The organism is Vitreoscilla massiliensis (assembly GCF_001457815.1).
Lineage (GTDB): Bacteria > Pseudomonadota > Gammaproteobacteria > Burkholderiales > Neisseriaceae > Vitreoscilla > Vitreoscilla massiliensis.
In genome coordinates, this window is the sequence record NZ_LN898221.1 from 1 (window position 1) to 55,203 (window position 55,203).

Consider the following 55,203-nt stretch of genomic DNA (forward strand, 5'->3'; position numbering starts at 1 on the left):
GTTGCTGCTGACTGGTAGCCCGTGTTGGTTGCTGCTGAGTAGTAGCCCGTGTTGGTTGCTGCTGACTGGAAGCCAGTGTTTGATTCTTTGGCGGTATCCCATTTAATCTTTGATAAAATCAAATCAACAGCCTTGGAAATCAGAGTTGGCAAGCCTATCTCAGCTTTGATGTGAATACTCCCACACGCAATTTTTGAATCACTGTTACTTTCCTTGCTGATTTCGCCTGAGCATTCAACAATTGCAAATCGTGATGTTGGGTTGTAGTAGTTAAAGACATCCATCGGATTTTCACACGCATGAAACCCTGAAGCGCAAGCCTCAACTTTGCCCTCGTGCGTGTATGTTTCACCAATTTGAAACTGAAAATCTCGGCAAGTTAAGTCAGCGTTAAAGCCTTTGTAGGCGATGATTGGTTGTTGATTCATTTGAATACCTTTTTGTAGTGTTTTAGATAGAAGTATGGCGTTTTCAGGATTTCCCATGCGAGGCCGAGTAGGCAGACGATTACGGGCTTAGTCATACACTTCACCGTAATCCCCCGTCGCCCGCCGCGCCACCAAAGCAGCCTCAAGCGCGGCCTCATACTCCTTGGTTTCAGCTTCAATGCGCAGCTTCGTTTGGTGCCATTCAATCATCGCGCGGCGTTGGTCAGCTTCAATCTGCAATAAGTCCAGTGCGGCCTGTGACGACTGCTGTAACGTGACATCGTGTCGGTCTGCTGTAGAGCCGCACGAGGCCAATAAAAAAGCGGCCAGTAGGCCGCATAGGGTGCGTTTGATTGTCATTTTTCCTGAGCCTCGCTATTTGATTCCAAGCTTTGAATTTTTTCGAGCAAATCATATGCAGCATCATATGAAAACAACCATTCATCCATAAAGCCGCCACGAGTTAAATCTTCCCATCTTGCGATTTCACCATTAAGATTAAGCCCAGCTACACCAAAGGACTTTTCAAAAAGTTCTTTTAAATCAAAAAACAATCTTTTTAAAGGTTTTTGTAATTCTTTATTTTTACTCACTCTCAATCCCTTCGATTGTTGTAAGTGATGGGTACCGCAGGATAGCGCGTTACTTGTCGCGTCCACGTCAAATCCATGGCGCTGACCGCCTCACAGGCCGCTTCCATGGTTTTGTGAAAGCTGATGTGCTTCCCGTCTTTGGTTACTTCAAACCGCTTGCCTGCGGCCTTGGCGATTGCTGTCATCCTGTTTCTCCAAAAAAATACCCCCATTGCTGGGGGGTTAAGGGAGCGTACTCAGAAAAGGCGGCGGCTGGATGAAACTGCTTAAGCTTAGAAAAGTGGTTTCGCCACCGCCTTTGTTGAATACGCTATTGCCGGCTTCGCACTGGCTTGGTGGTTTTGTCGATGCCACTAACGCATTTTGTTATTTAACGCTTGTTGTTAACATACCAAGCTCAAAACTTCTAATACACATTCTCTGCGCCTGAACCGACTCTACAATGTCAGTAAGTTTCAAGTCTCCTATTGTTTTTTTAATTAAGCATCCAGTCACTTCGGATATTTCAGATGAAGTGACGCCGTCACAAACTAAGCTGGTTACCCATTTGCCGTCACTATTTTTGTGTGCTTCAATTTTAAAAGTAGCCATACATTTGCCTCCGCTAAAAATCCCATAATGAAGCGGCCTGTGTAAGCCGCTTGTTATGAAATCTTCCTTTACTGTCTATTTGATTGTGAATAAACGAATCACCTTAATGATTCTAAAAATTAGCTTTAGAGTAATTAAGCTTGATAATATGCAGTTGGGTTTAAATTCCCTTGCCCCATTTTGCAATTCAGGAGGATGCCTAATGGGGCATAAAACCTATAGCAAATATTCCAATTGACTGATACTATCTGCTTGGTTTTAATTCCAATGCCCCTGTTTTCTGGGTCTCCAACTTCGGGTTTCAGGGGCATAAAACTGCCTATTTATTGAACATCTTCGCTAAGTCGCGAAAATGTTGCTTCATCGACAAACTGTCTATCAAGCTTCATCGACAAAGTGTCTATCGACCATTTTGCCGATGTCAGTAAAGTTGTTTGAACATCTTCGCTCTGTGAGGAAAATGTTATTGCTGTTTAAAAATTGTCACTGGCGTTTCACCATACAAAGGCGTTTTGCCATCCCATTTTTCAATAAATTGCTGTGTCAGCAGCTTGTCCGTTAAGCCATCTGAGCGTGCCTTGTTGGTCTCAGCTTCCAGCTTTGATAATTCCAAGCGCTTTTTCTGCTCTTCGATTTGCTGGTCTAATACCGCCAGATTTGTGTTGACTTCGTTACGTTTGTCGATGCGCTCAGACACCGACTTGCTAAACTCTAATTGAGAGCTGAATGTCATCAATTTAAGGCCGCGTGTTTCAAACTCCTTTGCAACCAAGTCTTGCACGCGCTTCTCAAATGCCAAGCTACCGCCTTTTTGCATCAACTCATCAGTTGTTTGTGAGCGTGAAGCCTCTTTCATAATGTCCAAGATTTTTGGCTCAAGAACATTGTCACCAAGTGATGTAATAAACGCCTCGCCACCGCCCAACTGTTTGTTGTTGAAAACCACATCAATTGAGCGTTCTTTGATGACGTTGAATGAGTAAGTCGGCTTGGCTGTAAACTCAGTATTATCAGCAGCCTTTAATTTCACTGCCGATTCAAAGTTTTGACGCTGCTCCCACAATGGCACCTGATACAACTCAGTGCCTGGGGCGATAACCCACACACGGCCACTCACAACACTGAAGTCAGCCTTGCCATTGCGTCCGTAGTTTTCCATCAATACGCCAGCCTGATTTGGCTCAACGCGACTGCAAGCGGCCAGTGTTGTTACAGCAGCCGCCAAAATTAAAAGCTTCTTCATCCAATATCCTTTAAAAGTCTATAAACAATGTTAAACGGGTAGGCGATGGCAATAAAAATGCCAACGATAGGGTATGGAAAATGATTAAATACCCACACACCAATGAAAAAGAGAGCCAGCACTAATGCGACTCTCGTTACAAGGTACTTTGGCAATTGCCGCTCCTTATCTCTTTGAGATTTCAATCTGAGCAGCACCCTAATGCTGCTCAGATTGAAATCTAGGTTGCTCGTCTTTCCGAGCTGTCATACTTGCATCTCGCTCAAGTAAAACGCCTTGGCATCGCGGCAATGCAATGCTTTAGGTTCTCTGTGGTTAATTGATTGCGCTAAGAAGCTTCCACGCCTCAAGTCTTATGGGCTAAAGTAAGATGATGTCTGCCCCAAACGCCTCGCTCGCTGCTCAATGGCCAATGCCGCCATGTTTTGCCCTCACAAACATCAAATATTGCACCACGCCAGCACCACCACCAGGGCAAGCAACCGCAAGGGATTGCTGCTTATTTAGCTCTGGTTAGCACCACCGTGGGGGTGTTGCTTGAACTAGTTCAAAAACTGTACTAGTTCGAGTTTGTTGCCATTTGTATTAAATCTAAAAAATCCACGCAGTTTTCAAGAGGGTGTCCATGCTTATCAGTAAACCCATATTTAATAAAGTGGGCTATAATCTGATTCTCATCCATTTGATTTAAAGGGGTTGTTTTTGATTCGCTCTGTTGTCGCATCATCTAATTTACGCTCCGTTGGGTTTGAAGGAGGCACTTTAGAAATTGAATTCCACTCTGGCAGTGTTTATCAATATTTTAATGTACCTGAAAGTGTTTACTTGGGCTTATTGCGCGCATCATCTAAAGGTCGATATCATCACACCTGCATAAAAGGTGTGTATCGTTATAAGAGAATCTGATAACGAAGTTTAAGCAAGCCCATAAGCGCAGCGAAAGTTGCGCTTTTTTGTCCGTTTCTAGCCGACTTGCCGATTATCTGCACCGCTCTCTGCGTGTCCTTTAGACTATCTCCGCAGTTGCTGTCGTGCTTTGGGTCTACCTACGCCTGATAATGTTTCCGCGTTCCGTCACGCTAATATTGGCGTGCAAGCGTTTAACGTTCCTGTCTATTTGCCCTCACCATTCAGAGTAGGCCGCTTGCTTCGTTATTGGGTTTTTAAAGTTCACCGCACCAAGACCAACCCCTGTTCCGTGTGCTTCGTGAGTTGATGGGTGAATATTACCGCTAGTAATATATCAAGTAAATACCGCCAGTAATATTATTTGCGGTAATTTAATTAAGCAATTGTATTTAAATATAATTTATTTTAGATGAGTTTGTATGGACAACAAAAAACCGCCTTTCGGCGGCATTGTTTTCATTGATTATTTGGATGGTTGATTGTTTTCCTGAGCTTTTTTCATTGCACGGAAAATATTAAGTCTACGTCTATGTTGCATAGAGCTTGTCCTTTCTTATGTTGTTGCTGTTTTTATATTCTGTGGATCAAGCAGAAGTATTACAGAGGAGCCAATTGGCTGTTGAAACTAACAAGGCGAGGCTATTATAGCACAGAGCAGGGTAAGGGCTTGTTAAGACGGGGAAACCGCCATGAGGGCGGTTATTTTATACGGTTAGTGAAAAATGCTTACTACCATGTAAAATCAAAGGAATGCAAATGTGCTTGTGTAAAATTAAAAAACGTTTATAGGTATTTATTGTGTTTAGTAACTTCATAAGTTATACTTTGATTTAAGTGGACTGGGGCGTTCCCCGATCGGCGCTGTGGCTCTGGGTTATCTCAGGGCCCTTCGCTTTTCTAGCTAGGAATAACCACCAATCCAATATCTTTATAGGATGCCTCAACCCCACAGAGTTCTCTACCCCCATTGCATAAAAACTTATGCTTTAGAGATTCAAAAGCTCTGTTCACATTTTTCCTACCCTCAATATTATCAATTATGTGCCTTCCAATTGGCCGAGCGCATAAGTCTGCAAATTGCAATCCAGTAGAATTAGTAGCTTTCGATTTAATGAGAATCTCAAACGGAAGCTTAATTCTAAGTGGGTTTTGTCCATCGCAAATTCGTCTAAATTCTAACTCTAAATCTCGATCTTCCTTTTCTCCACGAGCCTCAACAACAATATATGTAATTTGGTGGTGGCAATTTTTTTCAATCATGAGCTTATAAAGGTTGATTAAGCACGGCTGTAGGGCTAAGTGGTATAAATTTTCCTGTTCCCTCGATATTTCATTCTTTTTAATCACTGTAGAAATGAGGATAAATTTTGTTTCATCCATTATAGAGCTTAATCTACTCAAGAAATTTCTATCTAGTTCTCTGCTTGAAAATCTAAATGGAGGCTCATTTTTTCGAATTTCTTTTTCATGCAAAATAACTAAATCATGACCAAAGAAATTGAATTTTAAAGACTGAATTTCAGGAACTAATTGTGTGGTATATACATGCTTATAAAAAACACAGAAAGCCAAAACGAAAACAGGAAATGAACTTCGGTTACCAGGCTTATCAAAGTTAGCTGTCCCACTCTCATCAACATACACTATGAATGGGCTGAACTTATCAAAATACTCACTAGAAGTTGAGGGTTCTTGCTTTGGTGCATCAAAGTCTAATGATAACTGAGCCAAATCCATTAACTCAGTATCATTGCTCTGAGAAAGTTCCTCTAAATTACCTTCATTTTGGGTAGGTATTAATTTTGTTTTTTTGGCCATATTTATATTTAAATAAATCTGTTACTTTCATAATGAATGTTTTAACTTACCCCCGCCACGCTGAGAGTGGGGGTTATAAGCTATTCAGTGTCCAAGTGGCTGTGACTTTGGCGCAGATTTTTATATCGTTTAAGCTGTCTTTTGATAGCACTTCTGATTCATACAAGCTTTTATTGTCACTGATGATTTTTAAATCGCCATTGGTCATCACTTGAAGTCGTTTAACTTTTACGCCTCCAGCCGTTGCAATTACGTAAACACCTTCGTTGTCATAAAAATCTATTGATTTATCTACAAACAGCAAATCGCCGTCCGCGAATGTTGGATGCATTGAGTCGCCAGAGGCGGTGATGATTGAAATGCGTTGCAGATTTTTCCCCAAGTGCTTACGCGCCCAGTCCTCTTGAACGTCTATGAGACGCACATATTCAGGAAAGTCGATATTAAATCTGCCACTACCAGCAGCGGCAGAAATATCTAAAAGCTTCAGGCGAATATATCCATTAGGAACTTCATCTTGGTTTGAGAATGAATCCAAGTCATCATCATTAGCAGTTGCTCTAGGCCTGCCAATATAAGGAAGCGGTTGGCCTGAAAGTTCAGATATGCGCACCAGTACATCAAAAGATGGTATTGATCGTCCAGCCTCCCACGCATGAACTGAGCCTCTGCCACTGTAGTTTAGTTTTTTCTCAAACTCTTCTACATCCAGACCCATTTTATTTCTAACCGATTCAATCCAATTTGGAATGTCATAGCGAGATGTTGTAACAATATCTGAACTAACATCATTGTTAACAATAACTGTACGCGCCATTTCCAATATTTCTTCTGCAAGAGATGAACTAAAGTCTTGAACGTTAACTTTTAATAAGCGAGCAAAGCCGCTAGCAATAGAGGGATTTAGGGCATTAATTCCCGAAAGATAGTGGTTTATTGCGCTTTGTGAAATTCCAAGTGCTTCAGCAACTGCATACTGATTTAAGCCAAGCTCTTTTTTCTTGGATTCATAAATCGATTTTAGTGCATTGCAATCCTGCTTTTGTGATTCAGTTAACTCTTTCTTTTTCCCTGACATAAATCTTAATTCCTATGCAATTGGCAAATGCTATTACCAATGGTAATAAAACACAAACAACCGCAGGTATTGACTATTAAATTACTTGCGGTAATAATGTGTCATCAGCACTTAATAAAGGTTTGAAATGGACAAAATCATTAAGGTGGCACTGCCTGATTTTGCTCTTGAGCATGGACAAAATAATGCAGCCAAGGCGCTCGGGGTTACTCAAGGAGCTATATGCAGAGCAATTAAATCAGGGCGGAATATTCAAGTGACAATTGAAAATGGAGTGATAAAAGCAGAGGAGCTGCGACCATTCCCAAACCAACCAAGAGACTTGCCATGACTGAATTATCAAATGAAGTGGCTGCAAGGTCACGCAAGATACAAGCAACAATCTTGCAGCGGTTTGCACAGATGAAAAATGCAAATGTGGCATTAAGAGCAGGGGTGCATGAGGGAACTATCAGTCGCTTTAACAATGAACGGCTTGAGAGTGTCGCAATTATTTTAGCGGCGGCAGGGCTTCAGGTGGTTTCAGCAGATGATCAAGTGATTTCACGGCGTGAATTAAGAATGCTTAAAGAGATGTCGTTGAAGTATTTAGAGGCTGATTTGGCGCACGATGAAATTGTTGACGCTCAGCTTAAGAGTGCGGGCTGTGCAATTGATGAATGAAGAAAAGCCAGCACCCGAAGGCACTGGCGATTCCACCTTTTTTGCATCGAAACACAGATGGGAAACAACTATGTCCGCTGAGAATACTAATAAATATTTGCTATTTGCGCAAGGCAAAAAAATGCCGCGAGTTGGAGAAAACGCGGCATTCAAGCTGTGCCCATCATGGTAAGTGAAGGCGAGACGCATTATGAATGAATACTCTATCAAAAGCAATGAGCAAAAGAAAAGCCACCGAGGGAAAGTCAGTGGCAATTCAAAACATCTACTGCTTGAAGGTGAATTGATTATGACCCAAGAGTTACAAGAAATCAAGATTATTCGCTTAGGTGCGGATTTGAGCAATTTGCAAAATAACAAATACCAAAGCGATTTACTTGCGCTCTCGATGCGAACGCAGTGCGAACGCAAAACAAACGCAGTGCAATCGACATGCAAGGATGCTGCAAGATGAATTTTTATACATTCCATATCGGCGATTACATCAGTAATACCCATTATTTGGACTTATACGAAGATTTGGCTTATCGCCGAATGATGGATTTGTATTACCAAAAAGAAGAACCGCTGCCGAACGACATTGAGAAAATCGCCAAGATGATACGCATGCGCGAACATATTGAAGCGGTCGAATCAATATTAAATGAGTTCTTCATCTTAGATGGCGGTGTGTGGCGCCATACGCGCTGTGATGCTGAGCTGGCAAAGATATACGAGAAAAGCGAAAAGGCCAGAGCCAGTGCCAATGCGCGCCATTCACGCAATAAGCCAAAACAAAAGCCGACTGAAATTCCACAAGAAATCCCTGTCACGGATGATTCTGCCGACGATTTGCGAACGCAATGCGAACGCAGTGCGAACGGAATGCTACCCATAACCCAATACCCAATAAGAGAGATAGAGATACCGCACGCACCCGATTTCAATTCTGAGCCTGATTTGCCTGATGGCGGTATGTCGCAAAAACAGGTCATGGATTTTTTGCAGGCTCAGGGCGTTGACGTGATGCACGACGGCTTCTTGCCAAGCCATCCTGATTTGCAAGCGGCCTGTGCCACTGGCGTGACGGCCAGTGTGTTGCAATTTGCTTGGGACACGGTGCTGAGCAAGGGCAAGCAGCGCAATGGCGGCTATTTTTTCAGCGTGCTGGCTGGTAAGGCTGTGGACGCTGCGGCTGAACAGGCCAACCCACCGACGCCGCAACGTCAAGGCCGTGGCAATGACATGGCGGCACAGGATGCTGACTTGCTGACACGCAACGGCGTTGACCCCGACAAGGCGCTGACGTTTGCTCAAGTTCGGGCCAGCAAGCGAGCAGGGTTGCTGACACAGGCCCAAATCGATTTTTGGAAGCTCGAAGGCAAGGTGGGGACGCTGGACATGGGTTTGCCTGAGATTGTGAATCGCTGCCTTGAAAAAGGCTGGGCACGATTTGAGGCGGGGTTTGAGTTGGGCGACAAGGCTGTGGAGCAAGTGAAGCAGGCTGAGGCTGACAAAGCGCGCGTGGTCAAACAAATCAAAGCGGACGTAGAAAGCCGTGGCGAGACCAAGCCTGTGCGTAGTGGCAGGCCGCCTAACAAACTTTCTGACACGCTGAAACAGGCGCAGCAAGCGAATGCTGAGGCGGCGCATGAAATGCGATAACTGCCAGCACATGGATTACCAAGGCGCAGTGACTGGCATTCACAAGCCAAGAAACAAGGATGACCACCGAATGTTGTATTGGGGCCTGTGCAAAATCGGTAACGAGTGGGATTTTTTAGGGCGGATTTCAAGCTGTGACAGGTTTCAGCAGGCGGATGAAGAAACGATTGAAAAACGCAAGCAGTGGCTAGAGCAAAGGGACTGACATGGATTTACTGGATTTTATTGGGTATGCGTTCACTGTGGTGATTTCATTGCTGCTGTGTGTGTTGATTGAGTGGTATGTGGATGGGGGTGAGTGATGAGTATTGATGATTTGTTGTTGTACGCTTTTGTTGTATGGGCAACTTTCATGGCTGCTCAGTTGCTGCTGGCTTCGCAGGGTTTAATTCCGAAAGTCAAAGACATTGAAAATAAATACTTACGCCGCGTTGTTTTTGTTTTGCTGCTGCCAGTGATTTTAATGCTTGGGTTTGTTTTTTATGCGATTGAAAAAGTGCCTGTGGCTTTAAAAGATTTGGCTGATGGTTTCTATCGTGTTTTCTCAGAAGTGTGGGGTGAGTGATGAGTGAAGTAGAACAGGATGGTATGGTAACAATTAGACGTGCCCCTGTAGGATTTCAAAAAGCAATACAGGAACTGGCTCAAGCACAAGCCTCTAGACTAGCTCAAGCGCGCATTGGTCAAGTTTCCGATTCTGACGCAGTAAACAGCCCGTCGCACTACGCAAGCGGTGACATTGAGTGCATTGATGCCATACAGGCCAGCATGACCCCAGAAGCGTTCCAAGGCTACTTAAAAGGCAATGTGCAAAAGTACATGTGGCGCTATGAGAAGAAAGTGAATCCTGCCGAGGATTTGAAAAAGGCGCAGTGGTATTTGGCAAAGCTGATTGAGGATGTGAGTGCGTGAAAACTTACTTTTTACCTTACCCAATAAGCACTAACCGCTACTGGCGTACATTCCGAAACCGAACAATAGCGTCAAAAGAGGCAATGGAATATCGACGCAAGGTTGCAGAGTTAGTGGGAGTTATGCCAGTTAATGACCCTGTCTCCCTTTCAATTGAATTACACCCAAGGCTTACCAAGAACGGCAAAGCATCAAAGACATGCCTTGACCTCGATAACTGCCTAAAAGTCACGCTGGATGCATTACAGGGCTGCTTGTATGGCAATGACAATCAAGTTAAGAAAATAGCTTTGCAATATGGTGAGCCTGTCTTAAATGGCGGGCTGACAGTTTGCTGTGAGGTGATGCAATGAAATTGGATTTCATCAAATTGCCAGGTGGCTCACTTGCTCCCGCGAATGACGAAACATCAGAAAGCATGAAGCGGTTTAAGAATAATGAGCAGATACAAGTTGATGTGACCATGCCACGCAATATTGATTTTCATCGCAAGGCGTTTGCACTAGCCAATAAAGCATTCGCTCACTGGTGCGCTGATGGCACAAAAGACCAGTACAAAACGCACAAGACGCAGTTTGAGAGCTTTCGTGAGCAATTGACGGTATTGGCAGGGTATTACGATGAAGTCTATGCAATCGATGGCTCAGTGCGCTTAATTGCAAAATCTTGGAGCTTTGGCAGTATGGATCAAGAGCAGTTTGAGCATTTTTACTCAGCACTGTGGCAAGCCATTGCAAACAATGTGGTGCAGTTTGATGAACATGAGCATTGGATGATGGAGTTTTAGAGTGAGCAAAATCACAGAATCAGCACGAGGCCAAGAATGCCAAATCCGTTTGATAGGTATCTGCAATCACAACGATGAAACTACGGTATTTGCGCATTATCGCAAAGGTGGATTGGGCGGCATGGGCAAGAAACCGAGCGACTTGTTTGGGGCATACGCTTGCAGCAGTTGCCACGATGCTGTTGATGGCCGCACAAAAACACCGTTTTCACCTGCTGAGTTGGATGCCGACTTCAAAGATGCGGTGTTTAGAACACAGAATATTTTAATGACCAAAGGCTTAATAAAAGGGACATGATATGCAAAAAAAAGAAGATGAACCGTTGTTTATGAGTTTGCAACATGCCCTGATTTGGTCATTTGTAGAGGCTGAGAAACAATTTACTGGTTACAGCAACACGGCCAGCATCATTCGACACTGTAAACAAAAAGGAGCAGGGGCGAGTACATCACCTGATGATTTGTCACCACAGGAGAAGAAAACACAGGCCATGTGGGTGTTGGACACGGTGCGCACGGCGTTAAATGAATTTGAACAGGCTTTGATTGTGCTTAAGTACGGTCAAGGCTCTATTAACTTCGCGGATGCGTTTGTGCAAGTGGGTTTGGAATATCCGAAATATGAAGCCCATGTGGTGGATTTGATTTTGTGCAATATTTTCCAGTTTGACCAAACAGGCCGCAAATGGAATCATGGTTCGCGCGGGTGGCAAGACTACCCAACAGTGACACAAATTGCTGACGTGGCAGGGATGAGCAGAAAAACTGCCACAAGATGGGTGGGAGAGATTCAAAAAGACATTCATGGGGCATTATTTGCCGCGGAGTTGGTCTTGAAATTCGAGCTTGAGCGGAGATTGATTTTAAAAATAAAAGCAGTTGCTTGACAAAATGTCCCACTCGCTCCATGATATGGCTATAAACGGCAGCGCTTGCATTCAAGGCTGCCGTTAACTCATTCTGGATAAACTATTGCATGAAAAAAATTGTATTCTTTTGTGTATTGAATTGGGTTATACAAGCTGACGCTTCCGACAGGTGGCTTCAGTTGAATTTCAGTGATAGTAATCCCGTGATGTATTTGGATTTGCAAACATTAAAGAGTGATAAGTATTGGGTGAAGTATGTTTATAAGCATCCAGAGAAAACTAGAGATTTAACATACAATATATCCTTTAATGAATATAGTTATTCATGCAAAAATGGTAGTGTCATACTTAATGCCAGTCATTTGTATTATGAAACGAAGAATAGTAACAAATTTATTAAAACCATAACTTTTGACAATACTTTTTCTAAAATAGAAAGTGTTGTGCCAGGCTCTTTGGGCGAGTCTATTTTGACTAAAGTCTGCCTGTTTACAAATCAAATATAAAAGAAATTAAAACCCGCCCGAGTGGCGGGTTTTTTCATGGGTGATTGGTATGAAACGAGCCAAGCAAAACGGCCTACAGCGTAAGCGTAATGTGCATTGTGTTGGTGACGGGCTTGGCATGAGGCATGTGTATCTTGATGGTGAAATTCAAGAGCATTGTATTTGTGCCAATGTCCGCCGAGGTTTCATTATTCGGCACAAGAAAGGCCGAGATGGCCATTTGATTGTTGATTTTGCTACTGAGAGTTTGGTTACTGAAAAGGTGCGGGGCAAGGTTCGGGTTAAGTTTATTTGAAAGGAAGCAGTATGGCTGGAAAGGCTGCAAAGTCAGCCTCAAAGCAGGCTGCGCGTGGACGCCCAACAAAGTATAAAGCGGAGTATGCGGAACAGGCGAGAAAGCTGTGCTTGTTGGGCGCAACTGATGTGGAAATGGCAGATTTCTTTGAGGTATCGGAGCTGACAATTAACCGATGGAAGAAAGAACATCCCGAATTTTGTAAGTCCATAAAAAAGGGCAAGCTAATTGCCGATGCAGAGGTGGCAGACAAGCTTTACAACCGAGCCACTGGTTACGATGCTCCTGACACCGATATTCGAGTCATTGACCAGAAAATAGTGGAAACGCCGATTATCAAACATTATCCGCCTGACCCAGTCAGTGGCATATTTTGGCTTAAGAACCGGCAGCCTAAAAAATGGCGTGACAAACCTGACGAGGCACCACCTGAGAATCAAGTAACGCCGGTAAAAGTAGTGATTAACGTACAGGACGCAAGGAAGCCAGGCAATGCAGAATCCGAGTCCGACGCTTAATCTGCGCCAAGCCCAATTTATTGCACTTGAAAAGAAGTTCAAAGCGTTTGTGGGTGGCTTCGGTAGTGGTAAGACGTGGGTAGGGTGCGGTGGAATATGTAAGCATGTGTACGAACATCCAAACGTAAACGCTGGTTACTTTGCGCCGACATACTCGCAGATTCGAGACATTTTCTTTCCCACGATTGATGAAGTGGCATTTGACTGGGGCTTGAATGTTGACATCAAAGAGAGCAACAAAGAAGTACACTTTTATAGTGGCGTGCAATACCGTGGCACCGTCATTTGTCGTTCGATGGATAAGCCAAGCACCATCGTGGGCTTCAAGATAGGCCATGCGTTGTGTGATGAAATTGATGTAATGGCCAAGACTAAGGCCACACAAGCATGGCGCAAGATTATTGCCCGTATGCGTTACAACATCAGTAGCCTGAGAAACGGCATTGACGTTACAACGACGCCAGAGGGCTTTCAATTTGTGTATGAGCAGTTTGTTAAAGAAGTGCGCAAAAAACCCGAGTTGGCGGCGCTTTATGGCATGGTGCAAGCAAGTACGTACGACAACGAACTGAACTTGCCAGACGACTACATACCGTCGCTGATGGCATCGTACCCACCACAATTGATTAAAGCCTATTTGCGCGGTGAGTTTGTGAACTTGACCAGCGGCGCGGTGTATTACGACTTTGACCGACAATTAAACCACACTGACGAAATGATTATGCCAAGCGATACATTGCACATCGGCATGGACTTTAACGTGCTCAAAATGGCGGCTGTAGTCTATGTGGTGCGAGATGGCGCGCCGTTGGCTTTGGGCGAGTTGGTTAATTTGCGTGATACCCGTGAAATGGCTCTGGCAATCAAAGAGCGGTACCCGCGATTCAACATTGTGATTTACCCCGATGCCAGTGGTCAAAATACATCAAGCAAGAACGCATCTGAGTCTGATTTGACCATCTTGCGCCAAGCGGGTTTCACCGTGAATGTGGAGCCCTCCAACCCCGCCGTTAAAGACCGTATCAACTCTGTGAATGGCTTGATATGCAACAGCGAAGGGAAGCGCCGGCTTAAAGTGAACACGCACCTGTGTCCACACTTGACCGAGGGCTTGGAGCAGCAAGTATATGGCATCAGTGGACAGCCCGACAAAACGGCTGGCGTTGACCACGTTAATGACGCCGCCGGTTATCCGCTTGTTAAGCTCTACCCGATTATCAGGCCAAGCATTGCCGCCACATCACTATCAGGATTTAGCTAACCGCCGCTGGCGGTTTTTTATTGAGTAAAAGACTATGCCAGTATCTTCAAAACACAAGCAATATGAAGCCGCTCAGCCGCAATGGGAAAAGGTTCGTGACGCGCTTAAGGGCGAGGACCATATCAAGAGTCTAGGCGATAAGTATCTGCCGAAATCGTCAGGCATGCGCGCAATTGAATCAGACAAAAGTGTAAGTGCAACCATTACCAAAGCGCTGTATGACTCTTACAAGATGCGCGCTGATTATCCTGAGTGGACACGCGAGACACGTCGAACTGCCATAGGCTTGGTGTCCAAACTGAATCCGGTCATTACCGAGTTGCCGAAGTCGCTGGAACATTTACTGACCAACGCAACATGCGACGGCTTTGGCTTAGACCAGCTTTGGCTGCGAAACGCTGATGAGTTGTATTCTGTTGGCCGTGTTGTGCTCGTCGTGGATATGGACAGTAGCAGCAAGCCATATTTTGCAACTTATTCAGCAGAATCGTTTATCAATTGGGACACCGAGATTGTAGATGGGCGCCGTGATTTGGTTTTGGCAGTGTTTGAGGAATCGGTAAACAACCCGAACAGCACAGACAGATTTGCACACGAAACAGTGAAGCAATTTCGCGTGTATGAACTGATTGATGGTCAATGTAAGGTATCGGTTTATGACAAGGACGAAAAACTGGTGCCCGATAGCGAGGTATGGCTTAAAGGCCGTGGCGGGGTGCCATTGACCTACATACCGGTGGTGGTGGGTGGTGCACTGGTTAACTCGATAAACATCAACGAATCACCGTTGTTGGGGGTGGCGCAGGCCGCTGCCAAGGCGTATATGACCAGCGCTGACTATCACCAAGAGTTGCACCTTACCGCACATGCGCAGCCGGTTGTAACGGGAATGCAGACAACCTACAAAGATGGCAAAGAGATTAATCCCGAAATCAAGTACATTGGGCCACAAGCGGTAATTACTTTGCCCGTCGGTGCAGATTTCAAATTTGTCGAGATTACAGGCAATGGCATTGAGGCCAAGCGCCAAGCCATCATGGACAAAAAGAACGCGGCGGCTGAGGTCGGTGCCAAAACCATCGACATCGGCGGCGTAGAGTCAGGCGATGCGCGCAATGCCCGACAGTCCGACCAACAGGCCAGTTTACAATCGGTGGTGACCAATTCGGCGTTGATGATTCAGCAAGGCACACGTTACGCGGCTGATATGGCTGGCGTCACTGAGGCGTTGGCAAACAAAATCTTGTTTACGGTTGATGCTGAGTTCAACCAAACCGTAGCTGATCCGCAAATGTTGACTGCGCTCAACAATGCTGTGAACGCAGAAACACTGCCGCTTGATGCTGTGTATGCATACGCAATCAAAACCAAGATGATAGACCCCGAAACAACCATTGATGACTATCGGGGCATGATTGAGAACGGGGCTTCATATGTCAATACAGGCGCAAATAAACGAACAGACGATTCGTAATGCCGTCTTGCTCGAAGGTGTCAAAGAAGACCAAGTAGGCGCCATTTTGATGATGCTGGCTGTGTTGGATAAGCGCATCAAGGCCATGCTCAGCGGTGACGAATTGGTTGAATTACCCCGTTCTGAATTGAAGCGGCTATTGTCGGAAGTGCGCGGCGAAGTCAAAGCGGTGTTGGGAGGCATGATTGAATCACTCGAAACCAATTTACTGGCGATTGCTGACCAACAGGCCGACTTCGAGGTGCACAACCTTGCAATTGTCGGCGTGGTGCCGATAAAGCCCAGCGAGGCCAAAATTCACAACGCAATGGAAAACAACCCTCTGGCCGCGCGCGGTATCAGTGGTGATGGTTTGCTCACATCATACTTTGCCGAAGTGAACCAGCGCGAACAAGACCGTGTTGTCTCAGTCATCCGCCAAGGGGTGAGTCAAGGCTTAACAAATCAGCAAATGATTCAGCAAATCATTGGCACCAGGGCACATAAGTACAAAGACGGTATCTTGCAGATAACACGCAAGCAAGCAGAGGACATTGTTCGCACGTCAGTACAGCATGTACACGCGCAAGCACGCCAAGCTGTTTGGGTGGCTAATGACGATATTGTCGATGAAGTCGAGATGGTCGCCACACTGGACGGTAAAACGTCTGCAACATGTCGCTCAATGGACGGAATGCGGTTCAAAATCTATGAGGGGCCACGACCTCCATTCCATTTGCGCTGTCGAACAACCACAGTGCCGGTCATAAACGAAAAATACGCGGGCAAGGGCAAGGATGTAAGTACGCGGGCAAGTATGAACGGCCAAGTGCCAAGTGGCATGAAGTATTACGACTGGCTGCTGACCCAATCAGTAGAGTTTCAAGATGAGGTGCTTGGGCCTACTCGCGGGAAGTTATTGCGCGATGGCGGCATTACAGCGCAACAGTTTGCGAGCATGCAGCTTGACCGCAGTTTTCAACCGATTACGCTCGAACGGATGCGCGAACTGTATCCCGAGGTGTTCAGAAAGGCCGCAGCATGAAGATATGGCACGTTATACCCATTGAGGACTTGAAAGAGCACGAGGAATCGCCAGAGTGCTGGTGCAACCCGACTGAGACGGAGGCGGTTTGGGTGCATAACGCGGCAGATGGGCGCGAAGCATACGAAACTGGTGTACGGCAATTGCATTAAAAAGCGGGATTCTCCCGCATTAAATTTTTAAACATAGAAGACAGCTCAAGGCTGTCTTTTTTTATTTAAGTCCGCTAGGCGGCAACTCAAGGAGTTTTAGCATGAAATTTCGCAATCAATGGATGAAGTATGGCTTCCGCAACGAATCTGGAAGCGACGGCGGCGATAGTGGCAGTGGCGGTCAAGGCAATGCCAAGACCTACACGGAAGAAGAATTACAGGCCGCAATCGAAGCCCAAACGTCTGGCCTCAAATCAAAACGTGATGAATTGTTGAATGCACAAAAGCAGCTCAAGGAGCAGCTCAAGCAATTCGATGGCATAGACCCCGAAGCAACTCGCAATATGCTGAAACGCTTTGAAAACGATGAAGAAGCCAAACTGATTGCGGCGGGCAATGTTGATGAAGTGGTAAACCGCCGTGTTGACCGAATGCAGTCTGATTTCGATAAGAATTTGAAGATTGCACAGGCCGAAACGCAGAAATATCAACAAAAAGCCCAAAACTTGGAACAGACCGTCATCAATGGGCATGTGGCACAGGCCGCTGCCGCTGCGGGCGTGTTGCCCAATGCAATTGATGACATTGCCGCCTTATCCAAAGGCATGTTTGCGCTCAATGACCAAGGCCAAGCCTTATTAATTGGGGCTGATGGCCAACCACAATATGCTGCCGACGGTAAAACGCCGATGACGGCGCATGACTGGGTAAGCAACATGAAAGAAACGAAGCCGTACTTTTTCCCATCTGCCCAAGGTGGTGGCGCGCGTGGCAGCGATGGTGCGAGTGGCGGCAGCTTGAAGCGTTCGCAAATGAGCGCTGAGCAAGTTCACGAATATACACAAAAACATGGCCGTGCTGCTTATTTAGCACTGCCGAAATAATGAAAGGGCTTTAAATGGCTACAACTTTAAACAGTGATGTAATCATCTACAACGATTTGGCGCAAACAGCCTATTTGGAACGCCTCCAAGACAACTTGGATGTATTCAATACGGCCGCAAATGGCGCTATTTTGTTATCGGATGAAAACATCGAGGGCGATTTCCGTCAGCGCTCATTCTACAAAATTGGTGGCGCTGTCGAACATCGTGACGTCAACTCTGATGCCGATGCAGTGGCGAAGAAAATCGCAATGGGCGAAATGGTCGGCGTGAAAGTGCCGTTCAAGTATGGCCCTTACGAAACCACTGAAGAAGCAATGAAGCGCCGTGCGCGAACTGTTGAAGAATTTTCTCAAGTGGTTGGTCAAGACTATGCCGATGCGTTGATGGCTTATTACTTCTCACATGCTTCTGCTGCCTTGGTGGGTGCAATTGGCACCAATGCAGCCATGCAGGTCAGCGCTACCTTTGCAACTCACGGCAAGAAAGTCTTGACCAAAGGCATGCGCACGTTTGGCGACAAGTTCGGTCGCATTGGCTTGTGGGTAATGGATTCGGCCACTTACTTCGATTTGGTGGATGATGCCATCGGTGAAAAGCTGTTCGGTGAAATTGACCAAGTGATCTATGGCGGCACACCTGGCACGATGGGCAAACCAGTGTTGGTATCTGACCAAGTAAAAACAGATTCAATTTTCGGTCTGCAAGCGGGTGCAGTACAAATTACCAATTCTCAATTGCCGGCATTCCGTGGCTATCCAGTCAACGACAAAGAAAACTTGGGTATCGGCATTCGCGGTGAAGGTACATTTAACATTGATGTACTTGGCTATTCGTACAAACAAGCTGCGGGTGCCAATCCTAATTTGGCAACCATTGGAGCGGCGGCAAGTTGGGTGAAATACGCGACGAGTGATAAAAACACTGCTGGCGTATTGATTAACACTGGCCCATAAGCCAACAAACAGCGGCGCATCTGATTAAGGTGCGCCAATTTTGTACCTAAGGAGCAAAACATGGATTTGGTTTACACGAAAAACGGAATTGAAGCGGATGGCATTACAGGCCAGTATCGCAATGCTGACTACTTTCAAAACCCTGAAACATTGCCTGAAGGCAGTAAAGTGGCCGTCATTGGTGATTACCCACACATTGCAGAAGCATACAAAGCGGCCGGTGTCGAAGTGCTTTTTACCGAGGCTAAGCCTCAAAATGTGGATTTGTCTACATTGTCGGTAAAAGAGCTGCGCGAACACTTGACCACTGCTGGTATTGAATTCCCTGCAAACGCATCAAAAGATGATCTTTTAAACTTGGCAAAACAGGGCGCTTAATCATGGAAGCCTACATCACAGTGACCTATGTTGATTCGGTGCTTGGTAGTGATTGGGCATCTGTAGCAGTTCCAAAAGAGCGCGCAGTGATGTTGGCTAATCTGTGGCTTAGCACTCAAAATCTGCAAAGCTTTGTAACGGTTCCTGATGCGGTCAAGATGGCGGGTATTGAACTGGTGCAATTGGCCGTTGATGACCAATTGTATCAAGACACGTCCACAGGGGTGGTTTCCAAGCGCGTCAAGGCTGATTCTGTCGAAGTTGAGACCGAGTATAGCCAAACAGATAAGGGTTCGTCACAGCGCCTTAAAATCGCTCTAGACCTTATAGCGCCATTCGTGATGAAACAGAGCCTTGTCTCACTAATTTGGAAAATCTAATGCGCTCTGAAATTCAAACAGAACTCGCCGCTGCGATGAGTGATGATTTGGCAGATGCCGCCAAGCCTTTTACTTGCGTTCGCGAAACCTATGAACTCAACAAAATCACGGGCAAACAGACGCTTAAAGAACGCTTGGAATATTCTGGCCGCGCCGTGTATCCACTCGGTTACAAGCGTGATGAAGCTGAAATGCTGAAAATTCAGGCGACTGATGCCAAGGCCATCATTTTGCAAAACGAGTGTAGCGCTATACCGGCAGTGGATGACGAATTGGTGTTCGGTACTCAAAAGATGAAAGTGATTAATGTGAGGCAAGACCCAGTGGCCGCCACATGGTCGCTTCAACTGCGAAAGGTTTGATTATGAGCGCATGGAGCATGCCGCCGGAGTTATTCGCTGATGTGATAGAAGAAGACATCGACAACACAGCAAGAGGCTTCGCATTGACCTGTTATCGCAACATTATCTTGGCATCGCCAGTTGATACAGGCCGCTTTCGCGCAAGTCATATTGTTAGCGTTAATGAGCCGTATTATACGGTGACAGTGGCTGGCTCGATGATGATTGATTTAAGCCCTGAGCAATTGATTGAATTCGCAAGGCGCGCTGTTAATGTCAAACACAAGGGCAAACTTCGCAGCATCTACATTCAAACCAACGTGCCATATGCCGAAGCACTTGAGAACGGGCACTCAAAACAAGCTTCTGCTGGCGTGTATGGCCCCGCATTCAATGCCGCAGTGGTGAAATACTCATGACCCCATACGAAGCACAACAGGCGCTATTGGCGCATTTCTTTGCTGCCACATTCATCGATGTGGATGTGTTTGACACGCCGAATTCTGACTCATTTGCTCGTCCTGAAAAGGGAATTTGGGGCAGAGTGAACTTTAGCGGCGCGTTTGGGGCATTTGCCGGATTTGGCGATAACCCTCGCACCAAGCAATCGGGCACGATGGTCGTGCAATTGTTTGTGCCCAAAGGTTCGGGATGGGGCGAATTGTCCGAGTTTGCGAGTCAACTGGCGGCCTATTTGTCTTGGCATGACTATGACCGGCTCGAAACGCATGCGGCCAGCATTATCGATGTGGGTGAGCGTGATGGGCAGTATCAATACAACGTGTCCTTGCCTTACATCATCAAACCTTAATACAAGCCGCCCGTGAGGCGGTTTTTAATTGGAGAACACCCATGTCTAGCGGTGCAAAACAGATACTTTACATTACCAAAGAAACGGTGGCTGGCACCACGCCAACGCCATTGACCTTAAACACTTTGCCATTTGTATCAACTTCACTTGATGCAAATACCAACATTACCGAATCAGACACGATCCGCGACAGTCGCATGAGCAGCGGTGGTCAAGTAACTGCCATGAGCGTGTCGGGTGATATTGTCGCGAATATGTCCTATGGCACCTATGACGACTTATTGGCCGCAGCCTTTTTTGGCGAGTGGGTTGCAAACAAACTGCAAATTGGCGAAACACGTCAGACTTTCACGGCTGTGCGTGGCTTTAAAGATGCTGGTGGTTACCACTATTTCCGTGGGTTGCATGTGTCGCAATTTGGCTTGGAAATCCCTGAAGAGGGAAGCATTAAAGGCACATGGACTTTTGCTGGCTTAGACCGAAGCCAAAGCCCTGCAGCGCCAACGGCAACAATCACCCCCGCATCTACTGCAGAAGAATTTTCCAATGTGGGCGTGGGTGAGATTGAGCTTGATGGCACATCGCTTAAAGGTATTGCGTGCGTGACATCGTTCAAGTTTGATTTGAACAATAACCTGAAAGTGCAAAAGTGCCTTGGTGATGGTCTTGCTGTTGGTAAGCAAATCGAAACCAAAGTGGATATTAGCGGCTCGTTTGTCGCTGCATTTGGTGATAAAGCGGCTGAAATTTATGAGAAGCAATTTACCAATGGCAAGCTGAAGCTCGAAATTCCATTTGGTGATGGCGAGAACAATTACATTCTGACCATCCCGCGCCTGACTGTCACAGGCTCACTACCAAGTGGCTCAAGTACAGATCTGTTGCAAATCACATTCAACTTCAAAGCCGAAGTTGAATCGCCGTACATCACGCGGGTACCTAAGCCGTAAGGCTTGACTGCGTGCCGTCTTTTTTGTATAAAAACTGCTAATCTGTGGATTCCGTGCAGATAAGTGAAAAGTTTTCAGATTGACCCGCCCCCAAGGCGGGTTTTTTCGTTTGCATCCGCTGTGAAGCGCTGCTGCTGTGCCGACTTGTAATTCAGTTGTGGTGATTTCCACCATATCTGGACCATGCTTGTTTTGGCTTGCCCATTGGGGCATTTGGCCCTAATGGTGAGTTGTGGTCATTTTGACCATGACTGAACCGTGGTGATTTCCACCATAGTTAAACAATGGTCATCTTGACCACGGTTAAACTGTCATGATTTCCGTGATGGTTGAACTATTACGTTTTCCGTAACAGTTGAGTTATTACGATTTCCGTGATAACTGAAAACGCATGTAACACATACGCCCCGTTCATTTGAGCGGGGTTTTTCTTTTGGCAGCCCGCCCTATGCATGGGGTAGTGGGACCTTAAAAATTCTCCGATAGAGGTTTTGCGTGGGCTGCCACCCAATTATCGGAATGGAGAAAAGATATGAATCAACAAATTGTTGTTGCAAATGAGGCTATCTTTGCAAAAGGAAATGACTTGTTAACGAATAGTCATTTTGTGGCCAAGGCATTTGGAAAATCACACCGTCACATCCTGCGTGATATTGATGAATTGATATTGAAACGCCCTGAATTTGCGTGCGCCCAATTTTGGGCTTACGTGGAAAATCGTAAAATTGGCGTGGCAAATCGTGACATTCGTGGCTTTCAAATGACAAAAGATGGTTTCATGTTGCTTGTGATGGGCTTTACTGGCGAAAAGGCATTTGATGTAAAGATTGCTTATATTGAGGCATTCAACCAAATGCAACGCCAAATTGATAATTTCAACACAGATTTGATGCAGAAACTTGTAATTGCACTGGAGGCCGAGAAGCAATCCTTTGCTATTGCCAGCCTTGCTGCCAGAATCATGCGGAAACGGCGTGATGAAAAGCCTGTACATCAATCTGAAATACAAATGTTACAAAGTCAGTTACAGCCGCTTTTGACAAATTTACAACTCCCCGCCGCCTAGAGCGGCATTTTTTATGGATGATTGATATGGCATTACAAATCAAAAAACAGGGTGAGCAACGTCCTGAATCTTGGCGCGAATACCAAGGGGTGAAGTTCAGTATTCGGGGTTTGGATTACAAACCTTACCGTGTTGCTTTAGAACGTGCCGGCTCGGTTCAATTTCGCGATGGCTTGTCACTGAAAGGCATCGGCGAGGATGCAACTGTATGGTATGACTTACAGGCCGAAGCCGCAGGGCGTTACTTAATTGCGGGATGGGACCAAGACGGTATTACTAGCGAAGATGGCAAACCAATCCCTTACAGTCAAGACAGTGCTGTGGACTTATTACGCTCATCCGATATTGGTTATGATTTGTACAAATGGGTATTAAAGCAGGCGGCAGAAATTCAGGCCGACGCAGACCAATTACGCGATGATGCGGTAAAAAAGTCTTAGAACTGTACAATTATTCGAGAATTGGTAATTCAGAGAAGACGCGTAAAATTTATGCGTATTTGAATAAAAAGATGCCAGACGAGCCAGTGTACAGTGAAGTTGCAAGCCAAATTATTGAGGCATTTTATGTTCTTGTCAGGGGGAGGCGGTATGAACAAGGGGTTATGCTCCCCTTATCCTTGCATGACATTGCCGCTTATTGTGACAGCTGCGAAATTGGCGTTACACGGCATGAGTTCGACGCGGCAATATATGCTTTGGATAATTTGTATCTTGAGTTGAAAGCGGTCAAAAGATAGAGTGTATATTTTACCTTTTAAAATAAGGGGGAGATATGCGCTTTATTTTTTTGGTCGCGCTACTGATTGCAGGGATTGCTCATGCAGATGAAATCAAAGGACTTGGCGATATTAAGATTGGTAGCAATTCACAGCAAGTGAAAGCATTGATGAAAACCAAAAAAGCGCCTGTTTTTGTTACTGGTGCTGACTTTGGCACTTACCAAGGCGGTGGCTTTGGTGCTTACGAAAAAGTGAATATCACAAATTCAATTCAATTGGCGAAGGTGTCACTTTATTATCATGATAATTATTTATATTGGATTGATGCGGTAGACGATTTTGATGATGGTGATTTAAAAACATTGGTAGATGGGTTTAAGCACAAGTACAAATACTTGCCCGAAAATGATGAAATTGTTAGGGAAGAAGCCGCAAACCCATGTGATGAAAAACAGCAAATTGCGATTATCACAAAAAGTGAAACTTTCAATAAAGATGAAAAAATTGAAGCGAAATACTCAGAATCAATTTATTTAGACATTGAAACAAATAAGCCTGTGAATGTATGTGGTCACTATGTGAATGCAAATTTCTCTGTTTACGATGTTGGGGTATTGAAAGCCGCAACTGAGAAACAAGAACAACAGGACTCAAGTTTTGAACAAGAAGAACTGGATAGAAAATACGAAGGTTTGTAATTTCGTCCAGGATTGAAATGCGCCCAAACGGGCGCTTTTTATTGGGCGAAAGAAATGTCAGAACAACAAAGTCGCTTATCTGTCGTTATCAGCACAGAGCAAGCAAAGCGCAATGCTGAGGCGCTCAATAAAAGTTTGGCCGAAATGAACAAAAAAGGCGACGATGCAGCCAAGTCCGCCACTAATGTTGGTAAAAGTGCCGATGGCGCTAAAAGCGGCCTGAAATCTCACAAGGGCGCTGTTGATGATGTTGCCAAGTCATACTCGAACTGGTCAAGCCTCACTAAGACTACTATTGCCGGCGTAATCGCGGGCATTGGTAAGTCAGCGATTGACGTGGCCGCTTTTGCGACCATGGCAACACTCATTGCCAAAACTGGCAAAGAAATGCAAGCCATGGCATATCAAAGCAACTCAACTGCCGAGGAATTACAAGGCTTTGTCTTTGCTGCAAAAAAGGTCAATGATACGTTCAACATGGATAAGGTTGGTGATGTATTCAAAGACGTTAACGATAAAATTGGCGATTATCTAACAGAGGGCGGCGGCGAATTAAAGCAGTTTTTTGAAGAAATTGCACCCAAAGTTGGCGTGACTGCTGAGCAATTCCGCAATTTATCAGGCCCACAAGCATTGCAATTGTATGTATCCACGCTCGAAAAAGCTGGCCTTTCTCAAACAGAGATGGTCACGCACATGGAGCGCATTGCAAACGATGCCACAGGTTTGTTGCCAATTTTGCAAGATAATGGCAAGGCTTGGAAAGAATTGGCCGAAAGTGCACAAGATGCAGGTTTGATTATGTCCAATGATGCTGCTGCAAGTGCTGCCGAATTGGATAATAAAATTAGCATGTTGTCAGATTCAATCATCATTATGCGCAATTATTTTGCCGAAGAAATCATCCCAATTATCAATTCGTTTATTGATAACATGACACTTAGCTCTGATGGTACAAACACATTGCACCAAGATGTAAATGAATTCGCACAAGACGGGTCGTTTAAGCAATGGTTTATTGGGGTGGGGTATGCGATTGCCGGCGTAATTGATGTGGCACGCTTAGCTGGTCAAATTGTTGATGCTTTGGGCAAAACCATAGCTTATGTGATGGTGCAAGGCTCGCGCTTTAACGCCTGGACTGACTCACTTAATCCATTTGGTGCAAAGAGTGATGATTTTGTTGCTAATGCCAAAAGTGAGTTAAATGCCTTAACTGGGGCAGCCAACGAGGCCAAAAAGGAAATGTCTATTGCAATGAATAAGAAATTTGAGTTCACTGCAATAGATTCATGGGAAAAGGCGGCGAATGCTGGTGATAAGGCCGCAAAAACACAGCAACAATTAGCTGGACTTGCCGATAAAACTCATAAGAGTATTGCCCAACAAGGATGGGAGCAAGCAAAGGCAGCAAAAGAAGCGGAAAAGGCCGCAAGAGCAAAAGAGCGTGAAGCAAAAGCAGCAAAAGTAGTTGAAGCTGCCTATTTGAGTCCATACAGCAATAAGTTTACTGCCGGCAGTCCGATGGGAGACCGTTTTCATCCGATTCAAAAAAAATGGAAATTTCACGCCGGTCGAGATGTACCCATGCCGGTTGGCAGTGATTTAAAAGCCATGACTTCAGGTGTGGTTGATTCTGTTGGACGTCGTGGCGGCTATGGTAACACCATCACTATCAAGCATGATGACGGCACTAAAGCGATGTATGCGCACTTGAGCACTGCACTTTTAAAAGCGGGTGAGCGTGTACAAGCGGGACAAGTGGTGGCGAAATCTGGTAACACCGGTGACAGCACTGGCCCACACGCGCACATTGAATTTTGGGACAAGCAAGGGCAGCGTCGTGAAGTGACTAAGGTCATCGGCAAAAAGACCATTAACAAAGTTGGAGAAGCTTCAAAGTCAAACTATCTAGAACTGACAGAGCAAGAAAAAGACCTGGCACTTGAATACAATGTCGCAATGCAAGAGCGCATGATTATGCTTGGCAAAGAAACAGAACTTCAAAAACTGAATGCCGAGATTGAACTTGGTAAATACGAATCTGTTGAGCCTGAGCGCATCAAACAGATGCAACAAATGGCAGAGCAATATGACAGTGCTGTTAAGGTCAATGAGCAACAAGAGCGTATGAATGCATTGATTGAAGATGCTACTGGAAGTGAGGCAGTCAAATCTTACTATCAAGATTGGGATATGCTCACACAGGCATTTAAAGAGGGCAAGATTAATGCAGAGCAGTACACTCTTGCATTAGCAAAACTTAATGAATCAAAGCCGGATGCCTTGAAAACTGATTTTGAAAAAAATTGGGGAAGCACCAAGCAATGGATTGATGACGCTAATGATGTACAAGCTCGGTTAGATCAGGGCATGGCTGGCTGGTTACAAAGTTCATCAGATGCACTGGCTGAGTTTGTTGCAACAGGTAAGATGAATTTCCGTGATTTAACGGTTTCAATTCTGCAAGATTTGGCAAAAATTGCAATGCAGAAAGCAATTGCGGGCATTGCAGGTAGTTTGTTTGGCTATGGTGGGTCATCAGCGGCGGCGGGAGCTGGTTCCACAGCATTAGATTCTCTGTTTGCAACTGGTGGTGCATTTGGCCAAGGCGGTGTGCGTTACTTTGCCCAAGGCGGCACATTTACGAACTCTGTTGTGGACAAGCCGACTATGTTCAAATCGGGCGGCATGTTGGGCGTAATGGGTGAAGCTGGCCCCGAAGCCATCCTGCCTTTGAAGCGTACATCATCGGGCAATCTTGGTGTTGAAACAACCGGCGCGGGTGCGGCCGGCCAGCCTGTCGTCTACATCACCAATCACATTACGGTTGAAAGCAGTGGTGATTCTGAAAAAGATGGCGCTGCCATTGCCGATGGCATCAATAAGCAGTTAATCAGTACGATTGATGGGCGCATTAATGTCAAAATAGACAATGAATTGCGCCACAATGGCAAGATTAGCAACGCAATTAAGGGGCGATAAAGAATAAAGAGCGCCAGAATAATGGCGCTTTTAGGAGGATATTATGAAACACTTTGCAGAAAGCGAATTAATGGTACAAGCTGCACCTCAACCTGTGTTTCAAATTCAGATGGAACGAAATAAACTGAATATGTCGGAACTGGATTACTGCCGTGAACACTGGTTGTCCGCAAATCCCAATCTATCTTTTGATATGCCGGAACATATGTGTCGCCAAATTCTTGAGAGATGTAGCTCAAAAACAATTCATCAAGTAATTCCGGCTTAAATGAATAAGAGTCTGAGTTTGGTCGAATACAAAATTCCAAATAACCTATAAAAAATGCTCCATTTTCAAATTCACTTTTACCAATCAAAAAGCCCAAGGTCATGAAAAGATTATTTTCAGTATTTAATTCTAAAATGGCTTGTTTGAGTTTTGGAGTACCATTAAATTCGTGAATTTCATCAATTCGATTAGGCTCAAGTGTTAAATCAATCCCGCCATTATTTGTACGACCATTTTCGTAATCTTTTCTATAGGGGAATACTGAATATGTTTCTCTATCTGGCGGCCCAATCATTTGCTCTCCTTCAAATAAGACATTAAAAGGATAAGTATGCCTGATTTTACTTGGGATGTTGAAATCGGCGCCTCTATTTCAACAGAATATCAATTGCGAGAGGTACAGTTCGGTGATGGCTATGTGCAAACGCAAGCCAAATCACTCAAGCCAAAAAAACGAAAATGGAAAGTATCATTTTTCGACAAAGAGGCCATTATCAGTCAGATAGTGGCCTTTTTTGATGCCAAGCAGGGCAGAAAATTTACTTGGCAATCACCGTTCGGCTTGATGAATGTGCGAGTGAAAACGCACACATTAACGGAAATGGGCAACCATGTTTGGAAACTAGAATGGGAGTTTGAAGAAGTATGAACAGCAGAATGAGCGGCCTGTCGGAAGACATGATTCAAGCCCTGTCTAAGCTTGAGCAAGATGCCAAGGTAGAACTGTGGGAAATTGACTTGCGCAGTAAAGGCGGCCAGTTGCACCGCTTTTGTAACCAAGTGAATGAGCTGGATGCTGCGGTGGTATGGCAGGGCAAAGAGTACACGCCATACCCAATCCAAGCCTCGGGCTTTGCAATGACTACGCAGGGCGCCAGCAATCGTCCTACGCTGACGGTTTCAAATCTGTTGGGCTTGGTCACCGGTGCGATTGAGCAATACGGCTCTTTGTCTGGTGCACGCGTGACACGCCGTGAGGTAATCGCGACATTTTTGGATGCGGTGAATTTTGCCACCGGCAATCCGATGGCCGATAGCACACAGGAAATTGTCAGTCAGTATGTGCTTGAACAAGTCACCACGCTGACCACTGAAGCTGCAGTATTCACGCTTTCAGCGCCAAGTGATACCGAGGGAGCCATCATTCCAGCGCGCATCATGTTGGCCGATGTGTGTTCGTGGCAGTATCGCGGAGAGGGCTGTGGCTACACAGGCCGACCAGTAGCAGACCGTTATGACATGCCGACCAACGACCCAGACAAAGACGAATGCAGCAAATGCTTACTTGGGTGCCAAGCGCGCTTTGGCATCAATGCTGTGCTGCCGTATGGCGGGTTCCCTGCTGCAGATAAGGTTTTGCGTTAATTCTGAATTATTTATTCTCAAGTGCAGAAAGCATCTTTTTGGAAATAATTGCGTTTAATGTTAATAATTTAAATGGCATTGGTAAGTTATTAAATAGAATTTTTTTAGAATTTGTAGTTTCAGGTTCAATCTCAACTTCAAAGTCAGCGATGGGTTTATTTTCTTTAGGGTATTGATCTAGAAAAGTTATTGCTTCATTGATTGATTTTTCAATATCAACATCTTCTAAGCTATGAGAAATATTATTTCTTAGAGCATTGAACTTTCCAATGGCTTTTTTAAGTTCTATCGGTAAGCCTAAATTTTCTGCAATTTCAAGCTTAGCATTAAACATAATGATATTTTTTCTCTTAGATTGGTTATACAAGAACTCTTCAATACCACATACGTTATATATGAATGATTCTATCAAGTATTCGCAACTAAGATGGAAAACTAAAAAAGCACTCAAATCATCTATGGTTTCTAATTGCTTTGTGACAGCTTTAGCAAATTGGTTTGAGGTAATTCGGTTATTAAAAATATCAGTATTCATATTTTTTCTTTGAATGGAATCTAATAATGGAAACTTCAAATATTACGCCAAGTTTAGGTGGCAGTGGTATATCAAAAAGCAAACAAGCAATTTGTATTTATGATGAAACAGGGAAATTGCGGTTGGTAATTGGAGAATTGAATTTTAAAAAAGGTGAAAGTATCAATTTGAATCCTGACTTTAAAAGTGCCCAAAGCAGTAAACCAAATGACACTCAGGAGAGAATTTTTGAAACAAATTATAGTGATTTCGAAATTTATAAAAATAAAAATGGTATTAAAGTGCAGATTAGGGATGATGTAGATGATTACCCAAACTGGGCAATTGAAGAAATTTCAAATGAAAAAATACCTGACTTAATTTCTGCTCTGCAAAACTATTTATTGAGAGTTAGAAATGAAGCTGACTAAACAAACCCAATCAGACATATTGAAACACGCCAATGAAGCCGCACCGAATGAGAGTTGCGGCTTTGTTGTTTTGACTGGTCGCAAACAGTCGTATCACCCGTGCGAAAATGTCGCCACACTGCCGCAAGACACGTTTGAAATACCCGCTGATGCTTGGATAGGCATCGATGGCGATATTGTCGCAGTGGTGCACAGTCACCCACGCAATGAGCCGTTTCTATCCGGCGCTGACCGCAAGGCGCAGAACCAGTCTGAATTACCGTGGGCGCTGGCTACTGGCGGGGCGGTGAAACTATTTCGCTATGCACCGCTGTTGCGTGGTCGACAGTTTGTCTATGGAGCGGCTGATTGCTTCACGCTGATTCGCGATGCGTTCATGTTGTGCGGCATTGAATTTCGGGACCATCCACGCAGCAACATCGATGACGATGCAGCGGCGGGTTCATTCGAGCAGAATTTACCCGATGGCGGTTTTATTCGAGTGCGCGCCGGCCTACAGGCCGGTGATGTGGTGTTGACTGCTCAAAATGGCATTGCCAATCACGCGGCCTTGTATTTGGGTGGCGGTGAGATGCTGCACCACGCTTTTGACCACTTAAGCCGCGTGGAGCCGTACAGCAAGTATTGGCAACGCATGACGCATTCGGTTTGGCGACATCAAGACTGGCAGCCTGAAATGTTGGAGGCCATCAAAAACGATATATCGGTGATTTAAATGATTACAGTCAATTTTTACGGCGACCTGAGCAAATTCGGGCGCCGTTTTTCTTTGTACGCGGCAACACCGGCGGAGGCATTGCGGGCGTTGATGCTGCAAATTGATGGTTTGCGCGATCACATTGCTGCGGGCATGTACCAAGTGCGTTTTCAGAAACAAGACATGAACGAAGCCTCGCTGAAAGACGACATGAATCAAACTGGCGGGGGGGTTTTGCACATTGTGCCTCGAGTAACCGGTGCGGGTAAGTGGGGTCAGGTGATTGCGGGCGCTGTGTTGATTGTGGCGGGGTACTTTTTTTCAGGTCTGTCTTATGGGTGGGCCGCACCTGTTGGTGGCTTTATGGTCAAGATGGGTTTTGCGATGGTGGTGGGCGGTGTAGCGCAACTCCTGACCAAAACGCCCAACATGGATGCAAACCAAGACCGAGGTGAAAAGGCCAGCCGCAATACCTCGTTTTCAAATGTAGACAACACCGTCGCGCAAGGCAGTCCGGTTCCACTGCTTTATGGAACCGGCTATGTCGGCAGCCGAGTGATTTCGCAGGGCATAGAATCGCGCCGCGTGGACACCCAAAACGACCCTGTAATGGTTGACCCTGAAGCTGTCGATGTGTCGCTCGACATACAAAAAGTGTTCATTCAAGGCCAAGCGGCCAAAGCACCCAATGGCGTGTATTACAACACCGATTTTACCGATGACAGCGTGATTGCACGCAATTACAACGCGAAATTAATGAAAGTATGAGCATGAGCAGTCAAAAATCAGGTGGCGGCAGCCGCACCCCTTACGAGGCGCCCAATACCCTATCGAGTGCACAGTTGTTGCGAGTGGTGGATGCTTTGTGCGAGGGCCCAATTGAAGGCTTTGCCAATGGTAATGAGTCACCGTTGAAATCTGTATTTTTGAGTGATACCCCGATTCAAAACAGTGATGGCACATACAATTTCAAGGGCGTGACCGGTTATTTCAATCGCGGCACGCCAGACCAAACCTATATACCAGGCTTCGATAAGACTGAACGTGTGGTAAACGTGGGCACAGCGGTCAAGAAAACCACCCCCATCACGCGCACCGTTTCTGATTCTATGATTGATGCGCTACGCGTGACTGTGGGTGTCGAGCGCAATGTGATGGTCAAAGACAATGGCGACACCTTGGCCGCACAAACGCAATTACTCGTTGAATTGGTGCGTAACGATAGCACTACGCTGTTCCAATCGGTGACATTCAACGAAAAAGGCAGTGGCGCGTATTACCAAGATGTTGTTTTCACCGAATTGCCTGAAGCACCGTTTAATGTACGCGTGTCGCGTATCACGGCAGACAGCACAAGCGACAAAATCAGTAACAATACTTTTTTTGCGTCTTACGTTGAGACCATCAATGCCAAGCTGTCATACCCAAATACCGCCATTTCGGCTTTGAAAATTGATTCTGACCAATTTGGTAGCAACAATCCGACTCGAAATTTCTTGCTCAAGGGTAAGAATGACTTGTTGATTCCGACCAATTATGACCCAATCACTCGCAAATACACTGGCTTGTGGGATGGCAGCTTCAAAACAGGTTGGACTGATAACCCTGCTTGGATTGTGTACGATTTGGTGACCAATGACCGCTACAGCACCATTGCGACCAATTTGGGCTATGCCGATATCGACAAATGGACTTTGTACAGCGTGGCCCAATGGTGTGATGAACTGGTCGATGATGGCATGGGCGGCAAAGAGCCGCGCTGTGTGTGCAATGCCAACATCAGCGACCAGCGCGAAGCTGGCGAGGTTTTGTCGTCAATCGCATCCATGTTCACGGGCTTTGTGCTGTGGAATGGTGAACAGCTTACTGTGACTGTCGATAAGCACAGCGAACCGGTGGCGGTGTATACCAATGCGAACGTGGTCAATGGCCAATTTTCATACTCATTTGCTTCAGCCAAGGCCATACACACTGCTGTGCAAGTGACTTATTTGGATGAAACCGACAATTTTCGCCAAAAGACTGAATATGTTTCGGATGATGAGGCGATTAAGCAGTTTGGACTGAACATCAAACAAGTGACGGCTTTTGGCTGCTCACGGCGTGGTCAAGCGGTGCGATTTGGTGCATGGTTGTTGCAGACCGAGCTGCGCCAACAAGGCGCTGTCAGCTTCACCATAGGCCGCGAGGGGCTGAAACACTTGCCTTATGACGTGGTGCAAGTGGCCGATAACGATTATGCCGGCGTGCCATTTTCAGGCCGCTTGGTGGCTGCCGATGTTGACCGCATCACACTTGACCGCCCAATTGAGAACGTGGCTATAGGCGCTTCGGTATATTTCGACGGTATCGATGGCACGCAGACTTCAAAAGTGGTCGAGCAAATCAGCCCAACCGAGTTGCGTCTTGAAGATGCGTTGCTGCTTGAGCCTGAAAACACGTTTGTGATTCACACCCAAGTTGCGTCCAGACTTTACCGTTGTATCAGCATCACCGAGAACAGTGAAGACGGTACTTATACCATCGAAGCTTTACGCCACGATCCGACCAAATACGGCGTGGTCGACACTTGGGCAAACTTCCCTGTAACCGTGCAAAAAGAAACCCCGACTGTTGCCAATCCTGACGTGTCTACCGATGGCGGAGATGTGGTGGTGAAATGGGAGGGCTTAGGCGGCGATGGGGCGGTGTCATACGACATCAAAGTGTATCGCAATGCGAAGCTATACAGCCACACACCTGACGCCAAGACACCCGAATTGCGTCTGCAAAATCTGCCCGATGGTGATTATGTGGTCGAAATTCGCGCACGCAACGCAGCTGGGGTGCTGTCCGATCCTGTGACCAAAGCATTCAGCATCAATTACACAGTGACAGGCCTGAAAGCCACGCCTAAATTGTTTGCCATCGGTTTGGGCTGGACTTTGCCTGAAACGGTTGTGGCCACTGTGTATACCGAGGTTTGGTACGGCATTGAGGACAACATTGAACTTGCGAGCAAATTGGCCACGCTGCCACATCCGCAGTCACAATACACGCTGGACAATGTGGCGTTGGAAGAAGCGTTCTATTTTTGGGTGCGTTTGGTTGATACCAATGGCCGTGCTGGGGCGTTTACTGCTTCCGTTTTAGGTAAGTGCGACGATGACCCAAGTTTGATTTTGAAACAAATTGAGGGCCAAATCACCGGAACCCAACTGCATCAAGACTTGGTAGACCAATGGCAGGGCAATATTGATTCTGCTGTGTATGCTGAAACACAGGCGCGCATTGCTGATGTGCTTGCACAAGCCAATGCCTTACAGACCGAGGCACAAACCCGTGCGGCCAACGATTTGGCCGAAGCCACAGCGCGTGCAAATGCGCTCAATGCTGAGGCCATTGCACGAACCAATGAGGTGCAACAGGCCGCACAACAGGCCGCTGATAATTTACTGGCTACGGCCACGCAACTGGGCACGCGAATCACCGTCACAGAAACGGTCAATGCGACTCAGGCCACGCAAATCAGCACTGTGACTGCTGCTCAGGGTGCTACTGCTGCAGGTTTGCAGACGGAAACCAATGCACGCATCGCCGGCGATACTGCTGAAGCGACCGCACGCCAAACATTGGCCGCGCGTGTGGATGGTGCCCAAGCATCGATTACAGATTTGCAATCGACAGTTACCAACAACCAAAGTGCCACCACGACCCAAATCAATGCGCTGAAATCAACGTTTGGCCAAGGTCAAAACCTGATTGCTGGTGGCAATATGGGTGATGCGGCGATGTGGCGTAGCCATTACGGTGCCGTTGCAAACATTGCCCGCCATTTTGTCAGTGATGCGACTGATGCACCATCAGCACCTAAAGCGTTCCGCATGGACTTTGCAGATGTGTACAAAGACGCAAACGGCAAAGGCTTGTGCTACAACTACAGCAATACCGCTGTGACCGTGGTTTCAGGACGCAAGTATCGTTTCAGGATGTGGGTGTCATTAACAGGTACTACAGGCACTTGTGGTTTCAATTATTATCAATTGACCAAATCGACATATGCCTCTAAGTCAGTAACCATGACTGTTGGAGCCAAACAGTATTATGAATTGGTGATGGATGGCGCCGATTTTGGTGACGCGTCTATCAATCCCGGCTTTTACATTAATCACAACAGTACGGCAGGGGTTGCGGTCGTCGATGATTACCGTTTTGAAGATGTTACTGACATACTCAAAACCAATGCAGACTTGGCAAATGTATCATCGACTTTGACCACATTCCAAAGCACACAAGCGACGAAAGACGCGGCTCAAACAACCGACATACAGGCCGCATTATCGCAATCAGGCAATAACACTGCCGCCATCAACGGCATACAAACAACAGTAGCGAGCAACACTTCTGCAATTACCGAAGTTGATACGCGCTTAAGTGCCAAAATTGATAATCTCAATTCGGACATGATAGACACCACACAGGTGACTAATGAGCTTATTAATGAAAATACAGGTGTTGTAACGGCGGCATCTGGTCACCGATTAACGCACTTTATGCCAGTTTATGAGGCTGTACCGTATATTTTTCGCACTACAGGTACAAATGCCAATGTTCGAGTAGTGTGGTTCACTGAAAGTAAGGCTTACATCTCAGGCGCTTTGACTGCATCAATTACAGGGAGCAAAACATTTACTGCGCCGACGAATGCCCGCTATTTGCGTGTCAGTTATGGTTATTCTGCTACTGCAAAAGTGTCTATAACAGAAGTGGCAGCGGCGGCAGCGGCAGCAGTTTCAGCAGATTTGGAGAATTTTAAATCTGCTCAAGCAACCAAAGATGCAAGTCAAACCAGTGAAATTGACAGCGCCAAATCACGTTTGGGAACTGCTGAGGCAAGCATCACATCGATTCAATCGACCAAAGCCAATAAGTCGGAAGTGGTGTCATTGGCGCAAACTGGCTTACAAAGCATTTGGAAAGGGGACATCAACACAGCAGTGGCACCGGTAAACACTCGTGTAAGTACGGCTGAAAGCAACATTACAGCATTGCAAACTGCAGTGAGTAACAATGAATCAACTACTGCAACACAAATCAGTAATTTGAACAGTTTGATACTCAATGCAGATTATAAGGATACACGAGGTGTTGACAATCCACCAAGCTGGTACGTGACCAATTACCCACGCAAAACTTCAAAAGAGTTCAAGAACAGTGCAGATATTGGTGTCGGATTGGCGAGCAATTGGGTTGTATTAATCACTGATAACCCCCAGACGAACTGGCAGCACATCGTTCAAACCGCCTACCCTCGCGGCATGAATAAAACCTATATCCGTCGGCCAACAACCGACTCAACATGGGGTACATGGGAGGAGCAAGAAACCAGTGCGGCGGCTCAAGCCAAAGCCGATGCTGCCAAAGCGGCGGTAACTGCTGATTTGAACAGTTTCAAATCAACACAAGCCGCTGTTGATTCAGCTCAAACGGCTGAGATTAACAGCGCCAAATCACGTTTGGGAACTGCTGAATCAAGCATTACATCGATTCAGTCAACCAAGGCAAACAAAACCGAAGTAGCAGCATTGGCTGAGACTGCTTTGAAATCAAAATGGGAGGCGGCAGACGCGGCAGCAGTGGGGCCAGTGGCAACGCGCGTTTCCAGTACAGAAGCAAGCATTACCGCGCTGCAATCTACGGTGACCACACAAAACAGTTCGATTGCATCGATGAATACGACATTGAGTGCAAAAATTGACGGTATTAATGTGACGGGCGGCATGGTTGCCGGTGGAGACTTTAAAAGCCCTGCGCTTTGGACAAGTCATTACAACGACAATATTGATGCCCGATTTATCAGTAGCATTGGAGGTAGTCCACCATCTCAATTCGCATACCGCGGCCCAGTTGGTACGAACTACATTTACTCAACATCGGATGTGGTTTTTGAAGCGGGCCATACGTACCGGTTTGGGGCATGGTTTTACAATGCCGGTGGCGATGGCGTGTACGGTTTTAATATCAAGCACACGGGCAAATCAACAGGCTATCAAGGGTTCGCATTGACAGGCATTGGTGCTAGTTGGGTTTATCGTGAATTTACGATAAAAGCAGAGCAGGTCAATGATTTTCGTGGCCGCCCAGGCTTTTTCGCAAACCACAATAGTACGACTGGTTACTCGTTGGTTACTGGCTACCGCTTTGAAGACATTACCTTTGAAAACAAAGTACAGGCAACTTACACCATCAAAGTTGAGGCGCATGGTGCCCGCAAAGCAGTGGCCGGTCTTGCAATCGGTGTTGATGGTCAAACAGGTGATGCTGAATTTTTGATACTTGGCAACAAGTTCATGATAGCAGACCCGAACAATGGCACAGTCAAGCCAATGCTGAGTTTGGCTCCAGTCAACGGTGTGAATATGCTTGCACTAAACGGTAATTTAATTGCCGACGGTACAATTCTCGGTAGAAACATTAAGGCATATCAACAAATTGAAGCGCCAATTATCAACGGCGGGCAATTGAACATTGGTAATCGCTTTATTGTGGATTCAAGTGGGAAAGTAACCATACGTGAGAATGCCACAGGTACAAAAGGGCTGATTCTGACCAATGACAGCATCAAAATCTACGATGAGACTGGTGCATTGCGCGTAACCATAGGGAAAATTGCATGAGTGAATATGGATTAAGCATGCGCATGGCCGATGGAGTGGAGGTGTTGAACACATCGAATTTTGGTGTGGGTTTCACCATTTTCACCAGTGCTGTGGCGCCGCAAACAGCAGTTAATGTGGACTACAGCAGCAGCCCCGCATCCCTCAGTCAAGTGGAGTGGGTGGATGTGGCAGCAGCGGCCAGCTTTGTGCCGACAGTTGCCGAAGATACCGTAGCGTTTCAAAACCAATGCTTGCGTGTGTCAGTTGGCCAATTTGTGGACATGGCGCGCATTGCCCAGACCAGTGCAACCAAGATTGATAAGACCAGTGTGGGCATGTATGTGGTCGATTACACGCCAGACAATCAATTGCAATTGCATCAAGTTGGTGTTGAGCCAGCGTATACAAACGGGCATATGACATCTATAGCAATCAGCAAATATGTGGCACTGGAACGGCTGTTTGTTTTAGGCTTGGAGAACAATGTATGACTTACGGCATTGATGTGGCTGGCTCAACAATCAGGCATTTTTTGGAGGACACTTCTAAGCTGTATGTGCTTCACAAGACTTATGTGCAAAACTTTCCAGTAACTGGCTCTTACAGCACCAACGACGCGACCATCAGACCGCGTTTTTTCCGTGTGGCTCTGCCAAATCCTGAGTGTATTGTGACTGTGCAATTAGCAGACCCATCGGGATATGGCACGAATTTGGGGGGCAATAGCTCGACGCAAGTCATCGCGAAGACATGGAAGGATGCAGTGTGTGAAGTTTACATGGTAAAGACGGCTTGCCCTGTGCGCGTTGCGGTTTACTCGCCCATCTCTATGCTGCCACGCACCGGTTCTTCGCTGTACGGTATCAAAATCAATGCGGTGAATGCATCGAGCTATTTAAGTACCGATGACGAGTTGTTATTTCCATATGCCGTTGGCCAACCTAATTTGGTAAAAGGGGTCTCTTACCCGCAAGCCGTTTCCGTAGCAATTTCGCGTGTGGGTGGAGTAGCAGCCATTGCTGCTGGCAATTACTACCAAGAGGGCAATAATTGGGATGGGACTACTACTCGCAACGAAGCGCGTTACAACTGGTTTACTGCGGTGTATTTCACTGATCAGTACACGCCAGTTGGCGATGCGGTGGCCATCGCGCAAACACCATATAGCCACCCAAGCGCTGGCTCGTGCGGCGTGACCATGTTCACGAAAGACCATGACGGCACGGGTAGCAATTGGACATTTCTCAAAAAATACGGGCTTTGGCGGGAAAATAAACTTCCATCAGGCGCCATTTTGATTGCACGAGCACCAAATCTTACAACAGTAAAATAATTCAACCACATCGCCTACCGGCGATTTTTTTTTATTCGTAATGGAGTTTCATCATGACAGTAATTGGCTTAAACAAAGAAATTGAAGACGCAGGCACAGGCGCCACAACCGAATTTCACCGAGTTTGTGTGATTCAAATCAATCGCAGAAATGGTGGTATTTCAGCCACGTTTGACAGCTATGTGACGCAATCAAAGTGGGAGCAAGGCCGTCAGCCGGTAACTGTTATGCAGCAGACCAGCCTTGTCTTGGCTGAAAACGAAGCAATGGGCGAGATGGATTTGGATACTTGGATTTACAACGAGTCTGTCAAAGTCGAAACAGACGTGTACGGCAACCACAATCCGTTATTTGGCGCCGTGTTGATGCCAAAGCCAGCAGAAGCTTAGAAACAAAGAACGCGCCTAGAGCGCTATTTTTTTGCTCCCCGAAAGTGGGGAGCTTTGTTTTATTTGGGAGGTTTTATGCTCGATGGCTTAATGGAGTACAAGTCAATCATCGTGACGTGGCTCATGGTTATTGGCCTTTCAATGTTTGGAGGCTTGGCCGATGCAATCATGCGTTACCGACGCGAAGGCATACGGATGCCCATTCATTACTTTTTATTGAAAATTGGTTGCGATTTATTTCTATCGGCTTTTGCTGGCGTGATCGCATATTTGGGCGCATGGCATTTTAGTTCAAGCCCTGAATTATCAGCAGCATCGGGAATTGCGATTGCGCTATCAGGTTATTTAGGCGGTAACGCAATCAATATTTTTGCGACGATTTGGGAAGCAATTTTGAAATCAAAAACTGGAGGCATGCAATGAGCAAGCAAACTGAATTGGCATGGATTGCCGAAGCACGTAAACACATAGGTTTATCAGAAGTCGTTGGCACCAAAGGGCACAACACAACCATTCTAGGTTGGCTGAAAAAACTCGGTGCTTGGTGGGCTGAAGATGAAACTCCTTGGTGTGGGACATTTGTGGGCTACTGCTTACAGTTTACAGGCCGCTTTGTCGTGAAACATTGGTATCGAGCAAAGGATTGGGTAAATGCCGGCACAAAATTGAGCAAACCTGCATATGGTTGCCTAGTGATTTTTAACCGTGCTGGTGGTGGCCATGTGGGTTTTGTGGTGGGCAAGGATGCGCGTGGCAATTTGATGGTATTGGGCGGCAATCAGAGTAATAAAGTATCGATTGCGCCGTTTTCTACTGATCGCGTGGTTGCGTATGTGTGGCCTTCATTCGGTAACGGTGTGCCTTCTATACCGGACCCGAAGCGTTATGATTTACCAGTGCTTAACAGTAATGGCAAGGTGAGTACAAACGAGGCGTGATAAACGAACGGCCTGTAATTTCAGGCCATTCTGCAAAATAATCCAATCTTTACATTGTGCGGTGCGAAATAGGGTAAAACGTATAGGCGAAAAAATAGCGCAAAACCTTTACAAAAGTTTGCGCTATAATGTTCTGAATTTCTTTGAGTTTTATCTCAAAAATCTGTGGATAAATCCACGCTTGGTACTAAATCGGTACTTATTTTTGTAAGTCTTTGATTTGTATATGCTGCTTGGTGCGGATGGAGAGACTCGAACAAGTCATGGAATTGAAGCAGTTACATACCCACTATCACAAGTGCGTTGCAAAAAAATTTAGCGACATACAACAAATAATAACAAATTATATCAAATTAGAATTATTACAACACTTTTCCGATTCTAGTGCTTTTAATTCATACTTTTGTTTCGCAAGTACCTTATGACTTCCCCTGCTATCCACCGACGCGCAGGTGCCCGACGTGTTGGCTTTGTCTTATTTGTAATTTTAACCGGAGATGGAAAATCAGGATGAGAAACAATTTCTTTGTATGCATGATGGTAACTGTGCCCAGTAAGTAAAGCAATCTCCTCAGTGTTCAGAAGGATTGAAGATTGTTCTGTAAGAGTGCTTAGCCAGCCTTTTTGGCTTGACTCTTCAATTTTTGCCAATTTTTCTAGGATTTGCTTTGAAAGGTCTGATTGTATAATTGATTCATTCATATTAAATCTCGCTTAAGTTCAACGAATGTAGATAATGATTTTGAAATTTAGAGATTCTGTTTAGAGATTTTAATTGAATTGGTTTGAGATTGAATCGATGTTCTAGTAGGTCAATTTCGTGATTTTTGTTGAATTACTTTAAATTCAATTACCCATACCCATGGATTCATTTCCCAACTTTTGGCACCATTAATTTGCTCCCAAAGTCTTCTAAATGCTGACAATGGCTTGAAATACCAACCAATTTCAATGGCCGCTATGCTCTCCGAATGGTCACATCCTTCTGACTTCGCATCGCCTTCTGATATTTCGGTTAGGCGTTCAATTCGCACATTTGTTATTTCAAGAAGTATTCGTGAAGCCCAACGTGGCATGAATAAGCTAGGTCTCCATTTAAGGTCTTGTATAGTAGATGAAGCTCTGTAGATGCAATGCTCAGGTTTTTGGAGTACTGGCGGAACATCTGCCAATCTGGAGCCGCAACCATCCCATTCGTAATAGCTTAGATGGTGATTGTCCCAAGCTAAATCATCAGAACTTGGATTAGGTAAAAACGTTTCTCTTACCCAGAGAAAATCGCCAACGCCACCATAAGGGCAGGGAATATGCTTTACCTCTGGAGAGTGTAAGTCTCGTTTAGCATTGTTGGCCAAAACACCCCATCGTCCTTTGATACCCTTAGGTGAGACTACCCGACAAATATCTGTTTTGTGAATTTCGTAATCTTTTGGAATTTTGATGATTCGACGAGTTTGTGATTTGTTACTGCTGAGTAAGGCTTGAACCATTTCTTCACTAAATAATATTGGACGTTCTGTCATTGATTGTTCCTATTTAAATGCTGAAAAAATGCGGCCTGTAAATTTTTACAGGCCGCTTTCTACATATTTAACTGCTATTTCAATTCTAAATTTTCAACACGTGGTTTCATCCAATCTTCAAGAGGAAATCTGTCATAAAACTCAAATTTTGATTTGCATGTTATGAATTTCCAACTCTCCAATTCAGGCCAGTCTTCTTTAACCTTATTGAATGCTTGTTCTTCAGAAACTGCTGATACCCATGCGCAAAGAATTGGCCAACCATCCGATTTAAATCCACTACACCACCAGCCTAATATATTTTCATTGGGCGGGTAGGTTAAAGGTCTATAATCATTTGATTTTTGCTCCCAACTGCACCAGAATAATTTCATGAGTTTTCCAATCAAAAACAGCCTGAATTTTCAGGCCACTTGTGGTTTGTATTTTGAATTAAATTCAAGCCGCATCTGTTGAGCATCATCATATGCCATTCTGAATTTATTTTGCTCTTTCAGCATCAAGTAGTACTGCTCGACATTTTCTACTATGCAATAAATAAATGCAGGCCGGCAATTGATTTTCATTTGAGTATCTTTGTTTAAAAGCACATAACGAGGTACTTTTTTATTGATACATACCACTTCAAATAGCATTTCTTTGAAAACTTCATTTCGTTTTGAAGAACGAATGACCACCATTTTGCCAATCAAATTTTTATCAAGTAGTTGTTTTTGATGTGCATCATCATAATTTTTTGCTGACATTTGATTCTCCTAAGGTTGTCCAGTCATCTTTAATCAATAACTGGCGCTTGAAATTGAAAGCGTTGTTTGGCATTGTGAGATAAATAGAGTGATAAACGAATTTGATAAAGCCACTTCCATATTCCCTTACAAGTGCTTCTATCACTGAGTTGTTAATCAGCACATCAACTGGAGTTCTTGCCGGTGTTGGCATTGGCTTTTCGCCAAATAATCGAAGATATTCTTGAAAGAAGCCTGGTTCATCTGCTGCCTCTTCCACAATACCCATTAAAATTTCAATTGATATTAGGTGGTCTCTGGTTGGAAGCTCTGGAATGAGCCATTCAATAGGTCTGCTATTCATACTGTGCCAATCGTTGCTTCAATTCATTGTTTTCTACTTCCAGTTTTGCGATTTGTTCAAATGCGTTATCCCACGATGCTCCTACGAAGCCGGGTGTGTAACTAAAAACTGAAAGCTGTTCAAAGTCAGGATGGTTTTCATCATAAACATGAGTCACATAACTGGTCATTAGTCTATTTCCTTTTCTGTCGATGGTGACGCTTTTTGAGGCTTTTTGATTTGGAGCGCTTATTAGGCTTTGAGTTTTTAATTCTGGAGTTAATCGAACTTAAACCAGCTTTGTTATTGCAAAATCTTTCTGATAAGTGACTGCAATTAGCTCCAGCCGCTAAAGATAAGGCTGCCGCCAAAAATGTAATCTCACGCATTTTTCATCTTCTGCAATGGCGGCAAAAAAATAACCGCCGGTGGCTTCGGCGGTTGGGTTGGTGGGGTGGGCTTGGGGGTGTTTAATAAGTCGCGTAGGGTGGCGTTGAGCTTGTCTATTGAGTTAATTTTTATTCTCCTTGCTGTTTATTGCCTTTTTTTCGCTCTGAATTTCAGCATCCAAAGCAATTACACTTTCACAAATTTTTTTAAGTGAATGAATAGATTTTATATCAGTGGAGTGGATACCAAAGTGAAGCATATTAGGTATGGAAGGGTTTTCACTTGTTGGCTTCTCCTTGAGGCCTGTAAAGCCAATCATATATTCGCCATCAGCCGCCATTCCTGAAATTGCACATTTATCTTCACCTAAAGATAAAATTAGTGTGCCATTTGGTAAAAAGTTTAGTGGGCTTTCAGCATGTTCATTGATTTCCTGAAACCATGGTTCTAAAGTATTTTGCATCATTGCACCTGTAATCCCTGTAAATGCTCGATTAACTCATGTATTAAGAGACTCAAATTTTGGGTCATGATGATTTGGGATGCACTAAATAGTGTTTCCATATCATCGCCTTGATTTGCTGCTTCTTCTTGCAACATGTCCAGATATTGAATGCGCTTGAAACTCAAATCGTCATTCAATATAAATCGAATTTGTTCATTCCAAACCAAACCTAATTGGGTGCATATTTTTCCATGTTCCAAGTGTTGTTTGACTTCTTCTGATGTTAAATCAGACTTACTCGCTTTAATAATTGGAGCTGCATCACCAACACCCATCAATTCACAATCACTGTCTAATTCAAAATTACCTGCAGCCTCACCTTGTTCTAACCATGTTGTCATTAAAGTGGTTGGAGCCTGTACTGTACGTGGTAATGTTGCCGGCAATCCTCCCAAGGCTTGGCGCAATTGGCTGATAAAGTTTTCAGATTTATTGCTATTGCTTTGATTCACGATAATCAAGTTACCTGGTACATCAATAACTGCCTCACTGTAACGTGAGCGTGTGAATGCGCGAGATAACAAATCGTCTGTGATTTGCTCTTTCAATTCCATTTTTTCTTTGCGGCCGACATTGCGACCATCGGTGGCTTGGATTTCGGCTACTTTTTCATCCAAGATTTCACGTATAACGCTTGCCGGTAATACTTTGTCCTCTTGTCGCAAACTCAAGCGCCAGCTATCTTGAGCATTGAATACCAAGTCTTCACGAAACGGCATAGCACGTTCAAAGCCTTCGCTTTTCCAATCTAAACCTTGGCAAGGCTTGAAGCGTGATTCTTCCAATTTCATTTGGATATCATCCAAATTCAATCCGGTATCTTGGGGTAATACAAAAAAGCTTGCTTGCTTAAACCACATTTCATTTCCTTAATAAAAAATACCGCCTGTTGGCGGTGGGTTAAAAGTCTTTAATTTAATGACCATCAAGAACTGCGGTCATTCCAATGCTTATCAAATTCAGGTAAATGCATTGGGTGCCAGCACGTAATTTCATAGTTTTGGGCATCTTTGCCGATAATTACTTTAGGTAACCATATTTGCTTTGTACGTATAACAATCAGTGAGTAGGAGTCAGGTGGTGTTTCACCATCCTCGGTGTATAGCCAACCGTCTCCACGTTGATTGGCAATGTGCTCACATAAAGTGCTACCAACGTGTCCGTTTGCTGTTGAGTTCAGTTTCGTAAATGTGTAACCACTCAAGAGATGCACAACATGAGTATCTTCATTTTTACAATGATGCAATTCCCACTTATTTATTTGGGTTTGTTTACCACTTGCATCAAAGCGGTTAATCCATACGCTTCTCATGTCGCACCTTTCAAATATGAAATTTGGTGATACGTATCATCCTGAACGCAGTAGCATGTGAGTAATTGACCAAAAACCACACCTGTATCAATGAAGTATGTGTTTCCAAGTTGAACCACTTCTGAATTGACGGTATGCCCAAAGAAAATCTTATCAATGCCTTCAATGTTGAAAGTATCTTTATGTGAAATTCGGCTTCGACCCCAAATTGCAAGGATTTGAGAAGCACTCGACTGTTCTAGATTTCTCTTGAAACAATCCCAATAATAAGAATTGATATCGGCATGAACTACGCCAATATTTCCAGATGCGGTTTCAATTTCAATTGCATAAGGTAAGTCCTTGAGTAGGTCATATAAAATAAGGCCAGATTGTTCATCTAGCCTTGTTGCCCATTCACCGCCGTTTTGGATATACAGTCCAATATCAAATAACCTTAATTGACATTGAATAAACATATTTTCATGGTTTCCCATCACACTGTAAAACCAAGGTTCTGTGAGTAATCTTGCGCATTTCAAACTATCCTTTCCTCGGTCAATTAAATCACCGCAAGCAATCATTCTATCTTTGCATTTATCAAACCCGATTTCAATAAGCATCCTTTGAAACTGTTCATAGCAACCATGCAAATCACCAATGATGTAGTCTTTACCACTTTGATTTTGTGGGAGGTGTAAGGTTTTACTCATACGATTTTCGTTCCCAATAGTTGACTGTAACACCAGGTAAGCTAGGCTTTAAAACCTTCATCGCTGTGCAATTCCATTCTGAAAAATCTACAGTTGGGAAAAACGTATCGCAGTGATAGTGCTTATCAAGGTTTGTTAGAACTAAGTGAGTCGCATGTGGTAAGAATTGCTCGTAAATGCTCGCTCCGCCAATGATGACCAATTCTTCCGTTATTGGCAAATGATTATTGTCGATGAGGCATCTGGTGTAAGCGATGAGCATTACAACGTAATTACTGGTACGCAAACCCAAGACGGCAACAGGACGCTTCTTTTCTCTCAAGGCACAAAAACAGTCGGCTATTTTTACGACACACACCACCGCCTTAGCTATATCAATACATCCATTCATGATGGTGGCTGGATAAATCTACGTTTTAGTTCAGAAAATGCACCACATGTCACTCCGCAATGGTTAAGAGAGCGCCTAACGGAATGTGGTGGCCGTGATTCAAATGAATACAAAATTCGTGTGCTTGGGCTTTTTGCTGAAGACGATGAAAAAACACTGATTAATCGAGTGATTTTGAACCGTGCAATGGAGATGAAGTTACCGGCAATACGCGATGATGAGGCATGGGGATGGTTTTTACTCGTTGACGTTGCTGCTGGTGAGTACCGTGACTTCTCCGTGTGTGTATTAGCGCGTGTCATTGGTAATGGCGGAACATTTGAAGAAAACCCACGGCGAGTTGAATTTGTAGGCCTACCAATCTACAGCAATAGCATAGATGTAAAACAGTTCAAAGGCCGAATCATAGAAGAATATAGCAAGCTATCAAATGCCCGAATCCTTGTTGATGCTGGTGGTACCGGCTTGCAGCTTTGCAAAGACCTTGAAGATGAAGGTGCTGATGTTGTCCGTGTTACATGGGGTAACCCGTGCTTCTTGAATGAAAATAAAAAGCGGTTCATAAATCTTCGCGCCCAAGCCATGGTAGGCCTACGCGATGCCATGCGTGATGGTTACTGTCGCTTCCCCCAAAACTTAGATAAAAAAGTGAGGGAAACACTGGAATTTCAAGCTACACACTTGCCGTATTCTTTCACTGAGCAAGTGCGGTACCAAATGCTAAGCAAAGACAAGATGCGTGCTCAAGGAATTAAATCTCCCGACATCATCGATGCAATGTCTTTTGCGTTCCTTGAACGTATTTACTTCAACGTAAGTGACCGGTCTGGGGTTGGTGGCGCAAAAGAAAAACGATTATCAGCACGCGAGCGATTGCAGCAAAAAATGGCAGAAGCGGCAAACTAGGAGAGGCAATGATTAACCCTGTTTATTTGTATTTGTTTTGGGTTTCTTGGATGGTTTGGCTATAATTTTACAGATGGTATTTTTTTATTAAGATATTGATGGTCTAAATTTAGAAGAGGTTGAAATTATTGTAGTTACAACTTATGATAAGTGCATTTACATAATTTATCATTAAGGTTAAATTAGTGGCATCCAAAAAATTCCCAAAAAATAAATCTGGAAATTCTTCTAATAATCCGGCTGAAAAACAAGCATCAACTTTAAAAATAGTTGTAGGATGTTTAGCAGCATTTATAGCATACGTTATATTGTCTGTTTGGAGCGATTGGGGTGAAGATAAGCCCAATACTGAATCGACTAGCCAACAAGTTAAACCTGTTCCTCAGGCTCCAGTGCAAGAAGTTAACTCTGCTTCTGATAGTTCAAAATCCGTTGCTCCACCTGTAGTTAGTAAACCAGTTTTTTCAGATATTGAGATATGTAAGGCTACTAATGCAATTCTTTTTGGCAGAGATGTGAAAATAATGAAAGTAGCCAATGAAAAAGATTTAATCATTTACTATCTTCGACCTAATGATAATAGTAAATGGTCAAATCAATGTAAGATTGAAGGAAATTCTATCGTTTGGCGTTCTGTCCAGCCAGATGGTTCGTTTGGTAGATGGAGAACTGATGCAGAAGATGAAAAACTAAGTTTTGTTATTGAAGGTGACAAAATTACGATTACGAAACAGTATTCGGATGGTTCAAATTCTGCAAAAACATATCAAAAGAAGCAGTTTAAGTAAACAAAAACACCACCAAATCGGTGGTGTTTTGCTATTGTCGATTAATATTAATTTAGTTGATAGTGTTTCGATAGATTGAAGAACTTTGAATCATTAAATGAATTTATTATGCGATGGTCTTGTATTGGTTGAATCCATTGCGATAACAATTCTTTAGATACTGTATCCAAAGAGTTCCACCAAGGGATTGAGAAATAGGTATTTTCAGAATGTTTAACTATAAGTCCAATCAATATTTTTTCAATACTGTCAACTGATTGTGATATTAATTCTGAGAGCCAATTTTGGACAAAAGAATCATCATCTTCATCCAAAAAATTATTATGTATCGTTTATCAGATAAAGATATTGAATTTATTGAAACTGATATGACCAATTTATCATTAACAAAATCTTGAATTTTTGTATTTGTAAAGGAGTACTTAGGAAGCATTGCAAAACTAGTGAGAAGATTATTCTTACCTACACCCTAAAATATATAGTGTTTTATTTTTTCATGTTCATTTTTAATAAGAATACTATCGTACTTATCTTTTTCTAAATTTTTGTCTATTAGCTTCTGATTGGAGCTTTCTCTAAAATTCTCAAAATTCTTGTGTTGCTCTGAATTAAGTTGCATCTCTTGTGAAATTAACTGTAAAAACTCATCTTCATGTAAAACTGAGTTTTGAATTCTATACCATTCATTAACTACAGCTCTGTAAGATAATAAAAAACATTGATTACTAGATAAAATAAATGGAGAGTTTTCAATTGGTGAGAATATTTGTGCATCATGGATAGAACAGAAGCCCTATATTGGGACAGTCACACTTGCTTGCGGTTTGATTTGGTTGAAATTATGAATGTTCAACAGACCCTAGATTTGCAAAAAAACTAAAATTATAATTCATACGTATTTTATAAAAAACTCTGGGAAAATTTTGTATGAAAGAACAAATATACTTTACTTTTTTGTCGATAAAATCTTGTGCAACTTACAAAATAGAATTTAATCCTAATACATCAAACAATTCATTGATTTACTTTATACAAGATTTCATTCAAACCTTTAATGGACAAGTATGTTTAACGCCCGAAGGTAACAGATTGGAAATAAATTGCTATCAAAAAAATACTTTAGAACTTCAGGCTAAAGTTTTAAAATTAGTTAATCGCAACAAAAGTAACCAGCCTGTAATAAATAAGATAAATGATTTTATAAAAAAATTATCAATCAATGAACATTTTTTTATTTTACCAGTTGATTCAGCATCTATTCCATTAAAAAATCAAATTATGATGGCAAATGAATTAATGAGTTTAAACAACCCATCTCTAGACTATAACGATTTAGAAAATAGCTTCAATAAATTATTTGGACATATTATTGAGAAATACAAGTCATTTAGCCCCTCAATAGAAAAGAAAACCAAAATTGGTAAAGGACTAAAAACAGATAGAGTCTGTCGTTTTTGTCATAAAGACTCATCTCAAACATCATTTAAGAAAATTGCTCACGCAATTCCAGAAGCACTTGGCAATAAAAATATAATTCTAAACGAAGAATGTGACATTTGTAATGAAAAATTCTCACAAACTCTAGAAAAAGATATTTTAGTTTATTTGAGGCTTTTCAATACATTTTATCAAGTGAAAAATAAAAATAATAAAGTCCCAAAAATAAAACAAAGTAATTTTGAGATGGTACATATTAACCCTAGTCTTGAAGAGAATAAGGAAATAATTGAAAAGGCTAAAGAGATATCAGAACATCCGTTCAACCCTAACAATTTTTTTGTAATTGTTTCTAGACAGAATAAAGATTCTTCAGCGCTAAGTGATACTATCCATTTTAAACCACCTACTATTTCATTTGATTCTGACGAAAAAATTATCTTACAAAATATATATAAAGCTCTAGTAAAGTTTGCATTAAGTTGCATTAAAACAGAAGATCTAGAGGGCTTCAAAGAAACATTAAATTGGATTGCGGATGAAAATTTATTTAAAGAAAATTTACCAAAAGTAGCTGTCTTATTAAATCCAGAAAAATTGGAATTACATCCAAGTATAACCATTCATATAAGAAATGATGATGACACCTCCTTACCATATGCAGTGGGTGAATTTCACTATACTACCTTTGTATATGTTTTTATAATTCCAACATTTAATGGAAAAGAAATTGAATTTAATAAATTCAAAGATTTCTTTAGCTATTATCAATTTGATAAACTTCCTTGGGTTTTTAATGACTTTAATGATTCAACACCAAGAAAACTTTCTTTGAAAATAAACTTTGAAGAAAATAAGAAATAATTTAAAATCTGATAGCTAAACCAATAGCTATCAGATTTCTTAGAGTTCTATTGCTCACTAGAAATATATGAAAATAAATTTTCCCATCTATTCCAAATTTATTAAGTTTAATCTCACAGGATTATTGTTCAATAATTCGGTTCATAAATAGGGTCTGTTGAACATTCATAATTTCAACCAAATAAAGCCACAAGCAAGTGCCTCAGTGCCAATGTAACTATTCAACAGCTTGTCGTAACGGCTGGATAATGCACGGAAATGTTTTAAATTAGCAAATGTGTTTTCAACCACATGCCTTGTCTGATAAATCAACCAGTTCATATGGGAATTGCTGGTTTTGGCATTTTTCTTGCGCGGAATATTGGCTTGAACCCCTCGATAATGAATCAGCTCTCTAAACGCTTCAGAATCATAGCCTTTATCCGCATTTAATAACTCGGTATCTTTCAAATCCAAGAGTTGCAGCAGCATGGGCGCTATTTTAATATCGTGGGTGAGTCCGTCACTCACAATAAATTCAAGCGGATTACCATGTGCATCAACAGCCAAGTGTATTTTTGAGCTGTTGCCACCAACACTTTTGGCAATGCATTGATGGTCGCCACCTGCTGAGCCAGCGCTGCTCTGATGTGCTCGAACATGAGTGGCGTCAATTGAGATCCACTCCACATCAGAATTCTTAATCAATCTTTTGAATAATCTGTAAATAACCCTGATGATGACCAGCGTCTAACTGCTTTAAATACGGTATTGGGTTTGCCATAACAGCTGGGTAAATACCGCCACTCGCAGCCTGTTTTGAGGCGATAAATGATTCCTAAAAAGGTCTCTTTTAAACTGGGTTTGTCATAGACATTTAAATCTAGGAGAATGGGCTTTAGCTTCAGCCATTGCTCCTCTGTGATGATGGTTGTAAGCATGGATAGAGGGTGTTGAAAAGATTGTTTGGCGATAAGATTTTAACGCTCTTTATCCACTCCATTCAAATGTTCAACAGACCCTACTTTAACAAATTATATAAATTTTAAAAATTAAATTGCTACTTAAATAAGGGGAACAAGAAAAATTAGATGCCCTAAGCCAAAGATAATAAGCCCATTACAACAGTGTAGTGGGCTTTTTCAATGGCTGATACCAATCCATTATTTACTTGGGATGAACTCAAGGACAACGAAAAAACCGCGCCTAAGAAATTGGTCACTGCGTTTAAACGCGCTGGTGCTGAAATCGCATCATCTTGGGTCGACGGCAAAATCAAACGTGAAAGCGGTATTTCGTACCGTGAAATCACTTTCGTATTGGCTGATAGTCAGCAAATCACATTACGCGTAAAGCAAACTGGTGACGTTTACCAGGTACGCATGAACAACAAAGTTCTTCCAATTAAAGAACAAGACGATATTAAAGCGGCCTTGAGTGAGGTTGTGAAAGCATTGGATGCCAATGCCACCAAATACCAACGAACATTGGCTCGTCGAAAAGTTGAGCTGCCTAAAGGTATGCAATCAACGGTTAAACGCAAAGAGGTCGCGCTTCAAGAACGCGAGTTTGAGTTGGACACCCGTATTGCAGAGGCACAAGCTGAACTAGTGGCCTTACAAGGTGGTGAATGATGGCTATTTTGCGTGATGACAATGGCAGAATAACCAACTTTCATGGCTTAAATATACAAACAGAAGTTCAAATGGGGCGGTACCGGCAAAAGGCTGGTAAGCGGCCTGTATTAATGGCCGCAGATTACGGTGAAATTACAGGCACGAATGGAGCAGACGGTGATGCAGTTGATTGCTACATCGGCGTATTTCCAGAGTGCTTGAATGTCTACATCATCAACCAAACCAATTACACCGGCACATTTGATGAACACAAAGTAATGCTTGGATTTTTATCACAAGAAGATGCTGTAACAGCATATCAATTAAGCACCTTTGGTAAAGAGCCAATGAGTGTAATTTCATGTACAGCCAGCCAGCTTCGATGGTGGCTTGAGCACGGGAATCTTAATGCACCAGTAACAGCAAATTCATTCCCTTTTGACCCAGAAAGCGATATAGCAATGAATCAAAACATATTTGATTGGAGTAATGAAGGTAGAGCGGTATCGCAAGCCTTGTATCAAATGCGCCATACCGATACCAGTGAGCAGCTCTTGGAGGCGGCCTCGTTTGATTCGGTGGTGTCTGAAATCATAGAGAATGAAAACGGTGAATTTGCTGTTTTTGACGCACTGGTCATTCAACAGGCGAAACTTAGCAAAACAGCGCAAATTATTGGCCGAACACTTAATCGCTTTGGCGGTGCCGAAATCCAAGTCGTTGAGAATGGTGTACAGGTTTCAGAACCATTCAAAAAGGCTGGTACTACGAATGTTGCGATGGTGTTTGAATTAAGCGATGGCCAAACCATTTCTTGCTTTCTACATAATCCAGACAAGTCGCCCAACAAATTACAGGCCGATGATAACTTGGTTGCATGGCGTTGGAATCTGAACAAAAAAGATATCACCATTCTTGTTGCAAAAGAAAATGGCAAAGACCAAGAAATCACTCAAATTGCCAAACGCATTATGGCTTTTGCAGAGAAAAACAGCGCCCGATTTACCAAGGCAAATAACAAGCGTGCAGAGCGCCAAGCGGCCTTGGTAGAGGCGGAGGCTCGTATTGCTGAAAAAGAGCAGACTCTTGCTGATTTGGTGGCTCAAATAGATGCCATTAAGAATGGAGGCAGTGTTCAAACAGAAGCAGAAGCTCAAAGCAACATCGAAGAAAATACTTCGACAGAGGCAAGTAATGAGCCTCTGGATACTAATCCATCAGCAAATAAAAAAACACCTTATTCACAGCCTTCTGAAGCAAGTGAAATAGACGATGACAGTGCTATGACGCAGCTGCCTGCTTATTTAGAAAAATCAGAAAGTAAGTTTGATGCAATACGCAATTACGTCAAAGAGAATCTTCAAGGTAAGTATGTCAACACAGTGATTGGCAAAGTATTTCTCTTGGGTTCAACATGGCAAAAAATGAAAAGTGGAGCTCATATTGATGATTTGAAGGTTGCGCTAATTCCATTGGTGCCCCAAATACTCAAAGGAGAGTATGAGAATCCAGAAGGAAATGAGAACTTAGGTGCTGCCTATAAACCTAGAGGGGAATACATCCGTTTCCATTCTTTCAAAAAAACAGTTGTTGTTGATGAGTTAAAAGTTGAGGCACGTGTTTTGGTGGGTGAGCGAAAAGACACTCATGAATTCGAGTTTGTCGCGTACTCATTGCATAAGGATGTGATGCGTCCTGAAATGAAAAAACCCTTAGAAGCTATCGAGGAAATCGCCTCGGACTTGAAAGGGCTTAATCAGTCATCAGAAGATGACAATTCAAATGTACCTTCAGTTATGGACAGTGTCAATTCAGAAGGATGGAATATTCAAATTATCAGCGTAATTGATACAAGTGGTAACCATGTAACTGATTTGGAAGATAAACAAGCGCATGAAACGGCTGAGCAAGTTGAAAAAACCGATGATAAGCATGGAATTAATTTAACTGGCAAAGAGCTTGGCGACTTCGATATTTCAACAAAAGATGGTATGGATGGCTTGCGTGATGCAGCGCATCAGTATTTACGTACATTATTCACAAATCATGAAACGGTCTTTTGTCGAGCCATTAATGACGATGTGAATTTCAATTCTTCGGGTGCCAAAAAAATCAAAAAATTGAGTGTTAATCCTGTCAAAAATCAATTGGCCATTGCAATAAAACAAATTATTGCTGAAGGTAATTTGGTCAAAGGCAATATTCAAAGTTACAGCACTGAAGAACAAAAAATGGGCATTACATATGATGTTTTGCGAACAAAAGTTGTTGTGGACGGAGTTGAATATGGTGCTCGTACAGTATTGCGAAAATTACTTGATGGAAAATATCACTATGATTTGCAAGTAAAAGACAGTTTTGAAGCAATTATGGATGGTGTAAAAACAATGGGCGGACAATCCATGTCGGCTTACGAATCCGATGTAATTGTGCGCCCAGTGTTGGGGTCAGAAGACCTTGAAATCAATACTACACATGATGATGATACTTCACAAGTATTTGATAAGGCAGATATTGAAACTGGTGCATTTGTGATGAATCTATTTGTTGATGTGAAAAATGAACAAGGTGAATGGGTTCCACTTTCTGATGCATTTGAACCTGATGAGCACAATGAATCTGATGATACCCCATCAGCGCCAGTTTCTGAGCCTGTATCGATGCCACCGACGACACCTGAGCCTATGCCTGACGAAGCTGCAGAAAACGAGCCAGAGAGCGATTCTGTTCAGGCAGAGCAAGAGCATTCTACCTCTGATGCCGATATTGAGTTCTTGAATGGAATTATTGCAGGAACGGAAAATATCATGGACAAAGAGTTCCATGACCGTCTGGAGTCCGTGGCTGTGCGCATTAATGAAGGTGGCAAGGAAGAAATGATGGAATTGTTAGTGCAAGCAATTGATGCATATACAGCTAAATTAGACGAATTGAGCAAGGAATAAACATGACTGTTATTACACTAACTCCTATGGAAAAACTTCAATTAAACGGCCAATTAAAAAATGCCATTGATGCACGCAATGCTGCTGAAGACCCAGTTGAACGCCTGTCATTGATTAAAACAGTACAGGAATTACGGGCAAAGCTTGGCTTAAGCAGCTCAATAGTCAATGAGCCAGAACCAATTGCAGATACCAATGCAAAAGACGAAGAGCAGAAACAAGAACAGACCATCATTGATGAGGAGACTGAAACTAATGATGACTTATCGGATGTAACTACTGCTGATAATTACCGGTGGCGTGATACCGCTTACATTGCTGGTGCACGCAAAGAGCTTGCTCAAAAATCCATATTACAGGCAAAGCGAGATGGTAAAAAATTGAATGTAAGTGACATCGATTGGGATGAGTTGGTAAGTGACCCACGCCTATCAGAATCATTGATTGTCAAAGAAAACATTTTTGGCCGTGTAGATTGGCCTGATTTGTCTGAAAAGGGTATGCCGTCTGAAGTTGCATATTTCATAAGCCGTGTGTATGCCAATATTGATAAAGTGCCATTAAATCCATTGCATCAAACCAGCCAAAAAAACTATGTTCAGGCAGTTTCAAATATTCGAGAGCGCTTGGAAAGCTGTCGTACGTTTAAAGAAGTTGTAGAAGTGATGAATGATATTATTCAAGCAATACCATCCTCCAAACTGATGAAAATGCTGTATGACGATGAATTGGCAACAGGTATTTCTCTACTCGAAAATATTGAAACCAACTATCAGCATCTCAGCCAATCTACAAAGGATAAAGCACTATCTTACGAAGGGCAGATTTGGGCTGAACTTGGAGAGAAGTTTTCAAGCTGGCTTAGAAAATCTGTGAATGTCACTTTGCGTAAGGCGCAGCGTGAAAGTAAATACAAGGAGTGGGCTAGTTGGTGTTCAGACTTCAAGAATGGAACCGATAGTGAAGGGAATCCCACACCTGAAGGTGCCAAGCGTCCTAGAAAGCAGTCCTTTCAATTGGAAGCAGCAACCGATATTGAGCGAATTGGTGGGAAAGAAGTTGATTTACAATCTTCCAAACAATTGGAGGAAATGTTCGGCTTTAAAGGCATTCAATCAGGTAATTGGGTTTTAAAAGATAAGTCTGCGGCTGAATTTCACATGAAAAACGCAGCCGCAGCGATGTTGGATATGTCAGATGTCTTGGGCATTGAGCCAAAATACCTGGGCTTAAAGGGCAACTTGGCATTGGCGTTTGGTGCACGTGGTAAAGCCGGTGC

The 55,203-nt window shown here is 43.7% G+C and carries 69 protein-coding genes (1 of these 69 only partly in view); 47 read left to right on the forward strand and 22 right to left on the reverse strand.

Features of this window, described 5'->3' with window-relative positions; all coding sequences use genetic code 11:
• From BN3003_RS11430 to BN3003_RS11455, 6 genes are all read right to left on the reverse strand, one after another.
• On the reverse strand, positions 1-485 hold a 485-nt coding region (locus BN3003_RS11430; RefSeq protein WP_199822587.1), incomplete at its 3' end, for a DUF7666 domain-containing protein.
• Between the two features lie 30 nt (positions 486-515).
• On the reverse strand, positions 516-788 hold the full coding sequence (locus BN3003_RS11435; RefSeq protein ID WP_058356803.1) for a hypothetical protein: 273 nt from the start codon (positions 786-788) through the stop codon (positions 516-518).
• Positions 785-1,021: a hypothetical protein gene (locus tag BN3003_RS11440; protein ID WP_058356804.1), complete on the reverse strand. Its 237-nt coding sequence runs from the start codon at positions 1,019-1,021 to the stop codon at positions 785-787. Before BN3003_RS11440 ends, BN3003_RS11435 begins: the two co-directional genes overlap by 4 nt.
• 2 nt (positions 1,022-1,023) lie before the next feature.
• Positions 1,024-1,206, reverse strand: coding sequence for a hypothetical protein (locus tag BN3003_RS11445; RefSeq protein WP_058356805.1), 183 nt, complete (start codon positions 1,204-1,206; stop codon positions 1,024-1,026).
• 181 nt (positions 1,207-1,387) lie between these two features.
• A complete protein-coding gene (locus BN3003_RS11450) occupies positions 1,388-1,612 on the reverse strand; it encodes a hypothetical protein (RefSeq protein WP_058356806.1) in 225 nt (74 codons plus the stop codon).
• A 463-nt stretch (positions 1,613-2,075) separates the two neighbouring features.
• Positions 2,076-2,855, reverse strand: a complete 780-nt coding sequence (locus BN3003_RS11455; RefSeq protein ID WP_058356807.1) for an SPFH domain-containing protein — start codon at positions 2,853-2,855, stop codon at positions 2,076-2,078.
• A gap of 702 nt (positions 2,856-3,557) precedes the next feature.
• On the opposite strand from BN3003_RS11455, the gene BN3003_RS18455 reads away from it, so the two are divergent.
• Positions 3,558-3,761, forward strand: coding sequence for a KTSC domain-containing protein (locus BN3003_RS18455; protein WP_082625647.1), 204 nt, complete (start codon positions 3,558-3,560; stop codon positions 3,759-3,761).
• A gap of 900 nt (positions 3,762-4,661) precedes the next feature.
• On the opposite strand, the gene BN3003_RS11460 is transcribed toward BN3003_RS18455, so the two are convergent.
• Both BN3003_RS11460 and BN3003_RS11465 read right to left on the reverse strand, forming a co-directional pair.
• Positions 4,662-5,582 carry a DUF3800 domain-containing protein gene (locus tag BN3003_RS11460; protein ID WP_199822588.1) on the reverse strand — a complete coding sequence of 307 codons (921 nt, stop codon included), beginning with the start codon at positions 5,580-5,582 and terminating at the stop codon, positions 4,662-4,664.
• A 73-nt stretch (positions 5,583-5,655) separates the two neighbouring features.
• The gene (locus BN3003_RS11465) at positions 5,656-6,660 is read right to left on the reverse strand and encodes a helix-turn-helix domain-containing protein (RefSeq protein WP_058356808.1); all 1,005 of its coding nucleotides are present in this window, start codon (positions 6,658-6,660) and stop codon (positions 5,656-5,658) included.
• Positions 6,661-6,787: 127 nt separating this feature from the next.
• Between BN3003_RS11465 and BN3003_RS11470 the strand changes: the two genes are divergently transcribed.
• The 29 genes from BN3003_RS11470 (at position 6,788) to BN3003_RS11620 (ending at position 26,935) form a co-directional block, all read left to right on the forward strand.
• The gene (locus tag BN3003_RS11470; protein ID WP_234333063.1) at positions 6,788-6,991 is read left to right on the forward strand and encodes a Cro/CI family transcriptional regulator; all 204 of its coding nucleotides are present in this window, start codon (positions 6,788-6,790) and stop codon (positions 6,989-6,991) included.
• Entirely contained in the window at positions 6,988-7,323 is a 336-nt protein-coding gene (locus BN3003_RS11475) for a hypothetical protein (protein WP_058356809.1), read from the forward strand. The genes BN3003_RS11470 and BN3003_RS11475 overlap by 4 nt, the downstream gene beginning before the upstream one ends.
• Before the next feature lie 190 nt (positions 7,324-7,513).
• Positions 7,514-7,777: a hypothetical protein gene (locus BN3003_RS11485; protein ID WP_058356811.1), complete on the forward strand. Its 264-nt coding sequence runs from the start codon at positions 7,514-7,516 to the stop codon at positions 7,775-7,777.
• On the forward strand, positions 7,774-8,967 hold the full coding sequence (locus BN3003_RS11490) for a YdaU family protein (RefSeq protein ID WP_058356812.1): 1,194 nt from the start codon (positions 7,774-7,776) through the stop codon (positions 8,965-8,967). The genes BN3003_RS11485 and BN3003_RS11490 overlap by 4 nt, the downstream gene beginning before the upstream one ends.
• A gap of 10 nt (positions 8,968-8,977) precedes the next feature.
• Positions 8,978-9,172 (forward strand): hypothetical protein, encoded by a 195-nt coding sequence (locus BN3003_RS11495; RefSeq protein ID WP_159061440.1) that lies wholly within the window; start codon positions 8,978-8,980, stop codon positions 9,170-9,172.
• 96 nt (positions 9,173-9,268) lie between these two features.
• Positions 9,269-9,532: a hypothetical protein gene (locus BN3003_RS11500; protein ID WP_058356814.1), complete on the forward strand. Its 264-nt coding sequence runs from the start codon at positions 9,269-9,271 to the stop codon at positions 9,530-9,532.
• Positions 9,532-9,879, forward strand: coding sequence for a DUF3310 domain-containing protein (locus BN3003_RS11505; RefSeq protein WP_199822589.1), 348 nt, complete (start codon positions 9,532-9,534; stop codon positions 9,877-9,879). Before BN3003_RS11500 ends, BN3003_RS11505 begins: the two co-directional genes overlap by 1 nt.
• Positions 9,876-10,232 carry a RusA family crossover junction endodeoxyribonuclease gene (locus tag BN3003_RS11510; RefSeq protein ID WP_058356815.1) on the forward strand — a complete coding sequence of 119 codons (357 nt, stop codon included), beginning with the start codon at positions 9,876-9,878 and terminating at the stop codon, positions 10,230-10,232. Before BN3003_RS11505 ends, BN3003_RS11510 begins: the two co-directional genes overlap by 4 nt.
• Entirely contained in the window at positions 10,229-10,666 is a 438-nt protein-coding gene (locus tag BN3003_RS11515; protein WP_058356816.1) for a DUF1367 family protein, read from the forward strand. The genes BN3003_RS11510 and BN3003_RS11515 overlap by 4 nt, the downstream gene beginning before the upstream one ends.
• 1 nt (position 10,667) lies before the next feature.
• Positions 10,668-10,964, forward strand: a complete 297-nt coding sequence (locus tag BN3003_RS11520; RefSeq protein WP_058356817.1) for a nuclease domain-containing protein — start codon at positions 10,668-10,670, stop codon at positions 10,962-10,964.
• Position 10,965: 1 nt separating this feature from the next.
• Entirely contained in the window at positions 10,966-11,553 is a 588-nt protein-coding gene (locus tag BN3003_RS11525) for a hypothetical protein (protein WP_058356818.1), read from the forward strand.
• An 89-nt stretch (positions 11,554-11,642) separates the two neighbouring features.
• Positions 11,643-12,041, forward strand: a complete 399-nt coding sequence (locus tag BN3003_RS11530) for a surface-adhesin E family protein (protein WP_058356819.1) — start codon at positions 11,643-11,645, stop codon at positions 12,039-12,041.
• Between the two features lie 49 nt (positions 12,042-12,090).
• Positions 12,091-12,336 (forward strand): hypothetical protein, encoded by a 246-nt coding sequence (locus BN3003_RS11535; protein WP_058356820.1) that lies wholly within the window; start codon positions 12,091-12,093, stop codon positions 12,334-12,336.
• A gap of 11 nt (positions 12,337-12,347) precedes the next feature.
• A complete protein-coding gene (locus tag BN3003_RS11540; protein ID WP_058356821.1) occupies positions 12,348-12,854 on the forward strand; it encodes a hypothetical protein in 507 nt (168 codons plus the stop codon).
• Positions 12,829-14,115 (forward strand): terminase large subunit domain-containing protein, encoded by a 1,287-nt coding sequence (locus BN3003_RS11545; RefSeq protein ID WP_058356822.1) that lies wholly within the window; start codon positions 12,829-12,831, stop codon positions 14,113-14,115. Before BN3003_RS11540 ends, BN3003_RS11545 begins: the two co-directional genes overlap by 26 nt.
• 34 nt (positions 14,116-14,149) lie before the next feature.
• Positions 14,150-15,589 carry a DUF4055 domain-containing protein gene (locus BN3003_RS11550; protein ID WP_082625649.1) on the forward strand — a complete coding sequence of 480 codons (1,440 nt, stop codon included), beginning with the start codon at positions 14,150-14,152 and terminating at the stop codon, positions 15,587-15,589.
• Positions 15,549-16,613, forward strand: coding sequence for a minor capsid protein (locus tag BN3003_RS11555; RefSeq protein ID WP_058356824.1), 1,065 nt, complete (start codon positions 15,549-15,551; stop codon positions 16,611-16,613). The genes BN3003_RS11550 and BN3003_RS11555 overlap by 41 nt, the downstream gene beginning before the upstream one ends.
• A gap of 253 nt (positions 16,614-16,866) precedes the next feature.
• Complete coding sequence (locus tag BN3003_RS11560) at positions 16,867-17,649, forward strand: hypothetical protein (RefSeq protein WP_058356825.1); 783 nt, start codon at positions 16,867-16,869, stop codon at positions 17,647-17,649.
• Positions 17,650-17,663: 14 nt separating this feature from the next.
• A complete protein-coding gene (locus BN3003_RS11565; protein ID WP_058356826.1) occupies positions 17,664-18,605 on the forward strand; it encodes a major capsid protein in 942 nt (313 codons plus the stop codon).
• 60 nt (positions 18,606-18,665) lie between these two features.
• A complete protein-coding gene (locus BN3003_RS11570; protein ID WP_058356827.1) occupies positions 18,666-18,983 on the forward strand; it encodes a HeH/LEM domain-containing protein in 318 nt (105 codons plus the stop codon).
• Between the two features lie 2 nt (positions 18,984-18,985).
• Positions 18,986-19,363 (forward strand): hypothetical protein, encoded by a 378-nt coding sequence (locus BN3003_RS11575; RefSeq protein WP_058356828.1) that lies wholly within the window; start codon positions 18,986-18,988, stop codon positions 19,361-19,363.
• On the forward strand, positions 19,363-19,725 hold the full coding sequence (locus tag BN3003_RS11580) for a hypothetical protein (protein WP_058356829.1): 363 nt from the start codon (positions 19,363-19,365) through the stop codon (positions 19,723-19,725). Before BN3003_RS11575 ends, BN3003_RS11580 begins: the two co-directional genes overlap by 1 nt.
• Positions 19,726-19,727: 2 nt before the next feature.
• Positions 19,728-20,123: a hypothetical protein gene (locus BN3003_RS11585; protein WP_058356830.1), complete on the forward strand. Its 396-nt coding sequence runs from the start codon at positions 19,728-19,730 to the stop codon at positions 20,121-20,123.
• Entirely contained in the window at positions 20,120-20,515 is a 396-nt protein-coding gene (locus BN3003_RS11590) for a phage tail terminator-like protein (RefSeq protein WP_058356831.1), read from the forward strand. The genes BN3003_RS11585 and BN3003_RS11590 overlap by 4 nt, the downstream gene beginning before the upstream one ends.
• A 41-nt stretch (positions 20,516-20,556) precedes the next feature.
• On the forward strand, positions 20,557-21,465 hold the full coding sequence (locus BN3003_RS11595) for a phage tail tube protein (RefSeq protein WP_058356832.1): 909 nt from the start codon (positions 20,557-20,559) through the stop codon (positions 21,463-21,465).
• A gap of 532 nt (positions 21,466-21,997) precedes the next feature.
• Positions 21,998-22,531 carry a Rha family transcriptional regulator gene (locus BN3003_RS11600; RefSeq protein WP_058356833.1) on the forward strand — a complete coding sequence of 178 codons (534 nt, stop codon included), beginning with the start codon at positions 21,998-22,000 and terminating at the stop codon, positions 22,529-22,531.
• Positions 22,532-22,557: 26 nt separating this feature from the next.
• Complete coding sequence (locus BN3003_RS11605) at positions 22,558-22,971, forward strand: hypothetical protein (protein ID WP_058356834.1); 414 nt, start codon at positions 22,558-22,560, stop codon at positions 22,969-22,971.
• 334 nt (positions 22,972-23,305) lie between these two features.
• A complete protein-coding gene (locus BN3003_RS11615) occupies positions 23,306-23,950 on the forward strand; it encodes a hypothetical protein (protein ID WP_058356836.1) in 645 nt (214 codons plus the stop codon).
• 54 nt (positions 23,951-24,004) lie between these two features.
• Complete coding sequence (locus BN3003_RS11620) at positions 24,005-26,935, forward strand: peptidoglycan DD-metalloendopeptidase family protein (RefSeq protein ID WP_147645420.1); 2,931 nt, start codon at positions 24,005-24,007, stop codon at positions 26,933-26,935.
• Between the two features lie 41 nt (positions 26,936-26,976).
• On the opposite strand, the gene BN3003_RS11625 is transcribed toward BN3003_RS11620, so the two are convergent.
• Complete coding sequence (locus BN3003_RS11625; RefSeq protein ID WP_058356838.1) at positions 26,977-27,498, reverse strand: hypothetical protein; 522 nt, start codon at positions 27,496-27,498, stop codon at positions 26,977-26,979.
• Positions 27,499-27,534: 36 nt separating this feature from the next.
• Here BN3003_RS11625 and BN3003_RS11630 point away from each other — a divergent pair, with 36 nt between their 5' ends.
• Together BN3003_RS11630 and BN3003_RS11635 are read left to right on the forward strand one after the other, a co-directional pair.
• Complete coding sequence (locus tag BN3003_RS11630) at positions 27,535-27,852, forward strand: phage tail protein (protein WP_058356839.1); 318 nt, start codon at positions 27,535-27,537, stop codon at positions 27,850-27,852.
• Positions 27,849-28,568 carry a phage minor tail protein L gene (locus BN3003_RS11635; protein WP_058356840.1) on the forward strand — a complete coding sequence of 240 codons (720 nt, stop codon included), beginning with the start codon at positions 27,849-27,851 and terminating at the stop codon, positions 28,566-28,568. The genes BN3003_RS11630 and BN3003_RS11635 overlap by 4 nt, the downstream gene beginning before the upstream one ends.
• Positions 28,569-28,575: 7 nt before the next feature.
• Here BN3003_RS11635 and BN3003_RS11640 read toward each other — a convergent pair whose 3' ends face one another.
• Positions 28,576-29,103 (reverse strand): hypothetical protein, encoded by a 528-nt coding sequence (locus tag BN3003_RS11640; protein ID WP_058356841.1) that lies wholly within the window; start codon positions 29,101-29,103, stop codon positions 28,576-28,578.
• A 26-nt stretch (positions 29,104-29,129) separates the two neighbouring features.
• Between BN3003_RS11640 and BN3003_RS11645 the strand changes: the two genes are divergently transcribed.
• The 9 genes from BN3003_RS11645 (at position 29,130) to BN3003_RS11685 (ending at position 39,508) form a co-directional block, all read left to right on the forward strand.
• On the forward strand, positions 29,130-29,513 hold the full coding sequence (locus BN3003_RS11645) for a hypothetical protein (RefSeq protein WP_058356842.1): 384 nt from the start codon (positions 29,130-29,132) through the stop codon (positions 29,511-29,513).
• Positions 29,500-30,228 carry a C40 family peptidase gene (locus BN3003_RS11650; RefSeq protein WP_058356843.1) on the forward strand — a complete coding sequence of 243 codons (729 nt, stop codon included), beginning with the start codon at positions 29,500-29,502 and terminating at the stop codon, positions 30,226-30,228. Before BN3003_RS11645 ends, BN3003_RS11650 begins: the two co-directional genes overlap by 14 nt.
• Complete coding sequence (locus BN3003_RS11655) at positions 30,229-30,978, forward strand: tail assembly protein (RefSeq protein WP_058356844.1); 750 nt, start codon at positions 30,229-30,231, stop codon at positions 30,976-30,978. It begins immediately after the preceding gene.
• Between the two features lie 2 nt (positions 30,979-30,980).
• On the forward strand, positions 30,981-36,866 hold the full coding sequence (gene gpJ / locus BN3003_RS11660; protein WP_058356845.1) for a TipJ family phage tail tip protein: 5,886 nt from the start codon (positions 30,981-30,983) through the stop codon (positions 36,864-36,866).
• Positions 36,863-37,339, forward strand: a complete 477-nt coding sequence (locus BN3003_RS11665; protein WP_147645421.1) for a hypothetical protein — start codon at positions 36,863-36,865, stop codon at positions 37,337-37,339. The genes gpJ and BN3003_RS11665 overlap by 4 nt, the downstream gene beginning before the upstream one ends.
• A complete protein-coding gene (locus tag BN3003_RS11670) occupies positions 37,336-38,181 on the forward strand; it encodes a hypothetical protein (protein WP_058356847.1) in 846 nt (281 codons plus the stop codon). The genes BN3003_RS11665 and BN3003_RS11670 overlap by 4 nt, the downstream gene beginning before the upstream one ends.
• A 53-nt stretch (positions 38,182-38,234) precedes the next feature.
• Positions 38,235-38,570 carry a hypothetical protein gene (locus BN3003_RS11675; protein WP_058356848.1) on the forward strand — a complete coding sequence of 112 codons (336 nt, stop codon included), beginning with the start codon at positions 38,235-38,237 and terminating at the stop codon, positions 38,568-38,570.
• Positions 38,571-38,645: 75 nt separating this feature from the next.
• A complete protein-coding gene (locus BN3003_RS11680; protein WP_058356849.1) occupies positions 38,646-38,993 on the forward strand; it encodes a phage holin family protein in 348 nt (115 codons plus the stop codon).
• Positions 38,990-39,508 carry a TIGR02594 family protein gene (locus BN3003_RS11685; protein WP_058356850.1) on the forward strand — a complete coding sequence of 173 codons (519 nt, stop codon included), beginning with the start codon at positions 38,990-38,992 and terminating at the stop codon, positions 39,506-39,508. The genes BN3003_RS11680 and BN3003_RS11685 overlap by 4 nt, the downstream gene beginning before the upstream one ends.
• Positions 39,509-39,898: 390 nt before the next feature.
• Here the strand turns inward: BN3003_RS11685 and BN3003_RS11690 are convergent, their stop codons facing one another.
• From BN3003_RS11690 to BN3003_RS19340, 11 genes are all read right to left on the reverse strand, one after another.
• Positions 39,899-40,210, reverse strand: coding sequence for a helix-turn-helix transcriptional regulator (locus BN3003_RS11690; protein ID WP_058356851.1), 312 nt, complete (start codon positions 40,208-40,210; stop codon positions 39,899-39,901).
• Between the two features lie 110 nt (positions 40,211-40,320).
• Positions 40,321-41,031, reverse strand: coding sequence for an ASCH domain-containing protein (locus tag BN3003_RS11695; RefSeq protein WP_058356852.1), 711 nt, complete (start codon positions 41,029-41,031; stop codon positions 40,321-40,323).
• 74 nt (positions 41,032-41,105) lie between these two features.
• Entirely contained in the window at positions 41,106-41,405 is a 300-nt protein-coding gene (locus BN3003_RS11700; protein ID WP_058356853.1) for a hypothetical protein, read from the reverse strand.
• A gap of 30 nt (positions 41,406-41,435) precedes the next feature.
• Complete coding sequence (locus tag BN3003_RS11705; RefSeq protein WP_058356854.1) at positions 41,436-41,777, reverse strand: hypothetical protein; 342 nt, start codon at positions 41,775-41,777, stop codon at positions 41,436-41,438.
• Positions 41,758-42,120: a hypothetical protein gene (locus BN3003_RS11710; RefSeq protein WP_058356855.1), complete on the reverse strand. Its 363-nt coding sequence runs from the start codon at positions 42,118-42,120 to the stop codon at positions 41,758-41,760. The genes BN3003_RS11705 and BN3003_RS11710 overlap by 20 nt, the downstream gene beginning before the upstream one ends.
• Positions 42,113-42,289, reverse strand: coding sequence for a coiled-coil domain-containing protein (locus BN3003_RS18860; RefSeq protein WP_159061441.1), 177 nt, complete (start codon positions 42,287-42,289; stop codon positions 42,113-42,115). The genes BN3003_RS11710 and BN3003_RS18860 overlap by 8 nt, the downstream gene beginning before the upstream one ends.
• A gap of 321 nt (positions 42,290-42,610) precedes the next feature.
• Positions 42,611-42,955, reverse strand: a complete 345-nt coding sequence (locus BN3003_RS11715) for a hypothetical protein (RefSeq protein ID WP_058356856.1) — start codon at positions 42,953-42,955, stop codon at positions 42,611-42,613.
• On the reverse strand, positions 42,952-43,854 hold the full coding sequence (locus BN3003_RS11720) for a recombination-associated protein RdgC (protein ID WP_058356857.1): 903 nt from the start codon (positions 43,852-43,854) through the stop codon (positions 42,952-42,954). The genes BN3003_RS11715 and BN3003_RS11720 overlap by 4 nt, the downstream gene beginning before the upstream one ends.
• A 65-nt stretch (positions 43,855-43,919) precedes the next feature.
• A complete protein-coding gene (locus BN3003_RS11725) occupies positions 43,920-44,306 on the reverse strand; it encodes a hypothetical protein (protein WP_058356858.1) in 387 nt (128 codons plus the stop codon).
• Positions 44,303-44,998 carry a metallophosphoesterase gene (locus BN3003_RS11730; RefSeq protein ID WP_058356859.1) on the reverse strand — a complete coding sequence of 232 codons (696 nt, stop codon included), beginning with the start codon at positions 44,996-44,998 and terminating at the stop codon, positions 44,303-44,305. The genes BN3003_RS11725 and BN3003_RS11730 overlap by 4 nt, the downstream gene beginning before the upstream one ends.
• Positions 44,991-45,260: a dihydrofolate reductase gene (locus BN3003_RS19340; protein ID WP_407701102.1), complete on the reverse strand. Its 270-nt coding sequence runs from the start codon at positions 45,258-45,260 to the stop codon at positions 44,991-44,993. Before BN3003_RS19340 ends, BN3003_RS11730 begins: the two co-directional genes overlap by 8 nt.
• Between BN3003_RS19340 and BN3003_RS11735 the strand changes: the two genes are divergently transcribed.
• From BN3003_RS11735 to BN3003_RS11745, 3 genes are all read left to right on the forward strand, one after another.
• Positions 45,165-46,295: a hypothetical protein gene (locus BN3003_RS11735; protein ID WP_187119869.1), complete on the forward strand. Its 1,131-nt coding sequence runs from the start codon at positions 45,165-45,167 to the stop codon at positions 46,293-46,295. The genes BN3003_RS19340 and BN3003_RS11735 overlap by 96 nt on opposite strands.
• Positions 46,296-46,480: 185 nt before the next feature.
• Entirely contained in the window at positions 46,481-47,083 is a 603-nt protein-coding gene (locus BN3003_RS11740; protein ID WP_058356861.1) for a hypothetical protein, read from the forward strand.
• A 927-nt stretch (positions 47,084-48,010) separates the two neighbouring features.
• Positions 48,011-49,384 (forward strand): HNH endonuclease, encoded by a 1,374-nt coding sequence (locus BN3003_RS11745; RefSeq protein WP_058356862.1) that lies wholly within the window; start codon positions 48,011-48,013, stop codon positions 49,382-49,384.
• Positions 49,385-49,549: 165 nt separating this feature from the next.
• On the opposite strand, the gene BN3003_RS11750 is transcribed toward BN3003_RS11745, so the two are convergent.
• Positions 49,550-50,304 (reverse strand): IS5 family transposase gene (locus BN3003_RS11750; RefSeq protein WP_108721537.1). Its coding sequence is split into 2 segments (ribosomal slippage): positions 49,550-50,094 and positions 50,094-50,304, totalling 756 coding nucleotides; the frame shifts between segments, so codons are not numbered across the junction.
• A gap of 204 nt (positions 50,305-50,508) precedes the next feature.
• Between BN3003_RS11750 and BN3003_RS11755 the strand changes: the two genes are divergently transcribed.
• The 3 genes in view from BN3003_RS11755 to BN3003_RS11765 are tightly spaced (at most 2 nt apart) and all read left to right on the forward strand, a layout consistent with a single transcriptional unit that may run on beyond the window.
• Positions 50,509-50,997 (forward strand): defense against restriction DarA-related protein, encoded by a 489-nt coding sequence (locus BN3003_RS11755; RefSeq protein WP_058356863.1) that lies wholly within the window; start codon positions 50,509-50,511, stop codon positions 50,995-50,997.
• The gene (locus BN3003_RS11760; protein ID WP_147645424.1) at positions 50,994-53,924 is read left to right on the forward strand and encodes a defense against restriction DarA-related protein; all 2,931 of its coding nucleotides are present in this window, start codon (positions 50,994-50,996) and stop codon (positions 53,922-53,924) included. Before BN3003_RS11755 ends, BN3003_RS11760 begins: the two co-directional genes overlap by 4 nt.
• A gap of 2 nt (positions 53,925-53,926) precedes the next feature.
• Positions 53,927-55,203 carry the 5' portion of an LPD1 domain-containing protein gene (locus BN3003_RS11765; protein ID WP_058356865.1) on the forward strand. It continues 871 nt past the right edge of the window, so the window shows 1,277 of its 2,148 coding nt (coding positions 1-1,277); its start codon is at positions 53,927-53,929; its stop codon lies off the right edge, out of view.

What these genes read in the sequence shown, in the direction of transcription:
- BN3003_RS11605 (WP_058356834.1), top strand. Translation starts at nt 22,558, where the DNA reads ATGGCATTACAAATCAAAAAACAGGGTGAGCAACGTCCTGAATCTTGG.
- BN3003_RS11635 (WP_058356840.1), top strand. Translation starts at nt 27,849, where the DNA reads ATGAACAGCAGAATGAGCGGCCTGTCGGAAGACATGATTCAAGCCCTG.
- BN3003_RS11500 (WP_058356814.1), top strand. Translation starts at nt 9,269, where the DNA reads ATGAGTATTGATGATTTGTTGTTGTACGCTTTTGTTGTATGGGCAACT.
- BN3003_RS11530 (WP_058356819.1), top strand. Translation starts at nt 11,643, where the DNA reads ATGAAAAAAATTGTATTCTTTTGTGTATTGAATTGGGTTATACAAGCT.
- BN3003_RS11715 (WP_058356856.1), bottom strand. Translation starts at nt 42,955, where the DNA reads ATGATGCAAAATACTTTAGAACCATGGTTTCAGGAAATCAATGAACAT.
- BN3003_RS11450 (WP_058356806.1), bottom strand. Translation starts at nt 1,612, where the DNA reads ATGGCTACTTTTAAAATTGAAGCACACAAAAATAGTGACGGCAAATGG.
- BN3003_RS11560 (WP_058356825.1), top strand. Translation starts at nt 16,867, where the DNA reads ATGAAATTTCGCAATCAATGGATGAAGTATGGCTTCCGCAACGAATCT.
- BN3003_RS11475 (WP_058356809.1), top strand. Translation starts at nt 6,988, where the DNA reads ATGACTGAATTATCAAATGAAGTGGCTGCAAGGTCACGCAAGATACAA.
- BN3003_RS11625 (WP_058356838.1), bottom strand. Translation starts at nt 27,498, where the DNA reads ATGATTGGGCCGCCAGATAGAGAAACATATTCAGTATTCCCCTATAGA.
- BN3003_RS11630 (WP_058356839.1), top strand. Translation starts at nt 27,535, where the DNA reads ATGCCTGATTTTACTTGGGATGTTGAAATCGGCGCCTCTATTTCAACA.
- BN3003_RS11585 (WP_058356830.1), top strand. Translation starts at nt 19,728, where the DNA reads ATGAGCGCATGGAGCATGCCGCCGGAGTTATTCGCTGATGTGATAGAA.
- BN3003_RS11580 (WP_058356829.1), top strand. Translation starts at nt 19,363, where the DNA reads ATGCGCTCTGAAATTCAAACAGAACTCGCCGCTGCGATGAGTGATGAT.
- BN3003_RS11590 (WP_058356831.1), top strand. Translation starts at nt 20,120, where the DNA reads ATGACCCCATACGAAGCACAACAGGCGCTATTGGCGCATTTCTTTGCT.
- BN3003_RS11680 (WP_058356849.1), top strand. Translation starts at nt 38,646, where the DNA reads ATGCTCGATGGCTTAATGGAGTACAAGTCAATCATCGTGACGTGGCTC.
- BN3003_RS11545 (WP_058356822.1), top strand. Translation starts at nt 12,829, where the DNA reads ATGCAGAATCCGAGTCCGACGCTTAATCTGCGCCAAGCCCAATTTATT.
- BN3003_RS11620 (WP_147645420.1), top strand. Translation starts at nt 24,005, where the DNA reads ATGTCAGAACAACAAAGTCGCTTATCTGTCGTTATCAGCACAGAGCAA.
- BN3003_RS11700 (WP_058356853.1), bottom strand. Translation starts at nt 41,405, where the DNA reads ATGAAATTATTCTGGTGCAGTTGGGAGCAAAAATCAAATGATTATAGA.
- BN3003_RS11555 (WP_058356824.1), top strand. Translation starts at nt 15,549, where the DNA reads ATGTCAATACAGGCGCAAATAAACGAACAGACGATTCGTAATGCCGTC.
- BN3003_RS11710 (WP_058356855.1), bottom strand. Translation starts at nt 42,120, where the DNA reads ATGAATAGCAGACCTATTGAATGGCTCATTCCAGAGCTTCCAACCAGA.
- BN3003_RS11640 (WP_058356841.1), bottom strand. Translation starts at nt 29,103, where the DNA reads ATGAATACTGATATTTTTAATAACCGAATTACCTCAAACCAATTTGCT.
- BN3003_RS11720 (WP_058356857.1), bottom strand. Translation starts at nt 43,854, where the DNA reads ATGTGGTTTAAGCAAGCAAGCTTTTTTGTATTACCCCAAGATACCGGA.
- BN3003_RS11650 (WP_058356843.1), top strand. Translation starts at nt 29,500, where the DNA reads ATGAAGCTGACTAAACAAACCCAATCAGACATATTGAAACACGCCAAT.
- BN3003_RS11705 (WP_058356854.1), bottom strand. Translation starts at nt 41,777, where the DNA reads ATGTCAGCAAAAAATTATGATGATGCACATCAAAAACAACTACTTGAT.
- BN3003_RS11435 (WP_058356803.1), bottom strand. Translation starts at nt 788, where the DNA reads ATGACAATCAAACGCACCCTATGCGGCCTACTGGCCGCTTTTTTATTG.
- BN3003_RS11685 (WP_058356850.1), top strand. Translation starts at nt 38,990, where the DNA reads ATGAGCAAGCAAACTGAATTGGCATGGATTGCCGAAGCACGTAAACAC.
- BN3003_RS11505 (WP_199822589.1), top strand. Translation starts at nt 9,532, where the DNA reads ATGAGTGAAGTAGAACAGGATGGTATGGTAACAATTAGACGTGCCCCT.
- BN3003_RS11570 (WP_058356827.1), top strand. Translation starts at nt 18,666, where the DNA reads ATGGATTTGGTTTACACGAAAAACGGAATTGAAGCGGATGGCATTACA.
- BN3003_RS11575 (WP_058356828.1), top strand. Translation starts at nt 18,986, where the DNA reads ATGGAAGCCTACATCACAGTGACCTATGTTGATTCGGTGCTTGGTAGT.
- BN3003_RS18860 (WP_159061441.1), bottom strand. Translation starts at nt 42,289, where the DNA reads ATGACCAGTTATGTGACTCATGTTTATGATGAAAACCATCCTGACTTT.
- BN3003_RS11445 (WP_058356805.1), bottom strand. Translation starts at nt 1,206, where the DNA reads ATGACAGCAATCGCCAAGGCCGCAGGCAAGCGGTTTGAAGTAACCAAA.
- BN3003_RS11565 (WP_058356826.1), top strand. Translation starts at nt 17,664, where the DNA reads ATGGCTACAACTTTAAACAGTGATGTAATCATCTACAACGATTTGGCG.
- BN3003_RS11645 (WP_058356842.1), top strand. Translation starts at nt 29,130, where the DNA reads ATGGAAACTTCAAATATTACGCCAAGTTTAGGTGGCAGTGGTATATCA.
- BN3003_RS11760 (WP_147645424.1), top strand. Translation starts at nt 50,994, where the DNA reads ATGATGGCTATTTTGCGTGATGACAATGGCAGAATAACCAACTTTCAT.
- BN3003_RS11550 (WP_082625649.1), top strand. Translation starts at nt 14,150, where the DNA reads ATGCCAGTATCTTCAAAACACAAGCAATATGAAGCCGCTCAGCCGCAA.
- BN3003_RS11470 (WP_234333063.1), top strand. Translation starts at nt 6,788, where the DNA reads ATGGACAAAATCATTAAGGTGGCACTGCCTGATTTTGCTCTTGAGCAT.
- BN3003_RS11485 (WP_058356811.1), top strand. Translation starts at nt 7,514, where the DNA reads ATGAATGAATACTCTATCAAAAGCAATGAGCAAAAGAAAAGCCACCGA.
- BN3003_RS11615 (WP_058356836.1), top strand. Translation starts at nt 23,306, where the DNA reads ATGCGCTTTATTTTTTTGGTCGCGCTACTGATTGCAGGGATTGCTCAT.
- BN3003_RS11725 (WP_058356858.1), bottom strand. Translation starts at nt 44,306, where the DNA reads ATGAGAAGCGTATGGATTAACCGCTTTGATGCAAGTGGTAAACAAACC.
- gpJ (WP_058356845.1), top strand. Translation starts at nt 30,981, where the DNA reads ATGAGCAGTCAAAAATCAGGTGGCGGCAGCCGCACCCCTTACGAGGCG.
- BN3003_RS11665 (WP_147645421.1), top strand. Translation starts at nt 36,863, where the DNA reads ATGAGTGAATATGGATTAAGCATGCGCATGGCCGATGGAGTGGAGGTG.
- BN3003_RS11730 (WP_058356859.1), bottom strand. Translation starts at nt 44,998, where the DNA reads ATGAGTAAAACCTTACACCTCCCACAAAATCAAAGTGGTAAAGACTAC.
- BN3003_RS11655 (WP_058356844.1), top strand. Translation starts at nt 30,229, where the DNA reads ATGATTACAGTCAATTTTTACGGCGACCTGAGCAAATTCGGGCGCCGT.
- BN3003_RS11490 (WP_058356812.1), top strand. Translation starts at nt 7,774, where the DNA reads ATGAATTTTTATACATTCCATATCGGCGATTACATCAGTAATACCCAT.
- BN3003_RS11600 (WP_058356833.1), top strand. Translation starts at nt 21,998, where the DNA reads ATGAATCAACAAATTGTTGTTGCAAATGAGGCTATCTTTGCAAAAGGA.
- BN3003_RS11465 (WP_058356808.1), bottom strand. Translation starts at nt 6,660, where the DNA reads ATGTCAGGGAAAAAGAAAGAGTTAACTGAATCACAAAAGCAGGATTGC.
- BN3003_RS11455 (WP_058356807.1), bottom strand. Translation starts at nt 2,855, where the DNA reads ATGAAGAAGCTTTTAATTTTGGCGGCTGCTGTAACAACACTGGCCGCT.
- BN3003_RS11745 (WP_058356862.1), top strand. Translation starts at nt 48,011, where the DNA reads ATGAAAGAACAAATATACTTTACTTTTTTGTCGATAAAATCTTGTGCA.
- BN3003_RS19340 (WP_407701102.1), bottom strand. Translation starts at nt 45,260, where the DNA reads ATGCTCATCGCTTACACCAGATGCCTCATCGACAATAATCATTTGCCA.
- BN3003_RS11695 (WP_058356852.1), bottom strand. Translation starts at nt 41,031, where the DNA reads ATGACAGAACGTCCAATATTATTTAGTGAAGAAATGGTTCAAGCCTTA.
- BN3003_RS11540 (WP_058356821.1), top strand. Translation starts at nt 12,348, where the DNA reads ATGGCTGGAAAGGCTGCAAAGTCAGCCTCAAAGCAGGCTGCGCGTGGA.
- BN3003_RS11670 (WP_058356847.1), top strand. Translation starts at nt 37,336, where the DNA reads ATGACTTACGGCATTGATGTGGCTGGCTCAACAATCAGGCATTTTTTG.
- BN3003_RS11675 (WP_058356848.1), top strand. Translation starts at nt 38,235, where the DNA reads ATGACAGTAATTGGCTTAAACAAAGAAATTGAAGACGCAGGCACAGGC.
- BN3003_RS11595 (WP_058356832.1), top strand. Translation starts at nt 20,557, where the DNA reads ATGTCTAGCGGTGCAAAACAGATACTTTACATTACCAAAGAAACGGTG.
- BN3003_RS11755 (WP_058356863.1), top strand. Translation starts at nt 50,509, where the DNA reads ATGGCTGATACCAATCCATTATTTACTTGGGATGAACTCAAGGACAAC.
- BN3003_RS11690 (WP_058356851.1), bottom strand. Translation starts at nt 40,210, where the DNA reads ATGAATGAATCAATTATACAATCAGACCTTTCAAAGCAAATCCTAGAA.
- BN3003_RS11535 (WP_058356820.1), top strand. Translation starts at nt 12,091, where the DNA reads ATGAAACGAGCCAAGCAAAACGGCCTACAGCGTAAGCGTAATGTGCAT.
- BN3003_RS11525 (WP_058356818.1), top strand. Translation starts at nt 10,966, where the DNA reads ATGCAAAAAAAAGAAGATGAACCGTTGTTTATGAGTTTGCAACATGCC.
- BN3003_RS11460 (WP_199822588.1), bottom strand. Translation starts at nt 5,582, where the DNA reads ATGGCCAAAAAAACAAAATTAATACCTACCCAAAATGAAGGTAATTTA.
- BN3003_RS11495 (WP_159061440.1), top strand. Translation starts at nt 8,978, where the DNA reads ATGGATTACCAAGGCGCAGTGACTGGCATTCACAAGCCAAGAAACAAG.
- BN3003_RS11515 (WP_058356816.1), top strand. Translation starts at nt 10,229, where the DNA reads ATGAAATTGGATTTCATCAAATTGCCAGGTGGCTCACTTGCTCCCGCG.